The organism is Shuttleworthella satelles DSM 14600 (genome assembly GCF_000160115.1).
GTDB lineage: Bacteria > Bacillota > Clostridia > Lachnospirales > Lachnospiraceae > Shuttleworthia > Shuttleworthia satelles.
Window position 1 is genome coordinate 748,808 of sequence record NZ_GG665866.1, and the last position, 45,917, is coordinate 794,724.

The 45,917-nt window shown below is 52.3% G+C and carries 36 protein-coding genes, 8 tRNA genes, 3 rRNA genes, 1 other RNA gene and 1 other annotated feature (1 of these 49 cut by a window edge); of the genes, 10 read left to right on the forward strand and 38 right to left on the reverse strand.

What is annotated here, in order from left to right; genetic code table 11:
* Positions 1–265: the 3' end of a Na/Pi cotransporter family protein gene (locus GCWU000342_RS03325; protein WP_006905844.1), read on the forward strand. Its footprint begins 1,541 nt before the window's first position; the window shows 265 of its 1,806 coding nt (coding positions 1,542–1,806); the start codon falls outside the window, past its left edge; it ends in the stop codon at positions 263–265.
* Between the two features lie 403 nt (positions 266–668).
* On the opposite strand, the gene GCWU000342_RS03330 is transcribed toward GCWU000342_RS03325, so the two are convergent.
* The 9 genes from GCWU000342_RS03330 to GCWU000342_RS03370 form a co-directional block, all read right to left on the reverse strand.
* The gene (locus tag GCWU000342_RS03330; protein WP_006905846.1) at positions 669–2,078 is read right to left on the reverse strand and encodes a sodium-dependent transporter; all 1,410 of its coding nucleotides are present in this window, start codon (positions 2,076–2,078) and stop codon (positions 669–671) included.
* Positions 2,068–2,688, reverse strand: a complete 621-nt coding sequence (locus GCWU000342_RS03335; RefSeq protein WP_006905847.1) for a cytidylate kinase-like family protein — start codon at positions 2,686–2,688, stop codon at positions 2,068–2,070. The genes GCWU000342_RS03330 and GCWU000342_RS03335 overlap by 11 nt, the downstream gene beginning before the upstream one ends.
* A gap of 12 nt (positions 2,689–2,700) precedes the next feature.
* Positions 2,701–3,126 (reverse strand): RNHCP domain-containing protein, encoded by a 426-nt coding sequence (locus GCWU000342_RS03340; RefSeq protein WP_045000234.1) that lies wholly within the window; start codon positions 3,124–3,126, stop codon positions 2,701–2,703.
* Positions 3,110–3,496: an RNHCP domain-containing protein gene (locus GCWU000342_RS03345; protein ID WP_049921507.1), complete on the reverse strand. Its 387-nt coding sequence runs from the start codon at positions 3,494–3,496 to the stop codon at positions 3,110–3,112. The genes GCWU000342_RS03340 and GCWU000342_RS03345 overlap by 17 nt, the downstream gene beginning before the upstream one ends.
* A gap of 171 nt (positions 3,497–3,667) precedes the next feature.
* Positions 3,668–4,342: a histidine phosphatase family protein gene (locus GCWU000342_RS03350; RefSeq protein WP_242649969.1), complete on the reverse strand. Its 675-nt coding sequence runs from the start codon at positions 4,340–4,342 to the stop codon at positions 3,668–3,670.
* Between the two features lie 246 nt (positions 4,343–4,588).
* Positions 4,589–4,795: a hypothetical protein gene (locus GCWU000342_RS03355; RefSeq protein WP_006905853.1), complete on the reverse strand. Its 207-nt coding sequence runs from the start codon at positions 4,793–4,795 to the stop codon at positions 4,589–4,591.
* Between the two features lie 89 nt (positions 4,796–4,884).
* The gene (locus GCWU000342_RS03360; protein WP_006905854.1) at positions 4,885–6,309 is read right to left on the reverse strand and encodes an MFS transporter; all 1,425 of its coding nucleotides are present in this window, start codon (positions 6,307–6,309) and stop codon (positions 4,885–4,887) included.
* Between the two features lie 198 nt (positions 6,310–6,507).
* Entirely contained in the window at positions 6,508–7,314 is an 807-nt protein-coding gene (locus GCWU000342_RS03365) for an alpha/beta hydrolase (protein ID WP_006905855.1), read from the reverse strand.
* Between the two features lie 18 nt (positions 7,315–7,332).
* The gene (locus tag GCWU000342_RS03370) at positions 7,333–9,897 is read right to left on the reverse strand and encodes a glycoside hydrolase family 31 protein (protein ID WP_045000621.1); all 2,565 of its coding nucleotides are present in this window, start codon (positions 9,895–9,897) and stop codon (positions 7,333–7,335) included.
* Between the two features lie 259 nt (positions 9,898–10,156).
* Here GCWU000342_RS03370 and GCWU000342_RS03375 point away from each other — a divergent pair, with 259 nt between their 5' ends.
* The 8 genes from GCWU000342_RS03375 (at position 10,157) to GCWU000342_RS03410 (ending at position 17,806) form a co-directional block, all read left to right on the forward strand.
* Positions 10,157–10,996, forward strand: a complete 840-nt coding sequence (locus GCWU000342_RS03375) for a helix-turn-helix transcriptional regulator (RefSeq protein WP_006905857.1) — start codon at positions 10,157–10,159, stop codon at positions 10,994–10,996.
* A 230-nt stretch (positions 10,997–11,226) separates the two neighbouring features.
* Positions 11,227–11,463: a hypothetical protein gene (locus GCWU000342_RS03380; RefSeq protein WP_006905858.1), complete on the forward strand. Its 237-nt coding sequence runs from the start codon at positions 11,227–11,229 to the stop codon at positions 11,461–11,463.
* Positions 11,447–11,866, forward strand: a complete 420-nt coding sequence (locus tag GCWU000342_RS03385; RefSeq protein WP_006905859.1) for a hypothetical protein — start codon at positions 11,447–11,449, stop codon at positions 11,864–11,866. The genes GCWU000342_RS03380 and GCWU000342_RS03385 overlap by 17 nt, the downstream gene beginning before the upstream one ends.
* A gap of 87 nt (positions 11,867–11,953) precedes the next feature.
* Positions 11,954–13,087 (forward strand): alpha/beta hydrolase, encoded by a 1,134-nt coding sequence (locus GCWU000342_RS03390; RefSeq protein WP_049921510.1) that lies wholly within the window; start codon positions 11,954–11,956, stop codon positions 13,085–13,087.
* A 193-nt stretch (positions 13,088–13,280) separates the two neighbouring features.
* A complete protein-coding gene (gene hcp, locus GCWU000342_RS03395; protein ID WP_006905861.1) occupies positions 13,281–14,924 on the forward strand; it encodes a hydroxylamine reductase in 1,644 nt (547 codons plus the stop codon).
* An 11-nt stretch (positions 14,925–14,935) separates the two neighbouring features.
* Positions 14,936–15,604 carry a hypothetical protein gene (locus GCWU000342_RS03400; protein ID WP_006905862.1) on the forward strand — a complete coding sequence of 223 codons (669 nt, stop codon included), beginning with the start codon at positions 14,936–14,938 and terminating at the stop codon, positions 15,602–15,604.
* Positions 15,605–15,712: 108 nt separating this feature from the next.
* Entirely contained in the window at positions 15,713–16,333 is a 621-nt protein-coding gene (locus GCWU000342_RS03405) for a hemerythrin domain-containing protein (RefSeq protein WP_006905864.1), read from the forward strand.
* 168 nt (positions 16,334–16,501) lie between these two features.
* On the forward strand, positions 16,502–17,806 hold the full coding sequence (locus GCWU000342_RS03410) for a patatin-like phospholipase family protein (protein ID WP_006905865.1): 1,305 nt from the start codon (positions 16,502–16,504) through the stop codon (positions 17,804–17,806).
* 53 nt (positions 17,807–17,859) lie between these two features.
* Here GCWU000342_RS03410 and GCWU000342_RS03415 read toward each other — a convergent pair.
* The 17 genes from GCWU000342_RS03415 to tadA form a co-directional block, all read right to left on the reverse strand.
* Positions 17,860–17,943: transfer RNA gene (locus GCWU000342_RS03415), tRNA-Leu, on the reverse strand.
* 32 nt (positions 17,944–17,975) lie between these two features.
* A tRNA-Val gene (locus tag GCWU000342_RS03420) sits at positions 17,976–18,048 on the reverse strand.
* A 42-nt stretch (positions 18,049–18,090) separates the two neighbouring features.
* A tRNA-Asp gene (locus tag GCWU000342_RS03425) sits at positions 18,091–18,164 on the reverse strand.
* A 23-nt stretch (positions 18,165–18,187) separates the two neighbouring features.
* Positions 18,188–18,261 (reverse strand) — tRNA-Ile (locus tag GCWU000342_RS03430).
* 4 nt (positions 18,262–18,265) lie between these two features.
* Positions 18,266–18,338 (reverse strand) — tRNA-Thr (locus tag GCWU000342_RS03435).
* Between the two features lie 10 nt (positions 18,339–18,348).
* Positions 18,349–18,420 (reverse strand) — tRNA-Glu (locus GCWU000342_RS03440).
* Positions 18,421–18,455: 35 nt separating this feature from the next.
* A tRNA-Asn gene (locus tag GCWU000342_RS03445) sits at positions 18,456–18,527 on the reverse strand.
* 324 nt (positions 18,528–18,851) lie between these two features.
* Positions 18,852–21,751: ribosomal RNA gene (locus GCWU000342_RS03450) — 23S ribosomal RNA — on the reverse strand.
* A gap of 487 nt (positions 21,752–22,238) precedes the next feature.
* Positions 22,239–22,356 (reverse strand): 5S ribosomal RNA (rrf, locus tag GCWU000342_RS11075).
* A 190-nt stretch (positions 22,357–22,546) separates the two neighbouring features.
* Positions 22,547–24,081: ribosomal RNA gene (locus tag GCWU000342_RS03460) — 16S ribosomal RNA — on the reverse strand.
* The 16S, 23S and 5S rRNA genes sit together here with 7 tRNA genes alongside, the layout of an rRNA operon.
* Before the next feature lie 607 nt (positions 24,082–24,688).
* On the reverse strand, positions 24,689–25,525 hold the full coding sequence (locus tag GCWU000342_RS03470; protein WP_045000236.1) for a CvpA family protein: 837 nt from the start codon (positions 25,523–25,525) through the stop codon (positions 24,689–24,691).
* Positions 25,526–25,547: 22 nt separating this feature from the next.
* Entirely contained in the window at positions 25,548–26,729 is a 1,182-nt protein-coding gene (locus GCWU000342_RS03475) for a DUF5711 family protein (protein WP_006905871.1), read from the reverse strand.
* 11 nt (positions 26,730–26,740) lie between these two features.
* Positions 26,741–29,878 carry a hypothetical protein gene (locus tag GCWU000342_RS03480; RefSeq protein WP_006905872.1) on the reverse strand — a complete coding sequence of 1,046 codons (3,138 nt, stop codon included), beginning with the start codon at positions 29,876–29,878 and terminating at the stop codon, positions 26,741–26,743.
* 77 nt (positions 29,879–29,955) lie between these two features.
* Positions 29,956–32,247 (reverse strand): hydratase, encoded by a 2,292-nt coding sequence (locus GCWU000342_RS03485; protein WP_006905873.1) that lies wholly within the window; start codon positions 32,245–32,247, stop codon positions 29,956–29,958.
* A gap of 115 nt (positions 32,248–32,362) precedes the next feature.
* Positions 32,363–33,691: a hypothetical protein gene (locus tag GCWU000342_RS09905; RefSeq protein ID WP_049921513.1), complete on the reverse strand. Its 1,329-nt coding sequence runs from the start codon at positions 33,689–33,691 to the stop codon at positions 32,363–32,365.
* Positions 33,692–33,865: 174 nt separating this feature from the next.
* An RNA gene (gene ffs, locus GCWU000342_RS10130) (signal recognition particle sRNA large type) lies at positions 33,866–34,099 on the reverse strand.
* Positions 34,100–34,184: 85 nt separating this feature from the next.
* On the reverse strand, positions 34,185–34,673 hold the full coding sequence (gene tadA / locus GCWU000342_RS03495) for a tRNA adenosine(34) deaminase TadA (RefSeq protein WP_278081162.1): 489 nt from the start codon (positions 34,671–34,673) through the stop codon (positions 34,185–34,187).
* 372 nt (positions 34,674–35,045) lie between these two features.
* Here tadA and GCWU000342_RS03505 point away from each other — a divergent pair, with 372 nt between their 5' ends.
* Positions 35,046–35,588 (forward strand): NADH peroxidase, encoded by a 543-nt coding sequence (locus GCWU000342_RS03505; protein WP_006905877.1) that lies wholly within the window; start codon positions 35,046–35,048, stop codon positions 35,586–35,588.
* Between the two features lie 299 nt (positions 35,589–35,887).
* On the opposite strand, the gene GCWU000342_RS03510 is transcribed toward GCWU000342_RS03505, so the two are convergent.
* From GCWU000342_RS03510 to GCWU000342_RS03560, 12 genes are all read right to left on the reverse strand, one after another.
* Positions 35,888–36,265: a DUF3783 domain-containing protein gene (locus tag GCWU000342_RS03510; RefSeq protein ID WP_006905878.1), complete on the reverse strand. Its 378-nt coding sequence runs from the start codon at positions 36,263–36,265 to the stop codon at positions 35,888–35,890.
* Positions 36,262–36,588 (reverse strand): GIY-YIG nuclease family protein, encoded by a 327-nt coding sequence (locus tag GCWU000342_RS03515; protein ID WP_006905879.1) that lies wholly within the window; start codon positions 36,586–36,588, stop codon positions 36,262–36,264. Before GCWU000342_RS03515 ends, GCWU000342_RS03510 begins: the two co-directional genes overlap by 4 nt.
* A complete protein-coding gene (rsmA, locus tag GCWU000342_RS03520) occupies positions 36,588–37,460 on the reverse strand; it encodes a 16S rRNA (adenine(1518)-N(6)/adenine(1519)-N(6))-dimethyltransferase RsmA (RefSeq protein WP_006905880.1) in 873 nt (290 codons plus the stop codon). The genes GCWU000342_RS03515 and rsmA overlap by 1 nt, the downstream gene beginning before the upstream one ends.
* Positions 37,444–38,292, reverse strand: coding sequence for a TatD family hydrolase (locus GCWU000342_RS03525; RefSeq protein WP_006905881.1), 849 nt, complete (start codon positions 38,290–38,292; stop codon positions 37,444–37,446). Before GCWU000342_RS03525 ends, rsmA begins: the two co-directional genes overlap by 17 nt.
* Complete coding sequence (locus GCWU000342_RS10430) at positions 38,282–38,443, reverse strand: hypothetical protein (RefSeq protein WP_006905882.1); 162 nt, start codon at positions 38,441–38,443, stop codon at positions 38,282–38,284. The genes GCWU000342_RS03525 and GCWU000342_RS10430 overlap by 11 nt, the downstream gene beginning before the upstream one ends.
* A 128-nt stretch (positions 38,444–38,571) precedes the next feature.
* Complete coding sequence (gene metG, locus GCWU000342_RS03530) at positions 38,572–40,545, reverse strand: methionine--tRNA ligase (protein ID WP_006905883.1); 1,974 nt, start codon at positions 40,543–40,545, stop codon at positions 38,572–38,574.
* 7 nt (positions 40,546–40,552) lie between these two features.
* Positions 40,553–41,110 carry a zinc ribbon domain-containing protein gene (locus tag GCWU000342_RS03535; RefSeq protein WP_006905884.1) on the reverse strand — a complete coding sequence of 186 codons (558 nt, stop codon included), beginning with the start codon at positions 41,108–41,110 and terminating at the stop codon, positions 40,553–40,555.
* Positions 41,111–41,199: 89 nt separating this feature from the next.
* Positions 41,200–42,471, reverse strand: a complete 1,272-nt coding sequence (locus GCWU000342_RS03540) for an ArsB/NhaD family transporter (RefSeq protein ID WP_006905885.1) — start codon at positions 42,469–42,471, stop codon at positions 41,200–41,202.
* Positions 42,472–42,618: 147 nt separating this feature from the next.
* Positions 42,619–43,842 carry a tyrosine--tRNA ligase gene (tyrS, locus tag GCWU000342_RS03545; RefSeq protein WP_044958315.1) on the reverse strand — a complete coding sequence of 408 codons (1,224 nt, stop codon included), beginning with the start codon at positions 43,840–43,842 and terminating at the stop codon, positions 42,619–42,621.
* Positions 43,843–44,007: 165 nt separating this feature from the next.
* The gene (locus GCWU000342_RS03550; protein ID WP_006905889.1) at positions 44,008–44,796 is read right to left on the reverse strand and encodes a glutamine amidotransferase-related protein; all 789 of its coding nucleotides are present in this window, start codon (positions 44,794–44,796) and stop codon (positions 44,008–44,010) included.
* Between the two features lie 45 nt (positions 44,797–44,841).
* Complete coding sequence (locus GCWU000342_RS03555; protein WP_045000240.1) at positions 44,842–45,255, reverse strand: EamA family transporter; 414 nt, start codon at positions 45,253–45,255, stop codon at positions 44,842–44,844.
* A 62-nt stretch (positions 45,256–45,317) separates the two neighbouring features.
* Positions 45,318–45,388 (reverse strand) — tRNA-Cys (locus GCWU000342_RS03560).
* A gap of 381 nt (positions 45,389–45,769) precedes the next feature.
* Positions 45,770–45,868 (reverse strand) — a sequence feature (23S ribosomal RNA rRNA prediction is too short).
* Positions 45,869–45,917: the final 49 nt, after the last annotated feature.

Here is a 45,917-nt window from a genome sequence, read left to right on the forward strand (position 1 = left end):
CCGTCTGCAGCACAACGAGTGCACGATTGAGATGGGCCTTGTTCTCTCCGATATCACAATCGATCTGGAGCGTGTCGCTGACCACTGCGCCAATATGGCTGTCTACATGATGGCTACCAACGACAACAACTTCGTCACCCACGATTTCGTCCAGAGAGCCCGCGAGGCCAAGGACAACAACTTCGAGATTCTGGTTGCCGGCTATATGGCCAAGTACAAGATTCCCCAGTCCAAGTTCAAGACCCATATGGACCGGGAGGATTAAGCTCTCAAGCGGCCTCTCACAGTCCCCATTTACAGGGCGGATGTAGGGCAAGGTCAGAGCAGTCCATGCTCTTAGCAGCGGCTTCTCACAATCTTCAGCAAGACGATAACAGGGCCCTCGCAGGACGATTTTGTCCTGCGGGGGCCCTGTTGCTGTTCTTCTCCTGTTCGCGGAGAAAATTTTTATACCTGCTATCTGTTTATGCCTGAAACCTATTGATACCCGGAATTTATTTATCCTTGAAATCCATTCATGCCTGGAATCTATTGATACCTAGAATTTATTTATCCTTGAAATCCATTCATGCTTGGAATCTATTGATACCTAGAATCCATTTATGTTTGAAATCTATTTATGCCTGTGAATCAACCTATGCTTCCTGGGATGATTCCCGGAAGCCTTCCTATTTCAGGAAATTGAGCAGGCCGGTGGACTGCAGGAAGAGGACCAGCATCATGACGGGGGTCACGAATTTCACCATGACGACATAGAGGCCCTTCCGGCTCATCCTGTGCCCTGAGGACTCCACTTCATCTGTCACATACTTTGGCCCGACCACCCAGCCGATCAGGATCGTAGACAAGAGGGCGATAAAGGGCATCAGGAAACTGTTGGAGATATAGTCCATGATATCCAAAAGCTGACCGGTAGAGCCATTGGGGAGTTTGATCTCCATATAGAAGACAGAGTAGCCGAGGACAATGATCACAGAGGCGATGCAGTAGATCACCGTCGCAATCAAAGTCGTCTTCCTGCGCTCGCTGTGGAAGATCTCCATGCAATTGGCCACTACGGTCTCCAGGACAGAGACGCAGGAGGTCAGCGCGGCAAAGGCCGCCATGACAAAGAAAATCAGGCCAAAGACCGGTCCCACGACCCCCATGGCCGCGAAAACCTTGGGAAGGGAGATAAACATAAGGGAGGGTCCTGCTCCCATCCCCTCCGTTCCCGAGAAGACGAAAATAGCCGGAATGATCATCATGCCTGCCAAAAAGGCGACCAGGGTATCAAAAATCTCAATCTGCGCGATGGACTTGGACAGGTTGACGTCTTTCTTCACATAGGAGCCATAGGTGATCATAATTCCCATGGATACAGACAGGGAGAAGAAAAGCTGGCTCATAGCGTCCAGCAGGATCTGCAGGAAACGCCCCAGGGTCAGGCCCTCCAGATTCGGCGTCAGATAGACAGCCAGCCCCTGCAGGCCGGTTCGGCTGACCCCGTCCGCGTCCCGGTGGTGCAGGAAAAGGGCAAAAATCGCGATGAAAATAATCATCAGAAGGAGAAGCGGCATAATAAAGCGGGAGGCCTTCTCGATCCCCCCTTCGACGCCCTTGTAGACAATGAACGCAGTGATCAGCATGAAGATCAGAGCATAGACGACAGGGGATATTTCCCCTGTGATGAAGCCGGTAAAATACTTGTCCCCGGCCGCCGCCTGGGTCTCCCCGATCAGATAGGTGACGATATAGCGGGAAATCCATCCCCCGATCACCGCGTAATAGGTCATAATCAGAACCGGGACGAAGAAAGTGAGAATTCCCAGAAAACCCCAGCCCTTCTTCATTTTGGCATAGGCATTGACAGAGGATACTCCCGTCTTTCGCCCGATGGAAATATCTGAAGTCAGAAGGGTGAAGCCGAAGGTAACAACCAAAATCAGATAGATCAGGATGAACAGACCGCCGCCGTCCTTAGCTGCCAGATAGGGAAATCTCCAGAGGTTACCGACACCGACCGCAGAGCCTGCCGCCGCCAGGACAAATCCCAGTTGTCCGGTAAATGTTCCGCCTTGATTTGTTTTATCGCTCATGATTCACTCCATATTTCTCTGTGATGATTTTTGCAAGGACATCGACACATGTTTCGATTCCAATGGCTCCGACATCCAGACTGATCTCATAGTGGCGGCTGTCTCCCATCACATGTCCCGTGTACTGCTTACAGTAGTTCTCCCTTAGCTGATCCCTGTGAGCAATATACTTGAGCACATCTCCGGTATAGCCGCCAAGCTCTTTCGCATGGGCCTTGCGGCTCTTTAAATCCGCGTGAAGAAAGACGCGAAAGACATCGATTCCCGCCTGTTTCAAGGTGTAGTCCGAGCACCTGCCGATAATAATACAGGGGTGTTCCCGGGCCAGTTCCAGAATCAGTTTTCGCTGGGCCCGGTTGATTTCATCGTGAGATGAGGTGTAGGCAGCAGAGTTATTGAGTACCGTGTTCAGAAACATGGAACCCCTGGAGATCTCCTCCCCCTCTCTGGCGACCTCATCCTCCCCGTAACCGGATTCCAGAGCTGCCCGTTTCTGAAAGTCCTTGTCATAGAAGGGAATTCCCAGGCGCTCTGACAGTTTCCTCGCAATGGTAGATCCGTAGGCAGCATACTGCCTGGAAATGGTTATCACCGGCAATTGTCTCTCCATAACTCACTCTCCTTAAAATAGATTTCCCTGATCTTCCATGGTCTCCAGCATAGAAGATAAGCGGTCCCTGTCGAAGTAGTCCATGGCAAAGGGCTTCAGTGCCAGGGCCATCAGCTTCATGGGATTGTCATCCGCGGCAATACGGTTCGACGACATGGCCCCGCAGTGTGTGCAGCGATGAATAATGGCCCATTCTCCATCGGATCTGGCCCAGATCCCGATGGGTTCCATCAGAGCTCCGCAGCCTGCTGCCCGGTCGCCCGGACGGTTGTCTACATGCTTGGAGTGCAGGCAGTTGGGACAGTGATTGCGATGATTGGATCCGGCCCCGTTTGAGACGATCAGCCAGCCGCAGTTTTTGCACTTGAAGGAGTCTACCGCCGGATGCTTCATATAGTAGTTCTTATCATATTTGCGGCGTTTATTCTCTCTGTTCACGATTCCAGCCCTCCATAGACCCCTGTCCTCCCATCAGATCCAGGAGCTCCTGCATGCGTTCTACCGGAAATGCCGGAGCTCCCAGCGGGCCTGCCGCCAGACTCATCAGCTTGATTGGATTATCGTGCCTTGTAATGGGGCTTGTCCGCAGCTCACCGCAGATGACGCAGCGCTGAATGATCCGTCCCTGACTCCTGCTTTTGGCCCAGATGGAAATCGGCTCCAATTCACCCCCGCAGGCATTTTCCTCCCGATCATAGTCGTGAAGCCCGGACAGGCAGTTGGGGCAGTGCTCCCAGGCGATATTCTCCATCCCCGCATCCGGAACCCAGCCGCAGTAGGGGCACTCGAACTCTTCCTCTCTCTTCATCTTCCTTCCCATCTCCCTGCATGTATCCCGCGATCCCCGGGATCACTTTTCTTTCTGCTTCCCGTCCAGTAAGGACTTCTCTTTCAATCAAAATCCCGTCCGCCCTCTGTCTTCCTGCCACAGAGAGTGATTCCCGCGGAAGTCCCTGTCTGCGACTTGATTTGGCAGGAGCTAATCTGTCGCAGGCAAAATCCTCCGCAGAAAACGGCGATTTGCGCCCCGGCTCTCGAAGACTCTAATCTCACAGTTCTTCATCCTCGGCCGCCAGACCACCCCCCGCGGGGCATTCTCCATATAGCCGATCAAAGTCCGCGTAATTCCCCCGTGACAGGTCACCAGGACATTATCATAGCCACAGGCCTCTCCCGCTTGCTCAAGATCCCTGAGGAAGGAGGCCGACCTTCTGCGCATGGATTGCAGGGGCTCCACCGTGGGCGGGCAGGGCAGATAGTCCGCGCAGGACCAGTAGAGACCCATCCATGGCCCCAAAGCCCAATAGGGCCGTCTCTCATACCTTCCGAAATCAGTCTCTGTTATACGGGAATCAATGGTGATTTCCTCTCTAGGTCTGCCGGACAAAATGCAGGCCGTCTCAATGGCTCGATCCAGGGGCGACGCGTAGACTGCGTCAAAGACCGGCGCCTCTCCCAAGGATTCTTCCACGGCCCGTCTGGCCGCCCTTGCCTGCCTGCGGCCGGTCTCATTCAGCGGCTCATCCGTCCTCCCCTGCATAAGATGGTCCCGGTTCAGATTTGTCTGTCCATGTCGACTGATCCAGATTTTCATTTTTTCTCCCTGATAGCCATAGATTGGTATATTATACTCTCTCTCCTCTCGTCTGCGCAAATTCTCTCCTTTAAAATAACCTGCAGAAAGAAAACCTTACGTATTTCGACTGGCGGCATACGACAGATTTCCGGGTTCCACCTTCCTGACTGCTTTGAATGACCACTTAAAAAACAGCAAACCAATTTGATTTGCTGTTTCTCATATAAATCAATTGATACTCAAGACAGAGAGACCAATTCCTTCCTCCGGTTTCCTTGATCAGCTGAGTATAGAGCAATAAAATTTGCTCTTTACTCAATTTCTTCATTTCGCCAGTACCTCGTATGCTTCCTTGTTTTGAGCCATTAGCCTCTTAGAAATACTCAGCACATCCTCATCCGATGCAACTGCATCTTTATCTGCCTTACTGAAGTCAATCACAAGATATCTCGGCACATTATTTTTTAAAATAACAGCAGAGCCACGCTCATCTACCAGTCTTGCCACCTTGGAGAAATTCAACCTAACCATGTTCTACTATTTATCGACTATAATCATGTCCTGCTGTCTATTGGCTGAAACGAAAAAATATAGCTCTGTTATTTTATGACACCCGCGCATTATCTCATGGCGTGGCGTTTTTTTAGTTCGGCGTTATTCTCCAGGACTTTTTTCTTACTCAGGGGATAGATAAAGAAGAGCAGAAGCGCCATCACAAGAAAACCGATGGCCGGAACCAGAGTTCCCAGATTATAGATTCCCTGGGTGACAGACGGATCAAACGCGGTTTCCTTACTGTAGCCAACCAAAGAGATCAGCCAGCCGGTCAGCCCGGTGGCAAGACCCTGCCCCAGCTTACGGGCGAAGGAATAGACGGAATACACCGTTCCGTCATTCCGGCTGCCGGTCCGAATCTCCACATCATCAATGACGTCAATAATCATTGCCCAGCATACCAGATTAAAGAGGGCAAGCCCGACATAGGTGACAGCTGCCAGTATCATAAAGACAAGAGGGCTCTTTACCTGAAGGGCATATGTGACAAAGAGCATGACGGCGGAGAAAGCGGCTCCGACCACGGCGATTTCCTTCTTTCCGGTGATTGATGTGACTTTGGAAATGACGGTCGCCAGCAGCAGTACGACAATGTTATTGACGAAACCTCCGATCGACATAAAGGTCTTATCATTAAAATAGTTCGGATAGACATAGCTCCACATACCGGACCAGGTCAACTGTGTCAGAAGGAGAACCAGAGCAGAGCTCATAATCCCCACAAAGGCACGGTTGGTAAAGAGCATACCGAAGATCTGGAGAATATTCTTCTGCTCCTCCTTCTTCGTCTCAATTTTAACGCGCTCGGTAGACAGGGCATAACAGACGATATAGACTAAAACCGCCAAGACACAGCAGACGCCGGCGGCAGCCATCATGTGACCTCCGCTGAGCACCTGGTGTCCCTTGGCGTCGGTCTGGTAGACGATCAGAGGAAGGACAGCCACTATGACAATCTGGGCAACCGTCGCGCCGATATTTCTCCAGGTGGACAGCTGCTGGCGCTGGTTGGGATCCTCCGTCATCGCGGAGGCCATAGATCCATAGGGGATATTCACCCCGGTGTAGCAGACGGAGCCCCAGAGGATATAGGTGACTGCCATCCAGGCAACCTTGACTCCCATGGAAGCCCCCGCCATATAGGGGGCAAAGATCAGAAAACAGGCAACTGCGACCGGCCCCATGAACCTGCGGATCCAGGGAGTGAATTTGCCCTTGGCGGTATAAGAGCTTCGGTCAACGATCTGTCCCATGGCCACATCAGTAAATGCATCCACAAACTTCCCCAGCATCATCAGGATCCCCACCAGGACAGCGGGCACGCTCATGATATCGGTGTAGAACTTCAGCATAAAGAGAGCGACAATCACAAAGGTCAGATCGTTGGCGAAATCGCCGGCCGCGTAACCGATCTTATCCGCAATGCCAAAGGGCTTTTTCGCCCGCTCCTCAAATTCGTTCATCACCACTTCCTTACTTCGATCTCTCATTTCATCCTCCTTATCCTGGAATTGTAATATAGATTTGTTCTATCCCTGCATCAGGGAACCATTCTACACTCTTGCCCTATCCCTGCATCAGGGGATCACTCTACACGCCTGTTCTATCCCACATAACGGAACCACTCTGCACACCCCTTCTGACCCACATCATAGAACCACTGCACCTGCTTATCCTACCCTCACCGATCAATCCTCCAGCAGCCAATCCAGGATATGTCTGATATATTCGTCCCAGAAATCCCAGTCATGGGCACCGGATCCTTCCTCGTAGGTCAGGGCAATGCCCTGACTTCTGACCCAGTCTCTCATTGCCAGGTTATCCTCATACAGAATGTCCTTCTTTCCCACAGCCTGGTAGAGCCGGGGCAGGCATCCCCTCTGATGGTTCTCCGCAATCAGCGTCTTCAAGTCATACCGGCTGCCTTCTATCCGGTAGCTACCATCCTGATCCCTCACATCGGCAAAGGCGCTCTCAAAGGGGAAGACCCCCTCAAGCGGATTGCTGATTACCGAGGCGATATTCAGGGCGCCGGACATGGATGCTGCTTTTGAGAACAAATCCGGCCTTCTGTTTGCCAGATACCAGGCCCCATAGCCTCCCATGGAAAAACCGGCAATATAGGTCCTGGCCGGGTCCCTGGATACAGGAAAAACATTTTGGATGAAGGTCGGCAGCTCCTCGGCAAAGAAGTCGTAGTACCTCCTGCCGCCCTTCAGGTTCTGATAAAAAGAATTCTCCGCGGACGCCATAACCACCACGATCCCCCTGTCCTGGGCATAGCGGTCAATATTCGAGTACCTGATCCAGGAGAAGGCGTCCCCGAAAGCGCCATGCAAAAGATATAAGACAGGCAGCCCCCGACGGTAATCATACTTGGGACTTGCGTTGATGTCCGTGATCGCCTCGGAAGATCCCGGCGTCGGGACAAAGACATTCAAGCTGATATTAGATCCCATTGCGAAACTGGAATAGTGAACTTCCATCAGTGCCATAATAGACTTCCTTTCCTCTCACATCCCGAGCAGATCAATATCCTCAAAGCTGACAAGCAATTCATAATCCCTCCCGGGATTCGGGTACTTGATCTGCACTGACCTCTTGGACTGGCTGTAGTACCAGCCGCAATCCGCCTCTTCAAATCTTGCCCGATGCAGGAAATGGGGAATTTGCTCTCCCGCAACGGTCACCCAGAAGGGCGCCTTTTCTCTGTGAACCATATCGACATAGATATCCTCGACGGGAGACCGGTAGGTCCCGGTGGATGCGAATTTCACAGAAGTTCTCTCCCCCTCTTCCATCTCAATCACAGTTCTCCTATAGTCCCCCTGCTGATACTGCATGGTATTGCCGTCATCCTCATAGAGGACGAAGGAGGATCTTCCCGAGGGAACCAGAAGCAGCCGCAGCCCTGTCACCTTCTCTGTCGTCAAATTATTGAGCGTATTAGAGGCCATGGGAAGGATGGCCCCGTCCGCCAGAAAGAGGGGAACGCTCTCCATATCGACCGGGAAGCAATAGGTCTCCCCGCCCGCATATGCCTCTCTGGTGTAGAAATCATAGAAGGTGTGTCCCGCGGGGAAGTAGACCTCCTTGCTTGTCGCCCCTTTATCGACGACGTTGGCGACCAGAAGTGAGTCTCCCTCCATGAAGTTGATCCCCTCCCCATAGGTATTAACATCATCCTGATAGACCATAAAAAGGGGCTGCATCATAGGAAGTCCAGTCTCATTTGCCCTGCGCATCAGGGAGTAGAGATAGGGGCTCAGCTGATAGCGGAAGTGAATCGCCGCTGAGATCAGGTCCTTGGAGCCGGAGTACATCCAGGGCTCTGTGACCGTATTATCGGTGTTGGTGGAATGGATGGAGAAACGAGGCTGGAAGATTCCGTTCTGCACCCAGCGGACAAACAGCTCCTCCTCCGGAGCCGGGCCATAGAAGCCTCCAATGTCGCAGCCCATATTGGAGACGCCGCTCAGCCCCATGCCCAGAATGGTCGCAATATTGTATTTCAGGGAGGTCCAGGAGGTGAAGTTGTCGCCCGCCCAGGTCTGGGCGTAACGCTGTAATCCCGCATGCCCTGACCGGGTCACCACAAAGGCCCTCTGATCGGGTTTGACCTCATGGATGGCCTCCTGGGCCAGCTGGCACATCATGTTGGCCATGACGGCCTTGGTCTGCCCGATCGTAGATCCCTTCTCCTCAAAGGATACCCGGGCATCTTTGTCCGTCAAACCGTCGTATTCGCAGTTATCATTCCAGATGGAGTAATCGCCATAGTCGACCAGAGACTTCCTGACATAGTTTTTCCATTCGGTGCGAGCCTTTGGATCCGTGAAATCCACATAGTTTCCCAGGCCGCCCCACCAGATGCCGACAGCGGGCTTATCCTCTTTGGAGTCCCTGACAAACATCCCCCTGGCGACGAACTCGTCGTGCAGGGGATGGCAGAGGAGCATGCCCGGCTTGATATTGGGGGATACCGATACCCCGCGCTTTGTCATCTCGGCGAAGAACCCGGCCGGATCCTTGAAGCGATCATGGTTCCAGGTAAAGGTGCATCTCTTGAGTCCCTGGGAGGTCTCCACATTGCAGTAACCGGAGGAGAGCTGAAAACCGTCAATGGGGATATTCTCTTCCCTTGTCGTATCAATAAAATCAATAACGGCATCGTCCGCGTCCTTTGGGAGCTCTGGATAGTACATGGAAGACCCCAGATAGCCCAGGGCTCCCACAGGGAGCATGACGGACTTGCCGGTCAGGTCTGTGTATCTTTCTATGACATCGGAAATCTTGGGACCATTGATAAAGAAGAGATCGATATCTCCCCCGTCCGTCCTGTATATGGAGTGGTGCCTGACATAGTTCGTATGGCTTCTTCCCATATCGAAGTCAGACTCAAAGGTGTTGTGATAGAAATAGCCGACCGCCTGTCTGGTTCGGTCATTCAGACGCACATAGAAGGGAATATGCTTATAGAGACGGTCTGTCTTCTCTGCGTTATAACCCATTGAATCGCCCGGGATCAGCTGCATATATTCTTCCCGCTTGTCGATCTTGCCGGTTCTCTCGCCGAACCCATAATAGTGATCCTGGTCTGTCAGGGCGGAATAGTGGATGCGGCGATGGTTCGAATCCTCCTGCAGGCCCATGTATGGAATATCCTCGTGCACCAGCTGTCCGTCCTCATTAAAGATTTTCAGCATATAGGGTTCCCTAAAGACCACGAGGGTCATCTTTGCTCCACAGATCAGCTCAACCCCGTCGACATCTGCATGGGGATAGCCAAGGGCATGGTCCAGCCCGGCCAGACGCGCAATCTTCTCATCGGCGGTAAGCAGTCTTCCTTCCTTTGGCTCAATCCTGCGTCGATAGCCCATGAGGACATCGTCCATCCGATCCTCCCAGGCCGTCATGGCCAGGGTATAGGATTCCTCGGCGAAATCGCCGTCAAAGTCGGCGCGGATTCGCAGGATGTCATCTGTCATGAACATCAGGCGGATTTCAACCGCGTCCGTCATAATAGAGAAGCCTGATCCTCTTTTCTCAATCGAAGTCACTTTATTCGCAACACGCATCCGATATCCTCCCTGGATTCTAAGACAGCCGATATCCGCCATATTCGCCATAATTTGCAGGGATCCCTCAAAGAGGACTCGTTCATCCCCTGCTCGCGTTGATACAGTCGGCCTGTCAGATCAGCGCTATCGTATTTATTTTAGCCCGAGAAAAAAGACAAAACTATACTATTTTTGTCCTGATGTCTCACTCATTTTACATATCCTGTGGTATCCTGATAGTGGTTCCCGTCTTGTCATTTTAAGGGCAGGTATTCTTATGATTGATCACGCAGGTCTTTGCATCGAGCAGGGCGCCGATATCGCCGCCGAGCGTGTCCGCTCCTCAGAGAATATGATGAAATCCCATTATCACACCTACTACGAGCTCTATTATCTGGAGGAGGGCTGCCGCCTGCACGCTGTTTCCGATCAGATCTACCGGACTGAGGCGGGCGAAATGATCCTCTTTCCCCCTTATTCCATGCATCACTCTTACGCTCCCTCCGAAGATCAGGCCTTCCAGCGTATCGTCGTCTATTTCACGGAAAAGGCGATCGGCGACCTTACCCTGATTGAGAAAATGCGGCATGCGGGCGGGCTCTACCACCCCGACCGGAGAATGAGCCATCAGATTCATGGGCTTCTGGGAATGATGCTCATGGAGCAGTCAGAGACAGATGATCTGCATGATATTACTATGGAGACCATTCTCCGCGCGATTCTCCTTCTCCTCTTGAAGGATGTCCGCACCTTAAATCCCACGGTAAACAAATCCCGCGTCATTAAGGTCATCGAGTACATCTCCGACCATTACATGGAAGACCTTCGTCTGGACGAACTGGCCGGCCGCTTCTACGTCAGTCAGTATTATCTCTGCCGTGAATTCAAGAAATACACCAGCCGGACCATCAACCAATATATCAATACGACCCGTATCCTCAATGCGCAGAGAGAAATCATGGAGACCAACCACCCCTTCTCCCAGGTGGCCGCCAACTGCGGCTTTGCCTCCTCCACCCACTTCAGCAGGGTCTTTCGCTCAGTAACCGGTATGACGCCGACTGCCTTCCGCAAAAGCTGCTCCCAAAGACAAGTGACAGAAAGGAAGTTCTCATGAATTACAGTCCCGTTTCCCCGCAGATGACCATTGGAGACCTGGTGAATACCCTTTGAAAACGTGAAATGTAAAACGTCAACTCTATACGATCATAAGTTTCATTCCAAAGAATTATTTGATAAAGTATTTTTGTAAAGAACTTCCAAACACCTCATTGTTTAAAATCAATTGGAGATATTTTAGGTGCCTCCGCCAGTGATTGCTGTCTGGCAAAAACTGAGGATGTGGGTATGAAAGAACAGATTGCCAAAATATTTTTGGAGTCATTGATTTATTCAAAACGTATGCTTGCGAGTGCTATAAGCGTGATCCTTTTCATTATTGGCATCGCATTCATAATTTCACCGCTATTTATGATAAGTCAAGGTTACATCTGGACATCAGGTCTCGTTATCATAACAGTGGCAATTCTTTCTATCTTCATGCGAAATACGAAAAAAGGGGGCTTCCATGAAAACGTCAAATAGAGTGTATTATCTATCTGCTCTTGTGCTACAGGGTGTAGCATTAGTTTTAGAGATACTGCCGGTTGGTGCAGTCATGGTTTTTGCGACGAGTCCAACGGAACGAAGTATTAAAGTGTATTCCTATTTCAATATTCTTCATGTTGGATATGCGAATTTCTCTCCATTGTTGACAGGGATCCTGACAATTTTGAGTATCTTGCTCGGTGTAGGCGCCTTGTTCAAGTTTAAGAAAGCTGACGAACTCAAAAAAGCCATATTTATTTGCAGCATCATCTCGCTGCTGTTTTCGATTGCTCCGCTATTCCTATTTGGAACGATTGGGATGACAGCTGCAAGTTATGCGGTTTTTGGCGCAATTTTCTTGTCGATCTGCCTGCAAGCGGTAGCTAATCGACAGGCATAGTTTTCTGTCTTAGATGAAGGACACCTATGGTACTTATAATTTCCGCAAAAGCTGCTCCCAAGGACAAGTGACAGAAAGGAAGTTCTCATGAATTACAGTCCCGTTTCCCCGCAGATGACCATCGGAGACCTGGTGAAAAATCCGGCCTATGGCCTCTTGTCCCGCTATATCTTTACGTATATGACTCCCGATCGCTATTATGCCAGCTTGGACAGCCTGGGATTTAAGACTGCCGGATTTGTTCCCGGACTGCACCGCTTAGAGGAACTGGCTGCTTCCGACAGGCAGGGAGGTTCCTCCTACATCCACCGAATTTATTCTGCTGAGGATTGTCTTGCCAACTATGACAAGGCCGCTGTCGCGCTGCTTCACTTTCCCGCGAAAATCCGGGAAACGGCATCTTTTTCGTCTGACATCCAAACACCTGCTTCCGCCCCCTGCACTCCCTACGTCCTTGTCATCCCCGGCGGCGCTTTTAACCGCCAATGGGGGTTTATTGAGGGCCAGGCCATCGCCGCCGCCTTAAATGAAATGGGATATACGGCCTTTGTCCTGTACTACCGCACCAAGCAGGAGCCGCTTATGCCAAAACCGATTGAGGATATGCACCGGGCCGTCGCTTATATTGAAGAGCACGCGGCATCCTTTCAAATTCAAAAGGGTCACTATATGATCGGTGGTTTCTCCGCCGGTGCCTGCCTGGCTCAGGAGATCGCCAGTGATAATTTTGGATATGCCTCGCGTCCCGCTGTCATCAAGGCCGGAAGCGCCGGACAGATTTCCTGGAAGCCTGAGGCGATTCCTGCTCCGGAAGCGATTTTTCTTGCCTATACTGCCTGCAGTAATATGGACAGCTACTACCGGCTTCAGAAGCTTCCCGCCGATTCTCCCCAGCGCGCAGGCATGTCCCCTTTCCTTCGCCGCATCGGCGGTCCGGCTTTCGACGAACAATCCCTGGAGCCTTTCGAAATCCTCCGGCATATTGACAGTTCTTACCCCAAAACCTATCTGCTTGCCAACGAGGACGATGACGTTGTTCCTGTTGTAAACACCAGGAATTTTGACGCAAAGCTGAATGAACTGGGCGTTGCGCACATTTGCCGGATCGGAAGGACAGGCGGACACTCCTTTGGCCTTGGAATCGGCCTGGAGCTTGAGGGTTGGCTGGAAGAAGCCGTCCAGTTCTGGCAGAACACCAACTTAGCTCCGGCTGCTCATTGAGCAGATCCATCGAATGTCCGGTTTTGGTTTTGTTATTGGTTTTCCCTAATTCAAGGCAAATGTGAACTTTATATTTCCGCATTTTCGTTTGAAATCCAACGAACTTTCCTTTTTCATTTCCCTATGATTGCTCTTGTCAGGTTAGAACTTAACGATATTCACTTCACTATGGGAAAGAAAGAGGCATACGATTATGGAAAACAAAATGTTCTGTTACCAGTGTCAGGAAACCGCCGGCTGTACCGGCTGTACAATTTCCGGCGTCTGCGGCAAGAAACCGGAAGTCGCCGCTATGCAGGATCTTCTGGTCTATGTGACAAAGGGTCTGTCCGCTGTCAGCACCCAGCTGCGCGCGGAGGGCAAGACCATCGATGAGGCGGTCAACCATCTGGTATCCGTCAATCTCTTCACAACCATCACCAACGCCAACTTTGATCTGGCAGCCATTCAGGCAAGAGTTGAAAAGACCTTAGCCTGCAAGGATCAGCTTCTGCAGCTGGTCTCTGACCGTTCTTTGCTGCCGGAAGCTGCCACATGGAAGGGAGACGCCGCCTCCTTCGCCGTCAAGGCTGCTACCGTCGGTGTTCTCGCGACAGAAAATGAGGATATCCGCTCTCTTCGCGAGCTGATCACCTATGGGCTCAAGGGCCTCTCCGCTTACTCCAAGCACGCAAACGCTCTGCTCAAGGACGACGGTGAGGTGGACGCATTCATCCAGAGAGCTCTGGCGGCAACCTTAGATGACAGTCTCAGTGTCGACGATCTGGTTGCTCTGACCTTGGAGACCGGTAAATTCGGCGTCCAGGGCATGGCTCTTCTGGACAGCGCCAATACCGGCGCCTATGGCAATCCTGAAATCACTGAGGTCAATATCGGCGTCCGCAAAAATCCGGCTATTCTCATTTCCGGTCATGACTTAAAGGATCTGGAGATGCTCTTAGAGCAGACTCGGGGCACAGGAGTCGACGTCTATACCCACTCTGAGATGCTTCCCGCCCACTACTATCCCTTCTTCAAGAAGTACGATAACTTTGCCGGCAACTATGGCAATGCCTGGTGGAAGCAGGCTGAGGAATTTGCGTCCTTCAACGGCCCCATCCTCATGACGACCAACTGTATTGTCCCTGTGCGCGACTCCTATAAGAATCGTATCTTCACCACCGGCGCCGCAGGCTACCCGGGAGTCAGGCACATCGACGCTCCCTATGGACAGACCAAGGACTTCTCCGAGATCATCGCTCTGGCCAAGACCCTGCCTGCTCCCACAGAGCTTGAGACCGGTTCCATCGTCGGCGGCTTCGCCCACGAGCAGGTATTTGCCCTGGCTGACAAGGTTGTCGATGCCGTTAAGTCCGGCGCTATCAAGAAGTTCGTCGTCATGGCCGGCTGTGACGGTCGTCAGAAGGCCCGTTCCTATTACACCGAATTCGCCGAGAAGATGCCCAGGGATGCCGTGATCCTGACCGCCGGCTGCGCCAAGTACAAGTACAACAAGTTAAATCTTGGAGATATCGCTGGAATCCCCCGTGTTCTGGATGCCGGACAGTGCAATGACTCCTATTCCCTGGCCCTGATCGCCTTAAAGCTCAAGGAGGTCTTCGGTCTTGACGATGTCAATGATCTCCCCATCGCATATAATATCGCCTGGTATGAGCAGAAAGCCGTGATTGTTCTTTTAGCCCTGCTCTACCTGGGCGTAAGGAACATCCACCTGGGTCCCACCCTTCCCGCTTTCCTCTCCCCCAACGTCGCCAAGGTTCTGATCGATAACTTTGGCATCGCGGGAATCGGCTCTGTCGATGACGACCTGGACCTCTTCTTTGAGGATATCGCCTGAGGAGATCGAAATTGAATGCGGATGCATTCTCCGACAAGCAACAGCTGGAAAGGAACACCATGAGCGCAACACTCGGCCCCATCCACTACTGGATGTACGATAAGATCAGACTGCGGGAGGAACTGATCGCCTCCCTTGTCGACCTGGCCAAAAGGCGGAATTACGATGAAGATCCGGATGGCTTTCCCCTGGAATCCTACGCCAGAAGAGAGCTTCCTCCCATTGAAAAAGCCCTTGATCTCTCCCAGATTCATGCCTCTCTCTCCGGGCAGATTGACGGAGTTGAAAGGCGCTACGCGAAACTGATCACCAGCCTACTCAGACAGGATCCTGCCCGCCTCGCTTCCATCAGAGAATGCGTCAGAGCATTTGGCTCTGCCCATCCTGTCTCCGCGGTCAATCCGACCATGGCCTTCCAGGGGATGAACGATGTGCTTCTGGACGGTATGCCCTGTGACCACGCCATCCAAATACGAGAACAGTCGGAAGATCAGGTCTCTTTCTCCCTGGTTGAGGATCTGCACGGTCCATTCTGGGAAGAAGAAGGGGGTGACAGGGACATCTTCTATCTTTTGCGCGGCGAACTGGTCAATGCAATGCTGGCTGTGAGCGGCTACAGACTCTACTCCGATGGGGACGGCTCTTATCATATTGCGCAGGCCGCATCATTGAGATCCTGACAGTAAAACGTCCTCTTCTAAATTACCTCTTGTCATCTCCTGTCCAGACGAATTGCCCTGATCTGACAGAGGAAAGACTGGATTAAGCCAGTCAGAAAGGATTCGCTTATGTACTCTACCGACATCATGCGTGCGGAGCACGATCATATTTTCACCTTTCTCAAGGCGGTGCGTGCCCTTTGCTGCCAGGTATTAGAAGGTCTTCCTCTTCCGGTCGATGACTTTCGCAAGATCGTCAGCTTTGCCCGCAATTACTCTGACCACCAGCACCACGGCAAGGAGGAGAATTTCCTCTTCAACGAGATGGTTACCAACCTTGGCCCCATCGCTGACAAGCTGATCAAACACGGCATGCTCGTAGAGCACGATCTCTGCCGCAGGCATATCATGGACCTGGAGGCAGCCCTGGATCTCTACGAGAAGGATCCCCAGACGATTTACAAACTGGATATCCTGACCGCCGCTGAGGGCTATGCTACGACTCTCCACCGGCATATCAGCAAGGAAAACACCGTTGTTTACCCTCTGGCGGAGCGTTCCCTCTCAGAGGACATTATCTCCAGGATTGACGCCCAGGTAGAGGCCTTTGAATCCGAGACAGCTGAAAAAGGCGTCCAGGATCACTATCTGGCAATGATAGATGAGTTCAAAGACAAGTACGGTCAGATCGAAGACCAGCACGACAAGGTGGACAAACCTGTCTCCTTAGCAGCGGCATTCGGCAGATAAGAATGCTTTCATGACACGGCGTACGGATAATACGTCGTAGGGTGCAGTCCGAAAAAGGGCTGCACCTTTTTTGCCTGTAGATCGAAGTTCCGATAGCAAATACCGCCTGTCTTCTGTGGTATCATATGTTCTGTCCAAAGATAAAGGGTCATAGGATAAGGTACACAGATGAAACAGGAAAGCGAAAACATATACCGTCTCCTCCACCGGGCCCAGGAATCTGTCTTGCGCGCGCAGGAGGACCTGATTGAAGCCGGATCTCAACTGTCGGAAGTGTCCTGTGATCAGGACAATGCTCTGACAGAGAGCCTGGAGCATATGAGCAACTCTCTCCACATGGCAATTCTGGAACTGGACGACCTGATTCCCGAAGATCTTCCGGACGAAGATGCCCTATCTTCAGAGACAAAAACCTCTCTTCTCTCTGGAATCAGTTCCCTCCCCCGCGCCACTGCGGAAAAAATTTCAGACCTGATTCCTGACCATCCCATGGAGAAACTTGCGGGCCTGGTTCCGGATACCGCTGTCGAACGCATCAGCGAGCTCCTTCCCGACCGGGGCAGGGCTTTGATCTACTCTGGTCTGGATCAGATTCCCCGCGGCAGGGCCAGTCGGGAAATCAGACCGGGTGCTTTAATCCTGGAGGGCGGCGCCTTTCGTGGTCTCTACACGCAGGGCGTCTTAGATGCCCTGATGGAGGCCAATATCAATTTTCAGACGACTGCGGGTATTTCAGCCGGGGCACTTTCCGCTCTGGGCTATGTCTCCGGAGAAATCGGCTGGTCTGCCCGTTTGAATCTGAGCCTGCGCCATGATACCAACTATATTGGTCTTGACGCCATGCGCCGCGACCATGGCATCACCGGTTTCTCCTATATTTTTGAGGACCAGCTCAAAGAGCATCCCATCGAACTAGATCGCCTCAACGATCCTCGCCGCCGCCTTGTTGTCGGGGCAACGGACATGAATACCGGTCTGGTGCATTTCTTTGAAAACGGCCGCTGCAGGGATTTTTTTCGCGCCGCGCGGGCTTCCGCAACTGTCCCCTATGTCTCCCGTCCCGTTGTCATCGATCAGGTTCCCTATCTGGATGGCGGAATGGTCTGCAATATTCCCTATCAGTGGGCAGTTGATGAAGGCTATGACAAAATTGTCGTTGTAAAAACCAGAGATCACTCCTATCGCAAGCCGACGGGCGGCGCCTTCCGCCAGCAGAGAATCAACCATCTCTACTATCACAACTATCCCAGACTCCTGGATGCGCTCAGCCATTCCACAGAGAATTACAATGCCCTTTTAGATCAAATTGACCGGGATGAAAAAGCCGGCAAAATCTTTGTTTTCTCCCCCAAAGATCCCGTCGAAATCAACCGCTTTGAATCGGACATGGATAAGCTCGGCGATCTCTACTGGAAGGGATATCGTGAGACCAAACAGCGCATCGAAGAATTAAAGGAATACTTATCGAAATAACAAAAAGAAACCCCAGCCAGACCAGGATTGGAATGGATGGGGTTTTCTCATGATGCCGCTGGTCGGGCTCGAACCGACACGGTGTTGCCACCACGGGATTTTAAGTCCCGCGCGTCTGCCAATTCCGCCACAGCGGCAGATCTGCCGTATGGATTCCATACAACAAAAATGGGACCTATAGGGCTCGAACCTATGACCCTCTGCTTGTAAGGCAGATGCTCTCCCAGCTGAGCTAAGATCCCGCGTGACTCATGCGAAATATTCTGAGACTTCCTCGCATGAAACGACCCAGGAGGGGCTCGAACCCTCGACCTCCGCCGTGACAGGGCGGCGCTCTAACCAACTGAGCCACTAGGCCAAAAATGAAAGGTGATCAAAAAGTGGACCTTCAGGGACTCGAACCCGGGACAAACCGGTTATGAGCCGGTTGCTCTAACCAACTGAGCTAAAGGTCCAAAGAGCCGATGATCGGACTCGAACCGATAACCTGCTGATTACAAATCAGCTGCTCTGCCAATTGAGCCACATCGGCACACTTCAAATGACTCCGACGGGGTTCGAACCCGTGTTACCGCCGTGAAAGGGCGATGTCTTGACCGCTTGACCACGGAGCCCAAACTCTTTATCACTTGTTTGCGGATAAAGAAAACTCCCCAAGTAGGGCTCGAACCTACAACACCTCGGTTAACAGCCGAGTGCTCTACCATTGAGCTATTGAGGAATATTTCTGAAAGTATTCGATTAGGATACCTTCAAAACTTCATACAGATGAATTGCAAACCGCGGATCTTTTCTCACACTTTTTGAAAATGGTCATCTCATTTTCTATGAAAATGGTCATCTCGCATCCGCGACTTCGTCGCTTCTGCTCGATGTGTTTGCTTCGCAAACTCTTCCATTTTCTACGAAAGCGGTCACCTCGAATCCGCGTCTTTGACGCTTCTTCTCGGTGCATTTGCTTCGCAAATGAACTCGCTCGAAAACAGGTCGCTCCAAGCGCAAGCGCTCTCGCTCCTCTTTTCCTGCTCGTCCGCTTTCTTCGCTTTTGGTCAAGCCTTCGATCGATTAGTGACAGTCAACTGAACACATTGCTGTGCTTACATCTCTGCCCTATCTACCTTGTACTCTGCAAGGGATCTTATGTCCTTTTGGACGGGATATCTCATCTTGAGGGGGGCTTCACGCTTAGATGCCTTCAGCGTTTATCCCGACCAGACTTGGCTACCCGGCGGTGCCTTTGGTAGACAGCCGGTACACCAGTGGTCCGTCCAACCCGGTCCTCTCGTACTAGGGTCAGCTCCTCTCAAATATCCTCCGCCCGCGCCGGATAGGGACCGAACTGTCTCACGACGTTCTGAACCCAGCTCGCGTACCGCTTTAATGGGCGAACAGCCCAACCCTTGGGACCTGCTACAGCCCCAGGATGCGATGAGCCGACATCGAGGTGCCAAACCACTCCGTCGATGTGAACTCTTGGGAGTGATAAGCCTGTTATCCCCAGGGTAGCTTTTATCCGTTGAGCGATGGCAATCCCACTTTATACCACCGGATCACTAAGTCCGTATTTCTACCCTGCTCCACCCGTCGGTGTCGCAGTCAAGCTCCCTTCTGCCTTTGCACTCTGCGGATGGTTTCCAACCATCCTGAGGGAACCTTTGAGCGCCTCCGATACCCTTTCGGAGGCGACCGCCCCAGTCAAACTCCCCGCCTGGCATTGTCCCCCGACCGGTTCACGGCCGCAGGTTAGAAATCCAATACTGCAAGGGTGGTATCCCAACAGCGACTCCTCCAGGACTGACGTCCTGGGCTCTCAGTCTCCCACCTATCCTGTACATGCAGCACCGAATCCCAGTACCAAACTGGAGTAAAGCTCCATGGGGTCTTTCCGTCCTGGCGCGGGTAACCAGCATCTTCACTGGTACTTCAATTTCACCGGATGCATTGTTGAGACAGTGTTCAAATCATTACGCCTTTCGTGCGGGTCGGAACTTACCCGACAAGGAATTTCGCTACCTTAGGACCGTTATAGTTACGGCCGCCGTTTACTGGGGCTTGAATTCAAAGCTTCGCCGAAGCTAACCTCTCCTCTTAACCTTCCAGCACCGGGCAGGCGTCAGCCCATATACTTCACCTTGCGGTTTCGCATAGACCTGTGTTTTTGCTAAACAGTTGCTTGAACCTATTCTCTGCGGCCATCCGAAAGGATGGCACCCCTTCTCCCGAAGTTACGGGGTCATTTTGCCGAATTCTTAACAATGCTTCTTCCGTCGGCCTTAGGATTCTCTCCTCATCTACCTGTGTCGGTTTGCGGTACGGGCTCATATCAAACAATAGCGGCTTTTCTCGGCAGCCGGCTCACGCGCTTCGCTACTTGTATTTCGCTCCACGTCACGTCTTCGGATTGATGAGCGGATTTGCCAACTCATCTCCTACCTCGCTTGTACCGGTCTTTCCATTCCCGGCTCGCGCTTTCCTTCTGCGTCCCCACAGTTCTGTTGATATCAGGTACAGGAATCTCAACCTGTTGTCCATCGGATACGTCTTTCGACCTCTCCTTAGGCCCCGACTTACCCAGGGCAGATCAGCTTTACCCTGGAAACCTTAGATATTCGGCCGCGAGGATTCTCACCTCGCTCTCGCTACTCATTCCGGCATTCTCTCTTCCCGTACCTCCACCGTTCCTTATCGGTACGGCTTCGTCGGCCTGGGGAATGCTCCTCTACCGATGTATCTTAGATACATCCCACAGTTTCGGTATCGTGTTTTAGCCCCGGACATTTTCGGCGCAGGACCTCTCGACTAGTGAGCTGTTACGCACTCTTTGAATGTGTGGCTGCTTCTGAGCCAACATCCTAGTTGTCTTCGAAATCCCACATCCTTTTCCACTTAACACGTATTTGGGGACCTTAACTGGTGGTCTGGGCTCTTTCCCTTTCGACTACCCAACTTATCTCGTGCAGTCTGACTCCCGGTCATCATCTTTCTGGCATTCGGAGTTTGATATTCTTTGGTAAGCTTTGACGCCCCCGCGGAAATTCAGTGCTCTACCTCCATAAGACTAAACCGAGGCTAGCCCTAAAGCTATTTCGAGGAGAACCAGCTATCTCCGGGTTCGATTGGAATTTCTCCCCTATCCACACGTCATCTCCACCCTTTTCAACGGATGTGAGTTCGGTCCTCCATTGCCTTTTACGGCAACTTCAACCTGCACATGGATAGATCACCCGGTTTCGGGTCTACGCTATGTGACTGACTCGCCCTATTCAGACTTGGTTTCCCTTCGGCTGCAGGCCTTAAGCCCTTAACCTCGCCGCACTGCGTAACTCGCCGGACCGTTCTACAAAAAGTACGCGGTCGTGCGCATTCTCATTGCACTTCCACAGCTTGTAAACACAGGGTTTCAGGTTCTCTTTCACTCCCCTCCCGGGGTTCTTTTCACCTTTCCTTCACAGTACTATTCGCTATCGGTCACTAAGGAGTATTTAGGCTTACGGAGTGGTCTCCGCTTCTTCCATCAAGGTTTCTCGTGTCTCGATGTACTCTGGATCCCGCCTTGTCAACGCAGACTTCGCTTACGGGGCTGTCACCCTCTCTGGCAGGCTTTCCCAAAACCTTTCTGCTGTCTTTGTTGAATCAATTCTGCGGTCCGAACCCCACAGTGCACGCACCATGGTTTGGCCTCTTCCGCGTTCGCTCGCCGCTACTTACGGAATCGATGTTTCTTTCTCTTCCTCCGGCTACTTAGATGTTTCAGTTCACCGGGTTCCCTTCCATAGCTTATGGATTGGGCTATGGATGACCGGAGTTTGTCCGGCCGGGTTTCCCCATTCAGAAATCCGTGGATCACAGCTTATGTGCAGCTCCCCACGGCTTTTCGCAGCTTATCACGTCTTTCTTCGGCTCTTAGTGCCAAGGCATCCACCCTGCGCTCTTTTTTGCTTGACCTCGTTATGAGCACTTAGAGAATAACGAGCCTTTGGCGAAGTTGTTCTCTTACGTGCGATACATGCACGACCCTTGATGAGAGCGAGTCCCTTGGGACGAAGCTCGAATCTAGTCGTCGGGCACGTTATGAGCACTTAGAGAATAACAAGCATCAGCGCGCTTATTCCTCTGTTCTCATTCCTCGTTTTGATGCATAGCGTTGCATCAGCTTAAAAAAGCTTGTGTTTTGATCTTTCGATCGGTTTGTTAATTCTCGGATGTCTTGATATTTGTCGATCCTTCTGTCGCAATCTCCATCTCATTCGCAAACAGGTTCGCTTATGATCTGCAGATTCAGAAGGTCTTTTTATCAATTCTTCTATCTGTATGAAGTTTTCAAGGTACTCCCTGATCTCTCAGGTTGACTGAATTTATCAGTCATTCCGGTGTTCAATAACTTGAGCACTCGAATGACGAATAAATCGTCTTCTTCTCAATAAAAAGAAATATCTGGCGGCCACCTATTCTTCCGGGCCGTCTCCAGCCGAGTACCGTCGGCCGCCTGAGTCTTAACCATCGTGTTCGGGATGTTAACGGGTGTTCCCCCCAGGCGCATCGCCACCAGAAATATAAAGTTATCCTTGAGCCGCAAGGATCGGAAAAAACAATGCGTCGAATGCTTGCATTCGTAAACATTTGTTTTTGATGGTCCTCGGGGCGAATGCCCCGGCTTATCGGCTCTGCCGATAAGATGCGCTCAAACACTTGCGTGCCTGATAACTCAACAATGAAACAACGCTCTACTCGATCTCTTAGAAAGGAGGTGATCCAGCCGCACCTTCCGATACGGCTACCTTGTTACGACTTCACCCCAGTTATCAGTCCTGCCTTCGGCAGCTCCCTCCTTGCGGTTGGGTCACTGACTTCGGGCATTACCAACTCCCATGGTGTGACGGGCGGTGTGTACAAGACCCGGGAACGTATTCACCGCAGCATGCTGATCTGCGATTACTAGCGATTCCAGCTTCATGTAGTCGAGTTGCAGACTACAATCCGAACTGAGACGTTATTTTTGGGATTCGCTTGGCCTCACGGCTTCGCCTCCCTTTGTTTACGCCATTGTAGCACGTGTGTAGCCCAAGTCATAAGGGGCATGATGATTTGACGTCATCCCCACCTTCCTCCGGGTTCACCCCGGCAGTCTCCTTAGAGTGCCCAGCTTCACCTGCTGGCTACTAAGAACAAGGGTTGCGCTCGTTGCGGGACTTAACCCAACATCTCACGACACGAGCTGACGACAACCATGCACCACCTGTCTCCGATGCTCCGAAGAGAGACGACATTACATCGCTTGTCATCGGGATGTCAAGACTTGGTAAGGTTCTTCGCGTTGCTTCGAATTAAACCACATGCTCCACCGCTTGTGCGGGTCCCCGTCAATTCCTTTGAGTTTCATTCTTGCGAACGTACTCCCCAGGTGGAATACTTAATGCGTTTGCGACGGCACCGATACCCTTCGGGTACCGACACCTAGTATTCATCGTTTACAGCGTGGACTACCAGGGTATCTAATCCTGTTCGCTCCCCACGCTTTCGAGCCTCAGCGTCAGTAATCGTCCAGTAAGCCGCCTTCGCCTCCGGTGTTCTTCCTGATATCTACGCATTTCACCGCTACACCAGGAATTCCGCTTACCCCTCCGACACTCGAGCTGAACAGTTTCCAATGCACTACCGGGGTTGAGCCCCGGGCTTTCACATCAGACTTGCTCTGCCGCCTACGCTCCCTTTACACCCAGTAAATCCGGATAACGCTTGCTCCATACGTATTACCGCGGCTGCTGGCACGTATTTAGCCGGAGCTTCTTACTCAGGTACCGTCATTTCTTTCTTCCCTGCTGATAGAGCTTTACATACCGAAATACTTCCTCACTCACGCGGCGTCGCTGCATCAGGCTTTCGCCCATTGTGCAATATTCCCCACTGCTGCCTCCCGTAGGAGTTTGGGCCGTGTCTCAGTCCCAATGTGGCCGGTCGCCCTCTCAGGTCGGCTAATGATCGTCGCTTTGGTGGGCCTTTACCCCGCCAACTGGCTAATCATACGCGAGCCCATCCTATACCACCGGAGTTTTTCACACAACAAGATGTCTTATCGTGCGCTTATGCGGTATTAACAGTCGTTTCCAACTGGTATCCCCCGGTATAGGGCAGGTTGCTCACGCGTTACTCACCCGTCCGCCACTCGAAATAAAACCGTCACTCCGAAGAGATCGTAATATCATTTCTCGTTCGACTTGCATGTGTTAAGCACGCCGCCAGCGTTCATCCTGAGCCAGGATCGAACTCTCATGTTAAAAGTCCTTCATTCATCCGCCTTTTAAGTTCATCACACAGATCCTTTAACAGATCACATATGATTCTTCTTCGCGGACGCATGCTTCCCAGAATGAATTAGCTTGGCTAATCCTTTACTGTTTTTAAGGTCCTCAGATTGCTCTGAGATTCGCTTTGATTCTCTTAGAATCTTTCAAGGTTGTTTCATTGTTCAGTTATCAAGGTTCTTGCTGTCCCTCGTAAGCGGCAACTTAGATATGATATCAAGACCAGCCCGGCTTGTCAATGGTTTTTTCATGACCCTGCTCAATTTTGACTGATTTTCAAAGCCACTCACGCGGTGCAAGCATTATGTTATCAAAGAGCAAAAGCCCTGTCAACATTGATTTTCCGGGCTTTTCTCAACACCTGTCTCTTTTCAGAGATATTGTGTTCGCTCTCATTTACAACCACTAAATCTTCCCATTTTCCCTCGCGCCAACACATTTCGAGGCCCATGCTTTCGTCTGAAAAGAAAAGACGCTTTCGTCCGAAAACCAAAGACATTCTTTTCCTCTCAGTCCCGGCCCATTCGGCTCTGCGCGCTACAGTCCAGGGTTCTATGGTCCCGACGCGATCAGGAGGTCCTCAGCGGAAAAGCAGAGTCAGGGGATTGTATTCGCTGATCATTTTCAGGACAGCGCTTGCCCCGATTTGTTCTGCCCAATAGGCCCCCTGGGAAGTCCAGGAGAAAATTTCCACCAGGTACATAAGAAACCAGGTCCGGATCAGGCCGACGCCAAGTCCCATCAGGCCTCCAAGGGCGTGACTGATTCCGCCGATCACCGGCGCGTGGCTGGCTGTGTCAATCACTGCCGCGACAATGGCTGTCACAATCCACGCGATCACAAGAGCAAGGAGGAAGGAAATCGCCCTCATAATCCACCCTGTGATCACAACTGCCGCCTGGTCCGCAAGACTGCGTCCTGTCTGGTCCACCGCGTCTTTAATATTTTCGGTCGTCTGATCCGCGGTGACCTGAATTTTCAATTGCCCCTTCTCATAGGCCTCACGCAGCAGAGTCGGCAATTTCATATATATCTGTTCCGCATGCTGCTCCAGATAGGTCTGTAAGAGACTCAGCGGAATCTGTGTGTCAGCTGAAATCCTCTTTCCAATCTCTGACAGAGGAGAGCCCTGATCGCCTGCCTTCTGTTTCAAGTCGTTCACAATCTGGTTGGTCGCTTTCGCCTTCTGTTTCTCCCAGTATGCCTGTGTCCGCTTCGCAACCTGCTCCTGGACCACGTCATCCAGCGGCGTGTATTTTGTCAAGGCCTGGTTGATTCCCGGTGTCGCGACCAGGACAAATATCAGAATAAAAATCCCGGAAACCAGGCCGAGGAGCATTTTCAGAGCCCCTCGCCTCAGGCCTCTGATCACAGAGCAAAAAATGATCACTCCAAAGATAAATAAAGCTATGTTCAAGTTCTCTCCTCTCCAGGTCGTCTTATTTTAGTCTGGCATGATCCAGAGATCCCTCCCGAACAAAGAGATAGTCTCTGGATCCGCTTCCCGGGATCACCGCTCCCACAGCACTCTTAAGATCTCCGCTGAATTTGCGTGTACCCGCCAGATTATAGATTTCCAGCCTCTTGTCTCCGTAGAGTGCAATTTCGTTATTCGCGAGCATTTCGACCCTGTTATAACTCATATCGATCTGAGCGCGGCTGACACGACGCCCCCGATTATTAAAGGTGTACAGATAAAGCGTATTCTGACCGGCCGCATTTGTGCTGGTCGTGATATAGCCGAAATAACTCTGGTTAAAATAAACGCTGCGAATCTGCCCCTCGACAGGAAGCTCATTGAGCAGTCCGGGCTTGGTATGATTGTGGTAGAGCAGAATCTTTTTATCTGTGTAAACAGCCAGATTTCCACCTTTGACGTACGCGATCTCCCCGATCAGGCTGTCGTCATAATCGAAGCTCGCGACAATATGCTTGTCGGCATTTTTGCCCGCAGCGCCAAAATCATAGATCTGCAGCCTGGAATGCGCCTTTCCCCCGCTCACATCGGCAAGAGCCAGCGCCAGACGCTGTCCGTCCTGTGAGATGGCAATGGATACGGGATATCCTGTCGTCTCAAGATGTACTTCCCCGCTGGCTGTCAGATTGCCATCCGCGTTATAAAGGTGCAGATAGCCGACCTTATCATTTTGCATGAGAACCGCGATCGAACCATTGTCGGCGACCTTTGCCTCCGCAACAGGCAGATTGGTCGTGATATGGGCCCGGTTCCCCTCTTTTGAGAAGAGATAAATGCCTGTCCCGCCCCGGTCATAGATCACAGCATAGACATCTCCCGCGTCCAGATGGGGCGAGCTCATCTGATAGGACTGGCTCCAGAGCAGATCGCCCGCCGTCGTCATATAGCTGTTTCCGTCTGTATTGTAAGCCAGAATATTATTTTGAAAGAGCTGATACCCGGTCCCACTGGCGTCGTCCAGTTTCTGGCTGGAGATCACCCTGTAGCTTCGGTATTGGCGCCTTCTCTGCACAAAAAAGACCAGAAAGACCAGCCCAATGGCCAGGGCAATGAAAAGAAAGAGCTTCCAGTGTCTTCGTATCAAAGTCCCAAGACGCAAGAGAAGTTCTCTCAGCGACCGGCCGATTTCCCTCAATAAATCCATCACTCTGTTCCTCAGGCCTCAAAATCTTTCTCATGAAGAATCAGGCGGCCCTCCGCATCACTTCTCTTACTTCCCAGGCGGGAGAATTTCTTCTTGAGTCCGCCTGACTTGACCCTGTCCATCGCCTGATCCACAATCTCAATCACCTCGCTTAAAGACGTGGGCTGGTCGATCTTCTGGATCATGTTGATGCGGTTATAAAGAGCCAGAACTCCCATGGAATCCACACTGCACCCGTTGTCATTGGCATATGTCCGCCCAAAAGCGACCAGCTCATCTGTGGTGAAAACAGGGATCCTGATTTCATTCACAAACTTAGACGCAAAGGATCGATTCATCGCGAACATTTTCTGCAGGGAATCCATATCGTCTTCCAGAATCATGAGCACTCCGCTCGTATCTGTATCCAGAAGCGTATTGAGCGTCGCGACAGATACTCTGGAAAGAGCGCCTGCCTTCTCTATAATCAGTGCCCCGCCGCGGATCTTATCGAAGAGCTCAATCACATTCTTCTCGTTTAATCTGACCGCGTCAATCTTCCCCGCGGGGCCTGCTGGAAGCTTGATCTGCCTCTTCATCAGCTCAATGACCCCGGTTGCCAGGTTGGTCTTGCCGGATCCCCCAGAACCAATGATCTTCAGATGCGCTTTTTTGCTGTCGCCCAGCAAGCCCTCTTTGACCCCTTCTAAAGCCCGGCTCAGGTGCGCCTCCATCCCCTCAATCGCGACATAGGAGGAGAAACGCGCCTTCTCCTCATCCGTAAGCTTTCTCGGAGCTTCCGCAGCTTTGGGTTCTGCCGCGGCATTGTTATAGAAGACATTGGATGCCTGCATGCTTTCAACTGAGTTAAACTCCTGGTCGTCAGTCACCCATGACGCCCGGGTCGCCTGCATGTGGAAGGCCTCTTCAATCGCGTCGCGTCTGACTTCTTCCTTGTTCTCTTGATCGGCCTTCTCCTCCTGCTCTGTTTTTGCCGGCTCTTCTTCGGCGTCCGCGTTCTCCGCAGTCGCTTCCTCGTCCTCCTCTTCGATCACGAATTCCTCATCTCCGAATCGAGAAGAAATATGTCCCTTCAGAACTGGCTGTGCCGGTTCCTCCGTCGACTTCTCTGACGCAGATTCTTCAGACTCGCTTCTCTCCCCTGTCTGCTCCTCTGACGCAGATTCCTCAGATCCAGTTATCTTCTCGTCCGGATCTTCGGCTCCAGCCGTATTCTCTTCTGAATCCTCCACTGCTGGCTCTTCCGACGAAGCCATCTTCTCGTCCGAATCCTCCACTGCTGGCTCTTCCGACGAAGCCATCTTCTCGTCCGAATCCTCCACTACAGATTCTTCCGCTCCAGCCGTATTCTCTTCCGAATCCTCCACTGCTGACCCTTCCGACGAAGCCATCTTCTCGTCCGAATCCTCCGCTACGGATTCTTCCGACGCGATCGGCTCTGCGGCCGGCTCAGCTTCTTCTCTGCCCTCATGGAAATCAAACTCAGGTATGATCAGCTGATCATCATCTTCTTTCGCTACCGCATCCTCTTCTTCCGATACTGCCGTCTCTGCCGTCCTTGCCTCTGCGGCTTCCTCATCCGAAGAAAGCATTTCCTCATTTTCTGTTGCTTCTTCCGCATTCTCTTCGTCTGCAGACGCGCGCTCAACATCCTGCTCCTCAGTCGCGGGATTCTCTTCCTCTCTTTCTGTCAGCTCTGCGTTTTTCTCCCCGGTCTCAGCGGCGGCGGCCGCTTCATCCTCTCCAGTCTCTGCAGCGGCAGCCGTTTCATTCTCCCCGCCATTTAAGCGGTCGATCTCACGCTGCAGCATGTTGTTGATGTCAGAAACTGTCTTACGGGCTTCGCGGTAGTCTACTCCCGACGAATCCCCGGAGACTGCGCCTGCTGCCTCCGAGAGTCTGGCAGACGCGTGCTGCAGCATCTCTTCCTCGACAAGATCCTCCACAGAAGCTCCGGCCTCCAGTCGGGGCAGGACTTCGGTCAGGCGCTCCATAATCTCATTGGCCTCGACCAGCGCCTGCGCTTTGGCTGACTCCAGCTTCTTCTCCCCCGCTTTCTTCAGGACTTCCTCTGCCTCTTTGCGCGTCTTCTCCCAGTCCTTCACCAGGTCGTCAATCGAAAGCTGTCCCTTGATCTGGATATCGTCCTCGGACTGGTCCGGGACATCCATGGAGATCTGCCCGTCATCATCGATTCCCAGGCCCCGGTAGCGCTCGCGCAGATCCTGGTCGATAACCTTCTGCGTCTCTCTGGCCCTCTGAGCCCCCAGCTCCTTCGTCCCCTCAGAGACACGCAGGAAGGGGAGCTCATCTGTCAGTTCCTTGATGTTCTCCATTTTCTCCTGCACCTGCTCTGATCCCGTGGCGCTCATGATCTCTTCAATATTCTGCTTGATCTTCTCCTGCAGGTTGACCGTATTGAACTTAGTCGACGGGATATGGATTTCGGGAAGGGGTATGGTCTCTGCAGACGTGCCCTCCTTCTCGGATCTTCCTGCCTCCTGACCGGAAATCTCCTTGATTTCGTCTCTGTGCCTCTGGCGGAGCTTCAAGTAGATCTGCTCCTGATCCGGATCCAGAGGCGCGTAAATCATCTTCAGCTCCAGAGCCTTCTCTACATAGGGTCCGTCGCCGAACCAGAGAATGATTTCATTACAGAGGCTGACGCACTTATCGATCTGTCTGGTCTTCTGATAGAAGAGAGCCAGCTCTAACGCCCAGTCCTCTAAGAAATCATTCTCCTTCAAATCCTCGAGGATTGTAATCAGATCCTCGTCGCTGACTCCCCTGGCTCGGGAGAGCTGATAGTTGATCACATAGCGCAGGCTGTCATGGGGAGCAATCTCCATGAACTCGGTGTAATACTCCTGCGCTTCATCCAGTTCCTGTAAGCGGATGCATACCAGGGCCAGTCGATAGATCACCATTCGCCCGATCGGACTTCTCTCATGCGCCGCCATCAGAAGCTCTTTGGCGCTGTCCAGTCGGCCGACCTCCTCATACAGTTCCGCCGCCTTCATCAGCGCGTTGACGCTCGGCACCTTGCGCCAATTGTTCGCGTCCAGCTGACGGGCTGCCTCCTCCATATCCTTGCGATCGATCAGACCGCGCACACGATCAATCAGTTCCTTGTACTCATATCTATCCAAAACGTTTACCTCTCCACCGCTTCTTTCCCTAAAAACACCTTTAGCCGGTCGTCTTCGACCGGCTGATCAGGAAAGTATCACCTGTGCGCTCTGTAGTAGTTGATCAGACATCCGTCCAGGATAATCTGTCTCTCATCATCCGTCATCGCGTCCACATACAGGCTGAAGGGAGTCAGATGACCCTCGTGAACGGCATAAGCCTCCACCCGGCTCTTTCCCTCTTTGATTGCCTCACGCACCCCGGGCACGAAGATATAGTCCAGATTCTTGAAGGGCAGATCCCCCGCCGGGATGGTGAATGGAATCATCCCCCAGTTGATCAGATTGGACCGATATCGCTTGGTCGCATACTCATTTGCGATATTGGCCCAGCCTCCCAGAACCTTCTGACAGGAGGCCGCCTGCTCGCGGGCGCTGCCGTCCCCCGGTTTGACCGCGAAGATCGTGCTGCCGATCCCGATGACATGGCGATTGATCTCCGGGAATTTCTCCTTGATCGCCTGCATGATCTCATGCACTTCCGCAAATGCCTTCCCGGGGCAGGAATCCGCCTCTATGGCCTTCTGCGCCTTCTGTACCTCCTTGGCCCGGCCGACATATGCCGGATCCCGGCGAGAGAGCGCGAACTCAGCCAGTTTCAGAGGATTCGACCGATAGGAAGACGTCTCCCCGGAGGGAATGAGCTCGTCTGTCGTCGTCACCGGATCATGAATCTCAGATACCAGCTTGAGGATCAAATTCTCCGGTAGGGGACTCATCTTAGGCCAGTCCTTGATATTGGGGCCAAAGGTAAGCTCCGCCTCAGGGTCCGCTTTCCCCACGGCATCAAAGACCCGCTTCTGATAAATGCTTCGGTCAAAGAAATACTTTGGCTTGGTAAAATCCGCGTCGATATCAGTGGCCGCCGTCAAGAGACCCTTGTTAGCCGCGGTTGCCGCGATAGATCTGGCGTCCATGAGGGCGACCGAGGATATCTGACCATCCTGAATCTTGGATCCCTCGCGGTTGGGGAAGTTGCGGGTGGAGTGGCGAATTGAGAAGCCATTATTGGCCGGGGTATCGCCCGCGCCGAAACAGGGACCGCAGAAGGCGGTCTTAAAGACCGCTCCCGCCTCGATCAGGGAGGCGGCTGAACCATTCTTTATCAACTGCATGTAGACCGGCATGGAGGCCGGATAGACACTGAGACTGAACTCATCTGCTCCTATATCGGCCCCCCGGAGAATATCCGCCGCGTCCGTAATATTCTCATATCCGCCGCCGGCGCATCCCGCGATGATCCCCTGATCGACATAGAGGCGGCCGTCCCGGATCTTATCCTTCAGTGAGTACGATATTCTGTCTCCCAGAGAGACCTGCGCCCGCTTGGTCACCTGCTCTAAGATATCCTCGAGATTGTGATTGACCTCTTCAATGGTGTATGTATAGCTGGGATGGAAGGGCATGGCGATCATGGGCTTGATCTGAGACAGATCGATCTCAATCATGCCGTCATAATACGCGATCTGGCCAGGCGCAAGCTTCCGATAGGCATCCTTGCGTCCGTGGATCTCGTAGAACTCCTCTGTCTTCTCATCCGTGGCCCAGATCGAAGACAGGCAGGTGGTCTCTGTTGTCATAACATCAATGCCGATACGGTAATCGACAGAGAGATTGGCCAGGCCGGGTCCCACAAACTCCATCACCTTGTTCTTGACATAGCCGCATGCGAAGACCTTCCCGATGATGGCCAGAGCGATATCCTGCGGACCAACCCCCTTCGCGGGTTTTCCGGTCATGTAGACTCCTACCACCTGGGGCATATCAATATCATAGGTCCTGCCCAGCAGCTGCTTGACCAGCTCGGGTCCACCCTCTCCCATAGCCATGGTTCCGAGAGCCCCGTAGCGGGTGTGAGAATCGCTTCCCAGAATCATCTTGCCCGCTTCGGCCAGCATTTCTCTGGCAAACTGGTGGATCACTGCCTGATGCGGGGGCACATAAATTCCCCCGTATTTCCTGGCTGCGGACAAGCCGAACATGTGATCATCTTCGTTGATGGTTCCTCCGACAGCGCAGAGACTGTTATGACAGTTAGTCAGAACGTAGGGAATGGGAAATTTCTCCAGGCCGGAAGCTCTGGCAGTCTGAATAATCCCCACATAGGTAATATCGTGGGAAGTCATCTTGTCAAATTTGATTTTGAGCTGCTCCATATTGTCAGAGCAGTTGTGGTCGCGAAGAATGCCGTAGGCAATGGTCTGCTTTCTTGCCTCCTCACGATCGATTTTTCTGCCGCAGGATGCTGCGAGAATCGCATCCGCCTGCGATCCGTCGGCAACGATCTCACTGCCGTTCAGAAGATAAACGCCTGTCTCAAATAACTTCATATTGCCCCCAAATCCAAGTCCCCGGGCAGGGAACGTAATTTCTTTAAGGTTAATGATCCGCGACCTTCGTAACGGCCTGTATCAGGGAGAATTATAGGAAATGATCTCTGTCAATTCAAGGATTCCCGGACTTGCGAAAGATCTGCAGAACCCTGTCCACCCTGTCATCCTGACGATGATTCTGCTTCCTGCGCGTCTCCTGGTCCAGACCTGATATTGCCGCATCGACTTTCGCCCCGATCTCTGTTTTCGGATCACTCTCCCGCGTCCCGGACGCGGTTGAATTCTCTCTGCTGTCTCTCTCGGGTAAACTGCTCTCAAGCGGCTGATCCGGGGTCTTTTCTCCCTCTGACTTAGCTTTCCGCTTCTGATCTGCGGGGCTCTCTCCTTTGACCCTGCTCTCAAGCGGCTGGTTCGGGGTCTTTTTTTCCACCGGCTTAGCTTCTCGCTTCTGATCCGCGAGATCCTCCCCTTCGACCTTACTCTCAAGCGACTGGTCCGGGGTCTTTTTTTCCACCGGCTTAGCTTCCCTCTTCTGATCTGCGAGCCTCTCTCCTTTAGCCTTACTCTCAAGCGGCTGGTCCGGGATCTTTTCTCCCGCCGGCTTAGCTTCCCGCTTCTGATCTGCGGAGCTCTCTCCTTTAGCCTTACTCTCAAGCGGCTGGTCCGGGATCTTTTCTCCCGCCGGCTTAGCCTCCCGCTTCTGATTCGCGGGGGCCTCTCCCTTGGCTCTGCTCGTAAGCTCCTGGTCCGAGGCATTTTCCTCTGTCAGATCCGCTTGCGATAGCTGGTCTGCAGCTCCTTCCTCCGCGGCCTCATCCTCCGCGGCCATCATTTGCGCCCGTCTCTCAAAATATGCCGGATTCACGCGGATTTCAGGCGCTGGCCCGGCGTAGGAAAGGGGGACAAACGTACCGCCCCGGTCAGCCTCCCGGGCCTTCTCCTTTTCCCTGGCGATCCGTCGATTCTCATCATCAATCAGATGCAGGTATTTTTGGCTGTCTGCCATATCCCGCAGCTGACCGTGCAGCTCCGTCTGATTGTCCCTCATATGGCGAAGCTCTGTTTCAATCGCCGCCTTCATCTGCCGGTGAATCTCATCCAGCTCCTCACTGGTTCGATTGACCAGATCCTGTATCTCCTCCAGAGACCGGTCTGTGTACATTACGGAAGCCGCATAGACATCTTCCGCCTTATGCCGGGCCTCGGAGACGATCTCATCTCCCTGGCGCCTCTGCCTGCGGTATGCCTTATCCCGCTCAGCCCAGGTCAGTTCACACTCATCTACCATGTCGGTGATCGCGCCGTTTAACTTCTCCAAGAGGTCAAACATCTGCTCTTTGTTGACCACAACGCGTTCTCTGCTGTCCTCATATGCTTCTGCCTTCGCGAAGAGCACGTGAATTTCGCGCAATATCTTCTCGCTGTCATCTTTCGCGCCCATGTAAATCTCCTGAATAAGCCCATCTCTTACGGCTCTAATCATATCATAAAAGGGAGATAGCTGATATTGCCAATCACTATCTCCCTTCCCCTTCTCACGCGATTCCCCGCCCTGTTCCATCGAAATGCTTCCCGGATAAAAAGCCTCTCTAAAAATAAAAAACCTCTCCAAAATGACTGGGAATAAAAAACGCAGGACGTTACCCCGGTGGTTAACTCAACCCAGGCGCCCCCGAGGCACACGGGAATTCCCACTTAGTGCTGCTTCATTCCTGACCTGACACGGTTCGTAGGCTCTCATTGCTCGGGACCCGAATATCAACGCCACCTGCCGGGGGCGGCTCCTGCACTCCGCTATTATAGCGGCTCTGAACTTCCTGTGTCAATCCGGCTCCCTGGCCAGCCAGTCGCACCAGCTTCCTGGCCAACCTGTCACTGCTTCACGACCCTCTTCATGGTAAGCCTGTCACACCCACAGCTTCCAGGCCAGTCTCTTATTGCCTGTCATGATCTGTCCCCTTTGCCTTTTTCCTCCGCAGCTCCGCGAAGAAATGACTGAGCAGAGCAGAACAGTCTTCCTCCATAACCCCTTTTTCAATTTCTGCCTGGTGGTTAAACTCCCTCATCTGCAGGAGGTTAATCACGGATCCGGCGCTCCCCGCCTTGGGATTCATGGCGCCGATGACCACCCTGGGAATGCGGGCCTGTACAATTGCCCCCGCACACATCTGACAGGGCTCCAAGGTCACATAGAGCGTGCAGTCCTCCAATCGCCAATCTCCCAGCTTGCGACAGGCCTTCTGAATCGCGGTGATCTCCGCGTGCTTCAAGACACTGTGATCTATGTTGCGGCGATTGTACCCCCGCGCGATAATCTTACCCTCACGCTCAATCACACAGCCGATCGGGACCTCCTCAATCGCCTCCGCCTTCCTCGCCTGGCGGATGGCCTCTTTCATATAATATTCTCTGCTCTTGCGCACACCAATTTCCTCATGCTGTTCTTATCTTAAAACCGCGCAGGCAGAAATTCCCGGACAAGGCAAAATCCTCGAATATCACCCCAAAAGCCCTTCTGTCATCGGTTTTCTTTCTGTCCTGCCTGAAAATTATAACAGGGATTCGGGAAAAACAGAAAGATTCGACCCTGAATCCGCTTTCAAATTCGAATCCAGATCCCCCGTCATTTATGGATTCCATCTTTTGTTAGTTGTCATAAACTCCCTTCTCCCGGCCTTCAGAAAAGTTTTTGAGAATTATTCTTATTTCCTATTGACAGCCTTTTTTAAATTGCCTACAATACAATCACATCAATTAAGTGAGCTCGCAACCGAGCTTCGAAAGGAGAATTCTTTATGTCTAAATGGGTATGCAGTGTTTGTGGTTATGTTTTCGAGGGAGAGCAGGCTCCTGAGGTCTGCCCCGTATGTAAGGCTCCCCGTGAGAAGTTTATTGAGCAGTCCGCAGAGATGGGCTGGGCCGCTGAACACGTTGTTGGCGTAGCAGCGGATGTTCCTGAAGATATCAAGGCAGACCTCCGCGCGAACTTTGAGGGAGAGTGCTCAGAGGTCGGCATGTATCTCGCAATGTCTCGTGCCGCTTTCCGTGAGGGTTATCCCGAAATTGGCATGTATTACAAGCAGGCCGCCTTCGAAGAGGCTGATCATGCGGCACGCTTTGCGGAAATGCTGGGTGAGGTTCTGACCGATTCTACCAAGAAGAATCTCCAGATGCGTGTCGATGCTGAGAATGGCGCGACCTCCGGCAAGACTGATCTGGCCAAGAGAGCAAAGGCCCTGAATCTGGATGCCATCCATGACTCTGTTCATGAGATGGCCCGCGATGAGGCCCGTCACGGCAAGGCATTCGCAGGTCTTCTGAAGAGATATTTCGGCTAATTCAAATCCCATATCATCCCCTATTCGGAGGCTGCCTTCAGATAACCGCGCCTCCTGCCAAAACAGCTCAGACCAGATGGCCTGAGCTGTTTTTTACTGAAAAAATCCGTTTTGGAATTCACCTTCAAAGTTCTTTAAAGAAAGTGAAAGACCCGCCTTGCGGCGAGTCCTTCGGGGGAGTTGTTATGAAAAAGATGTTTGTTATCAAAGGCATTCGTTCCCTTTGATAAGACAAATATAACAGGCAGCTATGACGCAAATGCGATCTCTCTGTGTAAATAGGATGAACGTTTCCATGTTCAGGAGCCAAAACGCATCTGACGATCTTCCTCAAAAAGCTCTTGAAACAAGGCGACTGGCGACCATTGAAGGTTGGTCTGCGTCGCCATGGCTTTGAGCCTTACCGGAGGGAGTCCAGTTTCCTTCCAGGCGGCAAGAAACCAGTCCAGATCCCGACTCCCGAATCCGACCATCAGCATCATCTCCTCCGGGAATTCCGCCCCCATATAGACGCGGGATTCCTCTGTAAAACCTGTCATTTTCGCCAGATAGCCGAGCTTCTGCCAATAGCCGGGACGCTCGATCCTGACGACTTCAATATCCATTCTTTGCGCCAGTCGACGAATCTCCCGCAGACGATCCTGATCAACACAAAACAAGAGCAGTTTCCTTGTCATCTTCTCATCTCCCCTCTGCCGGCATCCTGTCTTATAATTCCGGATTTTCGCAGGAGCACGGCCGCTTTCGGATTTTCCCTCTCTATCAGCGCTATCTTCTCCTGACGGGTCAGCCTCTTATAGGCCGCCTCTCTCTTCAGAGCCTCCTTCTTGTCATCAAAGCTCTCATAATAAACCAGCTGAACCGGCCGGCGGGTTCGGGTATACTTTGCCCCCTTTCCGGCATTGTGGGCTCTCTCCCTCGCCTTCACATCTGTCGTATAACCGGCGTATATGCTGTTATCGGCGCAGCGGAGCAAATACGCGAAAAACTCTTTTCCCATCAGGACTGCTCCCTCTCTCTTAAGCGGTTTGACAACTCGGCAAACTGTTTAAGAGTCAGCATCTCTCCCCGCACCGTCGCCGGCAGACCCATTTCCTCGATGACCTCTGTAATCTGTTCTTTGGGAAGCCTGATGTCCGGCGCGTTTTTCAGACCGTTGGTCAGTGTCTTGCGGCGCTGGTTAAAAGAGGCGCGAATCACCCGAAAGAGATATGCCTCATCGCTGACTTCAACAGGACAGCTCTTGTGACAGGTCAGACGAATCACCGCGGACCCGACCTTGGGACGGGGGATAAAAGCGCTCGGGGGAACCTGAAACATAACTTCAGGTTTGGCGTAATATTGCACCGCGAGGGAAAGCGCCCCGTAATCCTTGCTCCCCGGGCCCTCCTGCATACGGTCTGCCAGCTCTTTCTGCACCATAATCGTAATCGATTCCAGGGGAAGATGACTCTCAAATAAGGACATAATAATCGGAGTCGTGATGTAATAGGGCAGATTAGCGACAAGCTTGATGGGGCGGCTGGCGTTCTTCTCCGCAATCAGCCCGGACAGGTCCAGCTTGAGGACATCATGACAGATCACCTCGACATTATTATAAGAAGACAGGGTATCTGCCAGAATCGGAATCAACTTGCGATCCAACTCGACAGCCAGAACCTCTCTGCCTGCTTCACAGAGATACTGGGTCAGTGTCCCGATCCCGGGTCCGATCTCGAGAATGAAGTCCTCCCTGCTGATTTGGGCGGCATCAACAATTCCCTCCAGAATATGCCTGTCAATCAGAAAATTCTGTCCGTATTTCTTCTGAAAAGAGAAGCCGTATTTCTCCAGGACCGCGATGGTGCTGCCCGGACTAGCCAATCCTGCCATCTCTCACCTCCGGATATAGACGCATCGCGTTTTCCTCTGTGATGCTGACTACTTCATCATAAGAGATCCCTCGAATCTCCGCGATTCGCCCGGCGATATAGCGCAGATTGCGGGGATCATTGCGCCTCCCCCGCCTGGGCTCCGGCGACATATAGGGGGAATCCGTCTCTAAAACCAGGGAGCGGATCGGAATCGCCTCCACTGCCTCACGCAGCTTTCGGCCATTCTTAAAGGTGACCACCCCTCCTACGCCAATGAAAAAGCCCAGCCTGACGTACTCGAGCGCCTGCTCTTTTGAATAGGAGTAGCAGTGGATCACCCCCCGAATTCCTTCTTTTGCCGCCTCTCGCATAATCTCCATGGTATCTTTGGCCGCGTCGCGGGAATGAATCACCACCGGCAGACCCAATTCCCCCGCAAGGGCAAGCTGTCGCTGAAACCAGTAGATCTGCGCCTTTCGCTCTTTGGGATCCTTAACCCAGTAATAATCCAGGCCAATCTCTCCGACTGCCACGACCTTGTCTTCTTGGGCCAGTTGGCGGATTTCTCTCATCACCTGCTCGCCGTAAGATCTGTCCGCCCAGTCCGGCTGCTCTTGTGTCTGCCGGTCGCGCGTCGGATAAAAATCCCGGATTTCCTCCGGGTGAACTCCCACTGCCGCGTAGATCCAGTCATATTGATGGGCCAGAGCAAGAGAACGGCGGCTGCTCTTGATATCGGATCCGACATTGACCAGATGAGAAATCCCTGCTTCTCGTACACGAGCCAGAACTTCCTCCCGGTCCTGGTCAAACTCCTCCCCATCCAGATGGGCGTGCGTCTCAAAAATCATTCCTGCTCCTCTTTCTCCTGACATGGCCCGCTGATCCCAAACCGGGATTCGCCTCGGCATCCTCCGCGCAGAGAATCATTCCCTCGGACAGAACCCCTGCCAGACCGACGACTTCATTTGAGAAGAGAGCGGATGCGGGCTGATCCCACATCCGCTCTCAAGGCACTCTATCTTCTCTGACCAAAATCCGGCCAGCCTGTCTGTGCCGGAAAATGCTTACAACAGGGACTCCTGACCTGTCGACGCAAATATCCCGCAGTAATGCCGGGGCAAAGACCGTCAGGATATCTCCGAACCGCTGGGAAGATCCTTCTCGGGGCTCATTAAAACCACATTGCCCTCGGCGTCCTCCGCGCAGAGAATCATTCCCTCGGACAGAACCCCTGCCAGCCTGGCGGGAGCCAGATTCAGAAGAACCATCACCTTCTTGCCCACCATCTCTTCGGCAGAGTACCACTTGCGAATGCCGGAGACGATTTGAACCGTCCGGTCACCAACCGCCACCTGAGAGCACAAAAGCTTCTTAGATTTAGCTACCGGCTCACAGGACTGAACCTGTCCGACCACAAACTGCATCTTGCCGAAATCGTCGAAAGAAATCTCTTCTCTGGTCTCAACATGAACCGCGTCCGCCCGGTCAGACTCCTCTTCTGCCTCCGGTACAAGAGACTTCTGCCCGGCCTCAATCTCCGCAACCTTAGCCATTGTCTCCTCTAAATCCAGACGGGCAAAAAGGATCTGTGGATGATCTGTCACTCGATTGCCCGAGGGATAATTCCCGAACGTAGAGAGACGATCATAGTCGATCTGACCGATATTTAACTGGTCCAGGATCTGATCCGCCGTAGAAGGCATGAAGCTCTTCAGGAGGCTTGCCCCGATGGCAATCGACTCGACGAGATTGTAGAGCACCGTTGCCAGACGATCCTGTTTGTCCGCGTCCTTAGCCAGAGCCCATGGCATGGTCTCGTCAATATACTTATTCGATCGTCTAAAGAGATGGAAGACTTCTGTAATGGCGTCCGCCACATGCAGATCCGCCATTTTGTCCGTCACCCTCTGGACCGTGCCCGCGGCATAAGCCTTGAGCTCTCTGTCGACCGGCTCCTCGAGGCCCTTATCCTCTACAAGTCCGCCAAAATACTTATTGGCCATACTGATCGTGCGGTTGACCAGGTTCCCCATGGTATTCGCCAGATCCGAATTGACGCGCTCAGCCATGAGTTCCCAGGAGATAACGCCATCGTTCTCAAAGGGCATTTCATGCAGCACGAAGTATCGAACCGCGTCCACACCGAAGATATCCACCAGGTCATCCGCGTAAATGACATTACCCCTGGACTTGGACATCTTGCCGTCCGCCTGCAGGAGCCAGGGATGACCAAAGACCTGTTTGGGCAGGGGCTGTCCCAGGGCCATCAGGAAAATAGGCCAGTAAATGGTGTGAAAGCGAATGATGTCCTTGCCGATCAGATGCAGGTCCGCGGGCCAGTACTTCTTATAGCGATCCGAATGATTCCCGTCGCAATCATATCCGATTCCCGTGATGTAGTTGGTCAGAGCGTCCAGCCATACATAGACGACATGCTTGGGATCAAAGGTGACCGGAATCCCCCAGGAGAAGGATGTTCTGGAGACGCAGAGATCCTGCAGCCCGGGCAGGAGGAAATTGTTCATCATCTCATTCTTGCGGGAGACCGGCTGGATGAACTCGGGGTGACTCTTGATATGCTCGATCAGCCGATCGGCATACTTACTCATCCGAAAGAAGTAGGCCTCCTCAGATGCCCTTGTGACAGGACGTCCGCAGTCGGGACATCTCCCGTCGACGAGCTGGGAATCGGTCCAGAAAGCCTCGTCGGAAGTACAGTACCAGCCCTCATACGTTCCCTTGTAGATATCCCCCTGGTCATAGAGCTTCTTAAAGATCTTCTGTACCTGGGCCTCATGATCCGCGTCTGTTGTGCGCATGAACTTGTCATAGGAAGTGTCCATCAAATCCCAGATACGCCGGATCTCGCCGGAGTTCCTGTCCACCAGCTCCTTGGGACTGATGCCTGCCTCCTCGGCCTTGATCTGGATCTTCTGTCCATGCTCATCGGAGCCTGTCATGAAGAAGACATCATAGCCCTCCTGGCGGCGGAAGCGGGCGATAGCATCCGCCAGAATGATCTCATAGGTATTGCCGATGTGGGGTTTCCCTGAGGTATAGGCAATGGCCGTTGTGATATAGTACTTACCCTTGTTGCTCATCTCTTCCTTATTCCCCGTACTTGAACTCTTCTACCGGCTTATCTTCTGAATTCTCCTCATCCGCCGGCGCGTCCTGCTTCTCCTCAGAAGGAGTCTCTTCCGGAGCATACTGCTTGGACTCCTCTATTTTCGGCTCTGCGCTCTTTGTCTCTTCATCAACGAAGGCATCCGGTTCTGCGGTGGGCGCACTCTTCTCTCCCGCATTCCCCTCCTCTGTATGGGAAACAGGCATTTTCTCCCCACACTTGGGGCAGTACGCAGACTCCTTGGAGACAGAGCTGCCGCAGGTCGGGCAGGTCTGCGTCCTCTTTAAGACCTCGACCGTCTCCTTCTTCTCCTCTAATTTCTCCAGCAGAGCCTCGATTTCCGCGAAGTCCTCTCCGGGATCATCACTGTGGTCCTGATAGTAGCGCCTGCCCAATTCTGCATAGGCGTCTCTTAACCTGCGCTCCGTATCCTTGACCTCATAAGTGGCCTTGGTTACATCTACGGCAGTCTTTACCTTGTCACCGACAACCTGACCGGCATTTACAACTGTGTTGGTAATCTCGTCAAATAAACCCATCGTATGCTCCTTTCTATGACGCCGGCGCACTTGTCAAAAAGCGGCGTCTAATCATCTGTATTATACCTGTGTAACTCTGGATGCGCAATTTATCCGGCCCAGACGAACCATGTGTAGAGGTAACCCGCCAGAACCGCCGCCAGGGTATAAGGGACTCCCACTTTCATAAAGTCCGCAAATCCCGTCTCATACCCTTCTTTCTTCAGCAGTCCAACCGCTGTGATATTGGCAGACGCCCCGATCGGGGTTAAATTTCCTCCCAGAGTCGCTCCCGTCAGCAGACCAAAATAGAGGATATAAGGAGAAATCCCTAGTCTGGTCGCCAGCCCGGTCAAAACTGGCAGCATTGTGGCCACATAGGGAATATTATCTACAAAGGCGGAGATCAAAACTGACCCCCAGACGACCAGACTGTAGAGCCAGAAGAGATGACTGCCTCCGACCTCTGCAATCAGCCTGGTCAGGTCTTCAATCAGGCCCACCTGTGTCACCCCGGCAATCACGATAAAGAGTCCCAGAAGGAGAAAGAGGGTCTCTGTATCAAGGCTGCGAAGGGCTCTTCTCACTCCCTCTCTCTCGCCCGTTTTCACCCTGTCGCCAAGCAGGGCAAGCCCTGCCAGACCCAGACAAATGATCCCATTGCTGATCTCCGGCTTTCCCGGAATGAAAGAGGCTCCAATCAGGAGAGAAATCATGGCCAGAAGCAAAAAAGAGGGCCATAAGCTCTTGACCTGTGTCCGCTCCGTCACCAGCGTTTCCTGCGTCAAATGGCGAAACTCAAACCGCATAATGGGGATCGTCGCCAGTGCGCCCAGTTCTACAGCGAAGAAAATTCCCGGCCGTCCCTGCATGAAAAAGAAGTCCAGAAAATCCATATTGGCATAGGAACCGAGCAGAATGGACGTCGTATCCCCCACCAGAGTTGCCGCCCCCTGCAGATTCGAGGATACCGCGATCGAAAAGATCATGGGAACCGGGTTGATCTTCAGCTTTCTGCAGACCGCCATCCCGATCGGGGCTACCATCAGAACCGTCGCGACATTATCAATAAAAGCGGAGATCAGACCGGCGAAGAGCGACATGAGAATAATAATCCACATGACATTCTTCGACTTCTCCATGATCAGGTCTGCCATCAGAAGCGGCATGCCGGAGGCGATGAAATAATCAACCAGAATCATCGTCCCGCTGATCATCATCAGAACATTCCAGTTAATACTGGAGATCACCTGCCCCACAGGCAGAATTCCTGTCACTAAATAGAGGGCCGCCACTGCCATCGCCGCATGCGGCCGGTATTTCTGCCTGGCAACCATGACAATATACATAAGAATAAAGAGAACCAGAGCCAGTATTTTCATTCGCTATCTCCACTCCTATGATAAAAGAGACCCAATCCTCGTGTGGGTCGAATCTCTTTCTCCGCAAACGTCTCTCCTTCAGAAATCCTCCGTCTCCGAAAGAGCCTGCTTCAAAAACAGCTGCCTCGAATTCGCACCTTCGGCGCTTTATCGACTAGTGATTTTACAGTATTTCTTCTTTCCCCGGCGCAGAAGGAATTCCTCAGCGAAATCAGATGGCCTGTAAGACGTGTGAATATCTGTCACCTTATCCCCATTGACAGATACACCGCCCTGCTCTACTGCCCGGCGGGCATCGGAACGGGACTGCGCCAGTCCGCAGAGGACAAGAACGGACAGAATGTCGATTTCTCCCTCTTTGAAATCTTCTTCCCTGACGACCGCCTGCGGCATATTGTCAGAAGACACGCCCCCGGCGAAGAGCGATTTCGCCGCTTCCTGCGCCTTGTCAGCCTCTTCCTCTCCGTGTACCATCGCGGTCAGTTCATGGGCCAGAATGCGCTTGGCCTCATTGAGCTGGGCTCCCTCCCAGCGGTCCATCTCATCAATCTGCTCCAGGGGCAGGAAGGTCATCATGCGCAGGAACTTGAGAACATCCGCGTCATCTACATTTCTCCAGTACTGGAAGAAATCATAGGGGGATGTTTTCCCGGGATCCAGCCAGACAGCTCCGCCGGCTGTCTTTCCCATCTTCGTCCCGTCATGCTTGAGCAGAAGGTTGATGGTCATAGCTGCGGCATCTTCTCCCAGCTTCTTGCGGATCAGCTCTGTTCCGGCCAGCATATTGGACCACTGATCATCACCGCCGAACTCCATATTACAGCCATACTCCTGATAGAGCTTGTAGAAGTCATAGGCCTGCATAAGCATATAGGAAAACTCCAAAAAGGACAGTCCGCGCTCCATGCGATTGACATATGCTCTGGCACGAAGCATGTCATTGACAGAAAAATGAGCTCCGACCTCCCGCATAAAATCCAGGAAATTCAGATTGCGCAGCCAGTCCGCGTTATTGACCATAAGCGCCTTGTCTTCCCCAAATTCAATAAAGCGACTCATCTGTTTCTTGAAGCACTCACAGTTGTGATCGATCTGCTCGACTGTCATCATAGATCGCAGATCCGTTCGCCCGGAGGGATCCCCGATCATTGCAGTTCCCCCGCCGATCAGAGCAATTGGGCGATTCCCGCCCATCTGCAGGCGCTTCATCAAAGTCAAGGCCATAAAGTGCCCTACATGCAGGGAATCTGCCGTCGGATCAAAGCCGATATAAAAGGTCGCTCTGCCATGATTAATCAGATCTTTGATTCTCTCTTCATCCGTCAGCTGCGCAATCAGCCCTCTGGCCACTAACTCATCGTATAAGGTCATCTCATTTCTCCTCGTCTCTGGGGCTACAAAATCAGTCCTTATGATACAATCTTCCCCCACCTTATGCAAATTCCCGCAGATGCATCCTGCTGCATTCCCGCAGCTGCGGGTCTCATACGTCTGTCCTTTGTCTCAATTTCTTCTGTCCCAATTTCCTCAGAACCCTTATTTCGTCACAGAAGCGACATAGGCATCCAGGAAATCACAGAGAGCCGCGTTCATTTGTCCATAGCTGTCCTCGCGCAGCTGAGAGGCATTTTTCACATAGGGATACTTTTTACTGTCTTCTTCCAGATTTCTCTCAGACGCAATCAAAGCTTCTACCGCCTCCGGCGTAAACTCCGGATGACACTGGAAGGCGTATGCGCGGTCAGAATAGCGAATGATCTGCCGCGGACAGCCCTCAGAGAAAGCAAGTACCCTGGCCTCCCCGGTTAAACCCGGCATATCCCCGTGCCAGCTTCCAATGTTCATTCCATCCGCAAACGCCTTCAAAAGAGGATCCTTAAGCCCCTCCTCAGTCAAATGCAGGGGAACGGCTCCGATTTCCCTGTGAGGACTGTGCTCATAAGGCGCTCCAAAGGCCTGACCGATCAGCTGCGCCCCCAGACAGGCCCCGAGGACTGCCTTCTTTTCCCTGACAAATCTTTGGATCAGGGCAATTTCTTCTTTCGGATCATAATAGGGAAAATGCTCTCGATCCTCATTCGGAGTCTGAGGACCACCCATAACAATCAGCATATCATAGCCGCTGATCTCGCTGGGAATCGGTTCCTTCAGGTAGACATGGACCTGGTCGGTCTCATATCCCCTGGCCCTGGCCCAGTCCAGATATGTGGCCGGCTGCTCAAATGCTTCGTGCAGCAAATAAAGAATTTTCATTTCTCTCTTTCCCTTTTCCCGTGTACCGCGGCTCATCGCCTTCAATTGAAAATTCGTTGCCTTCTCTGACATTCTGATTTCTCTCCGCTTTTTCCCCTGCACAAATGAAATCTGTTTTTACAGAGTCATGAGCAATGTCCCTGCCGCAATCAGAATACAACCGAGCAGAGATTTGACGGTAACGTCTTCGTGAAGAAAGATAAACGCCAGCAGAATTGTGATTACGACACTCATCTTATCAATCGGAACAACCTTGGATACATCGCCTATCTGCAGAGCACGATAATAACAGAGCCAGGAGGCGCCTGTTGCCAGGCCTGACAGGATCAGAAAAATCCAACTCCTTCTTCCTATTTCAAAGATTCCCTTTTGACTATTCGTGATAAAGACCATACCCCAGGCCATGAGAATGACAACGCAGGTTCGTATCGCCGTCGCAAGATTTGAGTTGACGCCATTTACGCCAAGCTTGCCCAAAATAGAGGTCAAAGCGGCAAAAACTGCCGACAGAATTGCAAATATCATCCACATAAATACTCCTATATCGAATCCTTCTATTGAAAAAAGCGAGTACTTTCGTACTCGCCCAAAAGAGGTGCCAACCAGATTTGAACTGGTGATGAAGGTGTTGCAGACCTTTGCCTTACCACTTGGCCATGGCACCAAATATGTGCTCGAAACACTTTCTCAATATAGCAGAGGGGCTGAAACCCGTCAAGCCAGTCTGAAGGCAGATACCTTCAAAACTTCATACAGATGAATTGCAAACCGCGGATCTTTTCTCACACTCTTCGAAAATGGTTATCTCATTTTCTATGAAAATGGTCATCTCGCATCCGCGACTTTGTCGCTTCTGCTCGATGTCTTTGCTGCGCAAACTCTTCCATTTTCTACGAAAGCGGTCACCTCGAATCCGCGTCTTTGACGCTTCTTCTCGGTGCATTTGCTTCGCAAATGGACTCGCTCGAAAACAGGTCGCTCCAAGCGCAAGCGCTCTCGCTCCTCTTTTCCTGCTCGTCCGCTTTCTTCGCTTTTGGTCAAGCCTTCGATCGATTAGTGACAGTCAACTGAACACATTGCTGTGCTTACATCCCTGCCCTATCTACCTTGTACTCTGCAAGGGATCTTATGTCCTTTTGGACGGGATATCTCATCTTGAGGGGGGCTTCACGCTTAGATGCCTTCAGCGTTTA

Coding starts and splice junctions, on each gene's coding strand:
- GCWU000342_RS03330 (WP_006905846.1), bottom strand. CDS start 2,078: ATGAGCGATAAAACAAATCAAGGCGGAACATTTACCGGACAACTGGGA.
- tyrS (WP_044958315.1), bottom strand. CDS start 43,842: ATGACCTTATACGATGAGTTAGTGGCCAGAGGGCTGATTGCGCAGCTG.
- GCWU000342_RS03335 (WP_006905847.1), bottom strand. CDS start 2,688: ATGGAGAGACAATTGCCGGTGATAACCATTTCCAGGCAGTATGCTGCC.
- GCWU000342_RS03525 (WP_006905881.1), bottom strand. CDS start 38,292: ATGATTTTTGAGACGCACGCCCATCTGGATGGGGAGGAGTTTGACCAG.
- GCWU000342_RS03360 (WP_006905854.1), bottom strand. CDS start 6,309: ATGAGAGATCGAAGTAAGGAAGTGGTGATGAACGAATTTGAGGAGCGG.
- GCWU000342_RS10430 (WP_006905882.1), bottom strand. CDS start 38,443: ATGTGGGATCAGCCCGCATCCGCTCTCTTCTCAAATGAAGTCGTCGGT.
- GCWU000342_RS03385 (WP_006905859.1), top strand. CDS start 11,447: ATGAAAACGTCAAATAGAGTGTATTATCTATCTGCTCTTGTGCTACAG.
- GCWU000342_RS03515 (WP_006905879.1), bottom strand. CDS start 36,588: ATGGGAAAAGAGTTTTTCGCGTATTTGCTCCGCTGCGCCGATAACAGC.
- GCWU000342_RS03365 (WP_006905855.1), bottom strand. CDS start 7,314: ATGGCACTGATGGAAGTTCACTATTCCAGTTTCGCAATGGGATCTAAT.
- GCWU000342_RS03380 (WP_006905858.1), top strand. CDS start 11,227: ATGAAAGAACAGATTGCCAAAATATTTTTGGAGTCATTGATTTATTCA.
- GCWU000342_RS03510 (WP_006905878.1), bottom strand. CDS start 36,265: ATGACAAGGAAACTGCTCTTGTTTTGTGTTGATCAGGATCGTCTGCGG.
- GCWU000342_RS03390 (WP_049921510.1), top strand. CDS start 11,954: ATGAATTACAGTCCCGTTTCCCCGCAGATGACCATCGGAGACCTGGTG.
- metG (WP_006905883.1), bottom strand. CDS start 40,545: ATGAGCAACAAGGGTAAGTACTATATCACAACGGCCATTGCCTATACC.
- GCWU000342_RS09905 (WP_049921513.1), bottom strand. CDS start 33,691: ATGGGCGCGAAAGATGACAGCGAGAAGATATTGCGCGAAATTCACGTG.
- GCWU000342_RS03540 (WP_006905885.1), bottom strand. CDS start 42,471: ATGAAAATACTGGCTCTGGTTCTCTTTATTCTTATGTATATTGTCATG.
- GCWU000342_RS03375 (WP_006905857.1), top strand. CDS start 10,157: ATGATTGATCACGCAGGTCTTTGCATCGAGCAGGGCGCCGATATCGCC.
- GCWU000342_RS03505 (WP_006905877.1), top strand. CDS start 35,046: ATGTCTAAATGGGTATGCAGTGTTTGTGGTTATGTTTTCGAGGGAGAG.
- GCWU000342_RS03485 (WP_006905873.1), bottom strand. CDS start 32,247: ATGAAGTTATTTGAGACAGGCGTTTATCTTCTGAACGGCAGTGAGATC.
- GCWU000342_RS03535 (WP_006905884.1), bottom strand. CDS start 41,110: ATGGGTTTATTTGACGAGATTACCAACACAGTTGTAAATGCCGGTCAG.
- GCWU000342_RS03355 (WP_006905853.1), bottom strand. CDS start 4,795: ATGGTTAGGTTGAATTTCTCCAAGGTGGCAAGACTGGTAGATGAGCGT.
- rsmA (WP_006905880.1), bottom strand. CDS start 37,460: ATGGCAGGATTGGCTAGTCCGGGCAGCACCATCGCGGTCCTGGAGAAA.
- GCWU000342_RS03550 (WP_006905889.1), bottom strand. CDS start 44,796: ATGTCAGAGAAGGCAACGAATTTTCAATTGAAGGCGATGAGCCGCGGT.
- GCWU000342_RS03555 (WP_045000240.1), bottom strand. CDS start 45,255: ATGTGGATGATATTTGCAATTCTGTCGGCAGTTTTTGCCGCTTTGACC.
- GCWU000342_RS03345 (WP_049921507.1), bottom strand. CDS start 3,496: ATGAAGAGAGAGGAAGAGTTCGAGTGCCCCTACTGCGGCTGGGTTCCG.
- hcp (WP_006905861.1), top strand. CDS start 13,281: ATGGAAAACAAAATGTTCTGTTACCAGTGTCAGGAAACCGCCGGCTGT.
- GCWU000342_RS03370 (WP_045000621.1), bottom strand. CDS start 9,897: ATGCGTGTTGCGAATAAAGTGACTTCGATTGAGAAAAGAGGATCAGGC.
- GCWU000342_RS03405 (WP_006905864.1), top strand. CDS start 15,713: ATGTACTCTACCGACATCATGCGTGCGGAGCACGATCATATTTTCACC.
- GCWU000342_RS03475 (WP_006905871.1), bottom strand. CDS start 26,729: ATGGATTTATTGAGGGAAATCGGCCGGTCGCTGAGAGAACTTCTCTTG.
- GCWU000342_RS03410 (WP_006905865.1), top strand. CDS start 16,502: ATGAAACAGGAAAGCGAAAACATATACCGTCTCCTCCACCGGGCCCAG.